This is a genomic window from Pseudomonas sp. B21-059 (assembly GCF_026016285.1).
Classification (GTDB): Bacteria; Pseudomonadota; Gammaproteobacteria; order Pseudomonadales; family Pseudomonadaceae; genus Aquipseudomonas; species Aquipseudomonas danubii.
The window spans coordinates 693934-750052 of record NZ_CP087201.1; the positions used below are offsets into that span (position 1 = coordinate 693934).

Annotated in this window: 53 protein-coding genes (1 of these 53 cut by a window edge); 9 read left to right on the forward strand and 44 right to left on the reverse strand. The window is 64.4% G+C overall.

The window, feature by feature from the left end:
• The 3 genes from LOY69_RS03065 to LOY69_RS03075 all read left to right on the forward strand — a co-directional run.
• Positions 1–1532 carry the 3' portion of a hemagglutinin repeat-containing protein gene (locus LOY69_RS03065; RefSeq protein WP_265074116.1) on the forward strand. Its footprint begins 8104 nt before the window's first position, so the window shows 1532 of its 9636 coding nt (coding positions 8105–9636); the start codon falls outside the window, past its left edge; its stop codon occupies positions 1530–1532.
• Entirely contained in the window at positions 1529–2386 is an 858-nt protein-coding gene (locus LOY69_RS03070; RefSeq protein ID WP_110650912.1) for a hypothetical protein, read from the forward strand. The genes LOY69_RS03065 and LOY69_RS03070 overlap by 4 nt, the downstream gene beginning before the upstream one ends.
• 125 nt (positions 2387–2511) lie before the next feature.
• Positions 2512–3522: an AI-2E family transporter gene (locus tag LOY69_RS03075; RefSeq protein ID WP_102881980.1), complete on the forward strand. Its 1011-nt coding sequence runs from the start codon at positions 2512–2514 to the stop codon at positions 3520–3522.
• A gap of 66 nt (positions 3523–3588) precedes the next feature.
• Here LOY69_RS03075 and LOY69_RS03080 read toward each other — a convergent pair whose 3' ends face one another.
• Positions 3589–4854 (reverse strand): Hsp70 family protein, encoded by a 1266-nt coding sequence (locus tag LOY69_RS03080; protein ID WP_102862955.1) that lies wholly within the window; start codon positions 4852–4854, stop codon positions 3589–3591.
• 297 nt (positions 4855–5151) lie between these two features.
• Here LOY69_RS03080 and LOY69_RS03085 point away from each other — a divergent pair, with 297 nt between their 5' ends.
• Positions 5152–6090: a DnaJ C-terminal domain-containing protein gene (locus LOY69_RS03085; protein WP_102882200.1), complete on the forward strand. Its 939-nt coding sequence runs from the start codon at positions 5152–5154 to the stop codon at positions 6088–6090.
• A 23-nt stretch (positions 6091–6113) separates the two neighbouring features.
• Positions 6114–6416: a chaperone modulator CbpM gene (locus LOY69_RS03090; RefSeq protein WP_265074117.1), complete on the forward strand. Its 303-nt coding sequence runs from the start codon at positions 6114–6116 to the stop codon at positions 6414–6416.
• 174 nt (positions 6417–6590) lie between these two features.
• On the opposite strand, the gene LOY69_RS03095 is transcribed toward LOY69_RS03090, so the two are convergent.
• The 27 genes from LOY69_RS03095 to cbiE all read right to left on the reverse strand — a co-directional run bounded on the left by LOY69_RS03095 (position 6591) and on the right by cbiE (position 32859).
• On the reverse strand, positions 6591–7718 hold the full coding sequence (locus LOY69_RS03095) for a sensor histidine kinase (protein WP_102862957.1): 1128 nt from the start codon (positions 7716–7718) through the stop codon (positions 6591–6593).
• A 99-nt stretch (positions 7719–7817) separates the two neighbouring features.
• On the reverse strand, positions 7818–9518 hold the full coding sequence (ureC, locus tag LOY69_RS03100; RefSeq protein ID WP_213664651.1) for an urease subunit alpha: 1701 nt from the start codon (positions 9516–9518) through the stop codon (positions 7818–7820).
• Between the two features lie 108 nt (positions 9519–9626).
• Positions 9627–9932 (reverse strand): urease subunit beta, encoded by a 306-nt coding sequence (locus LOY69_RS03105; protein ID WP_102862959.1) that lies wholly within the window; start codon positions 9930–9932, stop codon positions 9627–9629.
• Positions 9929–10462 carry a GNAT family N-acetyltransferase gene (locus tag LOY69_RS03110; RefSeq protein ID WP_102862960.1) on the reverse strand — a complete coding sequence of 178 codons (534 nt, stop codon included), beginning with the start codon at positions 10460–10462 and terminating at the stop codon, positions 9929–9931. The genes LOY69_RS03105 and LOY69_RS03110 overlap by 4 nt, the downstream gene beginning before the upstream one ends.
• A 7-nt stretch (positions 10463–10469) precedes the next feature.
• Positions 10470–11003, reverse strand: a complete 534-nt coding sequence (locus LOY69_RS03115) for a GNAT family N-acetyltransferase (RefSeq protein ID WP_110650908.1) — start codon at positions 11001–11003, stop codon at positions 10470–10472.
• A gap of 9 nt (positions 11004–11012) precedes the next feature.
• A complete protein-coding gene (locus tag LOY69_RS03120; RefSeq protein WP_102881974.1) occupies positions 11013–11315 on the reverse strand; it encodes an urease subunit gamma in 303 nt (100 codons plus the stop codon).
• 42 nt (positions 11316–11357) lie between these two features.
• Positions 11358–12197, reverse strand: a complete 840-nt coding sequence (locus LOY69_RS03125; protein WP_102881973.1) for an urease accessory protein UreD — start codon at positions 12195–12197, stop codon at positions 11358–11360.
• A gap of 30 nt (positions 12198–12227) precedes the next feature.
• Positions 12228–12926, reverse strand: coding sequence for an urea ABC transporter ATP-binding subunit UrtE (gene urtE, locus LOY69_RS03130; protein ID WP_102862963.1), 699 nt, complete (start codon positions 12924–12926; stop codon positions 12228–12230).
• A 139-nt stretch (positions 12927–13065) separates the two neighbouring features.
• Complete coding sequence (urtD, locus tag LOY69_RS03135) at positions 13066–13926, reverse strand: urea ABC transporter ATP-binding protein UrtD (protein WP_102881972.1); 861 nt, start codon at positions 13924–13926, stop codon at positions 13066–13068.
• Positions 13923–15002 carry an urea ABC transporter permease subunit UrtC gene (gene urtC, locus LOY69_RS03140; RefSeq protein WP_102862965.1) on the reverse strand — a complete coding sequence of 360 codons (1080 nt, stop codon included), beginning with the start codon at positions 15000–15002 and terminating at the stop codon, positions 13923–13925. The genes urtD and urtC overlap by 4 nt, the downstream gene beginning before the upstream one ends.
• On the reverse strand, positions 15002–16504 hold the full coding sequence (gene urtB / locus LOY69_RS03145; protein WP_102881970.1) for an urea ABC transporter permease subunit UrtB: 1503 nt from the start codon (positions 16502–16504) through the stop codon (positions 15002–15004). Before urtB ends, urtC begins: the two co-directional genes overlap by 1 nt.
• A gap of 170 nt (positions 16505–16674) precedes the next feature.
• Positions 16675–17940 carry an urea ABC transporter substrate-binding protein gene (gene urtA, locus LOY69_RS03150; protein ID WP_102862967.1) on the reverse strand — a complete coding sequence of 422 codons (1266 nt, stop codon included), beginning with the start codon at positions 17938–17940 and terminating at the stop codon, positions 16675–16677.
• Positions 17941–18208: 268 nt separating this feature from the next.
• Positions 18209–18508, reverse strand: coding sequence for a hypothetical protein (locus LOY69_RS03155; protein WP_102881969.1), 300 nt, complete (start codon positions 18506–18508; stop codon positions 18209–18211).
• 148 nt (positions 18509–18656) lie between these two features.
• Positions 18657–19667: a FecCD family ABC transporter permease gene (locus LOY69_RS03160; protein ID WP_102881968.1), complete on the reverse strand. Its 1011-nt coding sequence runs from the start codon at positions 19665–19667 to the stop codon at positions 18657–18659.
• Entirely contained in the window at positions 19664–20623 is a 960-nt protein-coding gene (locus LOY69_RS03165) for an ABC transporter substrate-binding protein (RefSeq protein ID WP_123391274.1), read from the reverse strand. Before LOY69_RS03165 ends, LOY69_RS03160 begins: the two co-directional genes overlap by 4 nt.
• The gene (locus LOY69_RS03170) at positions 20620–21408 is read right to left on the reverse strand and encodes an ABC transporter ATP-binding protein (RefSeq protein WP_102881966.1); all 789 of its coding nucleotides are present in this window, start codon (positions 21406–21408) and stop codon (positions 20620–20622) included. Before LOY69_RS03170 ends, LOY69_RS03165 begins: the two co-directional genes overlap by 4 nt.
• Positions 21409–21449: 41 nt before the next feature.
• Positions 21450–23585 (reverse strand): TonB-dependent receptor, encoded by a 2136-nt coding sequence (locus tag LOY69_RS03175; protein WP_265074118.1) that lies wholly within the window; start codon positions 23583–23585, stop codon positions 21450–21452.
• Positions 23586–23739: 154 nt separating this feature from the next.
• Positions 23740–25122: a PepSY-associated TM helix domain-containing protein gene (locus LOY69_RS03180; RefSeq protein ID WP_265074119.1), complete on the reverse strand. Its 1383-nt coding sequence runs from the start codon at positions 25120–25122 to the stop codon at positions 23740–23742.
• A 99-nt stretch (positions 25123–25221) separates the two neighbouring features.
• On the reverse strand, positions 25222–27354 hold the full coding sequence (locus LOY69_RS03185; protein ID WP_110650898.1) for a TonB-dependent copper receptor: 2133 nt from the start codon (positions 27352–27354) through the stop codon (positions 25222–25224).
• A gap of 88 nt (positions 27355–27442) precedes the next feature.
• Positions 27443–27889, reverse strand: coding sequence for a DUF2946 domain-containing protein (locus LOY69_RS03190; RefSeq protein ID WP_265074120.1), 447 nt, complete (start codon positions 27887–27889; stop codon positions 27443–27445).
• A gap of 18 nt (positions 27890–27907) precedes the next feature.
• Positions 27908–28402: a copper chaperone PCu(A)C gene (locus tag LOY69_RS03195; RefSeq protein WP_102881961.1), complete on the reverse strand. Its 495-nt coding sequence runs from the start codon at positions 28400–28402 to the stop codon at positions 27908–27910.
• A gap of 49 nt (positions 28403–28451) precedes the next feature.
• Positions 28452–28850, reverse strand: a complete 399-nt coding sequence (locus LOY69_RS03200) for a DUF2946 domain-containing protein (protein ID WP_102881960.1) — start codon at positions 28848–28850, stop codon at positions 28452–28454.
• Between the two features lie 99 nt (positions 28851–28949).
• Entirely contained in the window at positions 28950–29240 is a 291-nt protein-coding gene (locus LOY69_RS03205; protein ID WP_102881959.1) for an addiction module antidote protein, read from the reverse strand.
• Positions 29241–29243: 3 nt separating this feature from the next.
• Positions 29244–29546, reverse strand: coding sequence for a type II toxin-antitoxin system RelE/ParE family toxin (locus tag LOY69_RS03210; protein ID WP_123391220.1), 303 nt, complete (start codon positions 29544–29546; stop codon positions 29244–29246).
• Between the two features lie 182 nt (positions 29547–29728).
• Positions 29729–30457 carry a cobalt-precorrin-6A reductase gene (locus LOY69_RS03215; protein WP_110650887.1) on the reverse strand — a complete coding sequence of 243 codons (729 nt, stop codon included), beginning with the start codon at positions 30455–30457 and terminating at the stop codon, positions 29729–29731.
• Positions 30454–31551: a cobalt-precorrin-5B (C(1))-methyltransferase gene (locus LOY69_RS03220; RefSeq protein WP_102862980.1), complete on the reverse strand. Its 1098-nt coding sequence runs from the start codon at positions 31549–31551 to the stop codon at positions 30454–30456. The genes LOY69_RS03215 and LOY69_RS03220 overlap by 4 nt, the downstream gene beginning before the upstream one ends.
• 93 nt (positions 31552–31644) lie before the next feature.
• Positions 31645–32859: a precorrin-6y C5,15-methyltransferase (decarboxylating) subunit CbiE gene (gene cbiE, locus LOY69_RS03225; RefSeq protein ID WP_265074121.1), complete on the reverse strand. Its 1215-nt coding sequence runs from the start codon at positions 32857–32859 to the stop codon at positions 31645–31647.
• A 131-nt stretch (positions 32860–32990) separates the two neighbouring features.
• On the opposite strand from cbiE, the gene cobG reads away from it, so the two are divergent.
• The 4 genes from cobG to cobJ are packed head-to-tail and all read left to right on the forward strand — an operon-like array spanning position 32991 to position 37375.
• A complete protein-coding gene (cobG, locus tag LOY69_RS03230; protein WP_320110044.1) occupies positions 32991–34304 on the forward strand; it encodes a precorrin-3B synthase in 1314 nt (437 codons plus the stop codon).
• Positions 34297–34923 (forward strand): precorrin-8X methylmutase, encoded by a 627-nt coding sequence (locus LOY69_RS03235; RefSeq protein ID WP_102862983.1) that lies wholly within the window; start codon positions 34297–34299, stop codon positions 34921–34923. Before cobG ends, LOY69_RS03235 begins: the two co-directional genes overlap by 8 nt.
• On the forward strand, positions 34923–35654 hold the full coding sequence (locus LOY69_RS03240; protein ID WP_102862984.1) for a precorrin-2 C(20)-methyltransferase: 732 nt from the start codon (positions 34923–34925) through the stop codon (positions 35652–35654). The genes LOY69_RS03235 and LOY69_RS03240 overlap by 1 nt, the downstream gene beginning before the upstream one ends.
• Positions 35654–37375: a precorrin-3B C(17)-methyltransferase gene (gene cobJ / locus LOY69_RS03245; protein WP_265074122.1), complete on the forward strand. Its 1722-nt coding sequence runs from the start codon at positions 35654–35656 to the stop codon at positions 37373–37375. Before LOY69_RS03240 ends, cobJ begins: the two co-directional genes overlap by 1 nt.
• Before the next feature lie 54 nt (positions 37376–37429).
• Here cobJ and LOY69_RS03250 read toward each other — a convergent pair whose 3' ends face one another.
• From LOY69_RS03250 to LOY69_RS03325, 16 genes are all read right to left on the reverse strand, one after another.
• Positions 37430–37891, reverse strand: coding sequence for an SMI1/KNR4 family protein (locus LOY69_RS03250; protein WP_265074123.1), 462 nt, complete (start codon positions 37889–37891; stop codon positions 37430–37432).
• Positions 37888–38433 (reverse strand): CPCC family cysteine-rich protein, encoded by a 546-nt coding sequence (locus LOY69_RS03255; RefSeq protein ID WP_265074124.1) that lies wholly within the window; start codon positions 38431–38433, stop codon positions 37888–37890. The genes LOY69_RS03250 and LOY69_RS03255 overlap by 4 nt, the downstream gene beginning before the upstream one ends.
• A gap of 23 nt (positions 38434–38456) precedes the next feature.
• Complete coding sequence (locus LOY69_RS03260) at positions 38457–38909, reverse strand: hypothetical protein (RefSeq protein WP_265074125.1); 453 nt, start codon at positions 38907–38909, stop codon at positions 38457–38459.
• Positions 38910–38965: 56 nt separating this feature from the next.
• Positions 38966–39562 carry a MarC family protein gene (locus LOY69_RS03265; protein WP_003171467.1) on the reverse strand — a complete coding sequence of 199 codons (597 nt, stop codon included), beginning with the start codon at positions 39560–39562 and terminating at the stop codon, positions 38966–38968.
• Positions 39563–39625: 63 nt separating this feature from the next.
• On the reverse strand, positions 39626–42412 hold the full coding sequence (locus LOY69_RS03270) for a hybrid sensor histidine kinase/response regulator (RefSeq protein ID WP_110650877.1): 2787 nt from the start codon (positions 42410–42412) through the stop codon (positions 39626–39628).
• Positions 42413–42512: 100 nt separating this feature from the next.
• Positions 42513–43802: a phosphoribosylamine--glycine ligase gene (purD, locus tag LOY69_RS03275; protein WP_265074126.1), complete on the reverse strand. Its 1290-nt coding sequence runs from the start codon at positions 43800–43802 to the stop codon at positions 42513–42515.
• A gap of 189 nt (positions 43803–43991) precedes the next feature.
• A complete protein-coding gene (gene purH / locus LOY69_RS03280) occupies positions 43992–45599 on the reverse strand; it encodes a bifunctional phosphoribosylaminoimidazolecarboxamide formyltransferase/IMP cyclohydrolase (protein WP_102862991.1) in 1608 nt (535 codons plus the stop codon).
• Positions 45600–45681: 82 nt separating this feature from the next.
• Positions 45682–46002 (reverse strand): DNA-binding transcriptional regulator Fis, encoded by a 321-nt coding sequence (gene fis / locus LOY69_RS03285; RefSeq protein WP_007921650.1) that lies wholly within the window; start codon positions 46000–46002, stop codon positions 45682–45684.
• On the reverse strand, positions 45999–47012 hold the full coding sequence (dusB, locus tag LOY69_RS03290; RefSeq protein WP_016968220.1) for a tRNA dihydrouridine synthase DusB: 1014 nt from the start codon (positions 47010–47012) through the stop codon (positions 45999–46001). The genes fis and dusB overlap by 4 nt, the downstream gene beginning before the upstream one ends.
• A gap of 196 nt (positions 47013–47208) precedes the next feature.
• On the reverse strand, positions 47209–48522 hold the full coding sequence (locus LOY69_RS03295; protein WP_102881948.1) for a DUF3426 domain-containing protein: 1314 nt from the start codon (positions 48520–48522) through the stop codon (positions 47209–47211).
• Positions 48523–48552: 30 nt separating this feature from the next.
• Complete coding sequence (gene prmA / locus LOY69_RS03300) at positions 48553–49431, reverse strand: 50S ribosomal protein L11 methyltransferase (protein ID WP_102862993.1); 879 nt, start codon at positions 49429–49431, stop codon at positions 48553–48555.
• A 250-nt stretch (positions 49432–49681) separates the two neighbouring features.
• Entirely contained in the window at positions 49682–51043 is a 1362-nt protein-coding gene (gene accC, locus LOY69_RS03305; RefSeq protein ID WP_015633996.1) for an acetyl-CoA carboxylase biotin carboxylase subunit, read from the reverse strand.
• A 17-nt stretch (positions 51044–51060) separates the two neighbouring features.
• Complete coding sequence (gene accB / locus LOY69_RS03310) at positions 51061–51522, reverse strand: acetyl-CoA carboxylase biotin carboxyl carrier protein (protein WP_015633997.1); 462 nt, start codon at positions 51520–51522, stop codon at positions 51061–51063.
• Positions 51523–51546: 24 nt separating this feature from the next.
• Positions 51547–52002, reverse strand: coding sequence for a type II 3-dehydroquinate dehydratase (gene aroQ, locus LOY69_RS03315; RefSeq protein WP_025130565.1), 456 nt, complete (start codon positions 52000–52002; stop codon positions 51547–51549).
• 235 nt (positions 52003–52237) lie between these two features.
• Positions 52238–54199, reverse strand: a complete 1962-nt coding sequence (locus LOY69_RS03320; protein WP_265074127.1) for a methyl-accepting chemotaxis protein — start codon at positions 54197–54199, stop codon at positions 52238–52240.
• 53 nt (positions 54200–54252) lie between these two features.
• On the reverse strand, positions 54253–55923 hold the full coding sequence (locus tag LOY69_RS03325; protein ID WP_102862995.1) for a response regulator: 1671 nt from the start codon (positions 55921–55923) through the stop codon (positions 54253–54255).
• Positions 55924–56119 lie beyond the last annotated feature (196 nt).

The following is a 56119-nucleotide window of genomic DNA, read 5'->3' on the forward strand; positions in this document are numbered from 1 at the left end:
ACCTCAAGCTGGACACCGGCACCCTGGGCTTCCGCGATATTTCCGGTCAGGACAAGGAGCACAGCTACTACGTCAACGCGGGCGGCACCTTTGGCTGGGGCGGCGGCGACGGCGCCAAGTCCACCGGCGGCAAGGAGGTGGCCTTCACCAATGACAAGAGCCAGGAAGGCAAGGGCAAGACCGGGGCTTCGGGCTGGAGTGTCAGCGGCTATGACTACCGCAAGGAGCGTGAGCAAGAGGTCCGGGCCACAGTGGGCGCGGGCACCATCACCGTGCGCAACGACGCCAAGACCGGCGCCGACTCCACGGCGGGCCTGAACCGTGATCCGTCACGGGCCTACGAGATCACCAAGGACAAGGAAAAGCGTACCGATCTGTATGTGTCCCAGTCGTCCCTGGACGCGGTGAGCCATCCGTTGCAGACCCTCAATCAATGGGCCCAGGGGATCAAGGACTATGGCAAGAATGCGTCCGCAGCGTTCACCCAGTACGGCGATCTGACCCAGGCCGCGGACAAGGCCCTGGCCGACAACCCGGCGCTGGCGCCTTTGGCCTGGATACCGGGCTTCCTGCAGAAAGCCATGGACGAGTCGGCCTTCTACACCGGCGGCGTAATACCGGGCGTCGTCAGTCATGGTGGCGTGGTTACCCAAGTCCCGGCGCTGCTCACGGGGGACATGAGCTTCTATCGTGTGCAGATGGAGTACAAAAAGGATGCCAATGGAAAAGTCTTTATCGACCCGGAATCGGGCAAGCCGGTCCTGGATGTGGACGCCACACGCAACAGTTTGCAGAACTTGCTGACACCCGACGGTAACGCAGCGGTGTTCACCAACGGGATCCAGAACTCGCTGGATGCGGCGCTGGTCAACGGCGGCATGCAGACCGGCAAGGACAGCTTCATCCAGGCCTATAACCCTGAGCATGGCTTCCTGGGTGACCTGGTGGAGTCCTTGTGGGATGTGATGCTCGGCGGTGCCGTGCGTTCAGGGAACGCCCGGCAGCTCAATGATTTCCTCGGCGCCGGGCTCGACCAGGGCAACAAGCTGGATGTATTCGGCCACAGCCAGGGCGGCTTGCTGACGTACCGGGCCATTGCCGGACTCAACTTCAATGCCAATGGCAATGCGGGTAGCATCCAGCTGTCGGGCGCGCCCGTCGCTTCGACGGACTTCTTCCAGGCGGCCAAGAATGCCGGGTTCGACATCAGTGAAGGGGCGTTCTTCCAGGTCAACCGGCCGACCTCGAGCATGTTCTTCAATACGTTGCCGGTGACCGATACGGTGTCCGACTTGCTGGGGCGCAATGCGTGGCGCTCGTCCGATACGGTTGCCCGATTCTTCGGGGCCGCGGCTACGTCAGGCAAGCTGTTGGCCGCGGACAGTCCTCACTCTAACTACTTGTGTGTGGCCAAGGACATTTGTGGCGGAGCCAGCAGTGGGTTGCAAGAGACCTTCAAGAACAGCAACAAGTACATCGTCCCGACCTTGATCGATCAGCACGGCAACGACAAATTACTGGGCTCGCAATGAAGGCTGCACAGATAGCGCTGATCGTTCTGACCTGTGGGGTGCTGCCGGCGTGCGGCGGCCCACCCCTGGTCTATGAAAATGCTCGTCTGGATTCCCGCATGCTGTGCCAGGAGGGGGCGAAGCGGGTCACCCTGATGCAGCGTTACTCCTTCGACCTGCCCGAGCCTTATCGGCATGCGCCGTGTGGCACTGTCACCGGCGGCTTTGACTATGAAAAGGGCCGTGACGCGCTGTCGGTCGGCACCTCCGGAACCTTCTCCTACGGCACTACCGAGGTGACGGCTGCGGCACTGTACATGCGGGTCAACAGCTTTCTCGATGGTCGCGCGGATGGGCTGCTGTATCCCCGCCAGGCCTTTCTGGATGATCTGCTGGCCAGGCAGGCGCTGCCTTCCCATAGCGGAGTCAAGCCCAGCAGCCTGCAGTGGGTGACTGTGCAGGGCTATCAATGCCTGCGCGCCTACGAGCGCTGGGAAGGGACCGCAGTGGGCATTCTCGAAGACAAGGTCAAGTACTGGTGCTGGGAGCAGGAGAGCGGCCTGCAGCAGCCGTTCTACGTGCATGCCGGCCAGCGCCTGCCCTTGGGAAGCAAGGGCTACGACCTGGATCAGGTGTTCATCCTGCCGTTCTTCCAGAGCCTGAAGATCAACCCATTGCCGGCACCGCTGCTGGCCAAGGCCCGGGCCGATCTTCAAGGGTTCTGTGCCCATGTCAAATCGCGCTACGACCAGAACCTGAGATGGGGCGATGACTACCCCGACAAGCGCCTGACCCTGACTCACCTGCACTACTGCGGTTACAACGTGCCGCTGCCCGACCTTTCAGCCCCGGTGCCTCAGGCCAAAAGCGACTGAACCTTCGCCTGTCACAAGACTCAAGTACCCATGTAAGCCCATGCCCTTGGGGCGCCTGCCACTATTCCTCCGGGGTGAAGGCTGGCAGACTGCCGGTCTTTTCCCGCTGTTTGTCTTGAGGCTTTATGCCAGCGTTTTCACAGCGTCATCTGTTGTTCATCAGTTGGATCATCATCTTCGGAGGCCTGTTGCTGGCCTTGCCCATGCGTCTGTTGCCCAGCCTGCTGGCCGGTCTCTTGGTGTTCGAGCTGGTCAACATGCTCACCCCGCAACTGCAGCGGCTGATCGAGGGCCGGCGCGCGCGCTGGCTGGCGGTGGCCCTGCTGGGCACCCTGGTGGTCAGTCTGCTGACCCTGCTGTTCGCCGGGGCCATCAGTTTCCTGTTGCATGAAGCGGAAAACCCCGGGGCTTCGCTGGGCAAGTTCATGGTGGTGGTGGACAAGGCCCGCGGCCAGTTGCCGCCGTTCCTCGATTCCTACCTGCCGGCCAGTGCGGCCGAGTTCCAGACCGCCATCGGCGCCTGGGCCAGCAAGCACCTGAGCGAGTTGCAACTGGTGGGCAAGGACGCGGCGCACATGTTCGTGACCTTGCTGATCGGCATGGTCCTGGGGGCGATCATCGCCTTGCAGCGCATCCCCGACCTGACCAAGCGCAAGCCCCTGGCAGCGGCGCTGTTCGACCGCCTGCACCTGCTGGTCCAGGCGTTTCGCAACATCGTCTTCGCCCAGATCAAGATCTCCCTGCTCAACACTTTCTTCACCGGGATCTTCCTGGCGCTGATCCTGCCGCTGTTCGGGGTCAAGCTGCCGCTGACCAAGACCCTGATCGTGCTGACCTTCCTGCTGGGCCTGCTGCCGGTGATCGGCAACCTGATCTCCAACACCCTGATCACCATCGTCGGCCTGTCGCTGTCTATCTGGGTGGCGGTGGCGGCGCTGGGCTACCTGATCTTTATCCACAAGCTGGAATACTTCCTCAACGCGCGGATCGTTGGCGGGCAGATCAGTGCCAAGTCCTGGGAGCTGCTGCTGGCGATGCTGGTGTTCGAGGCCGCCTTCGGCCTGCCCGGGGTGGTGGCGGGGCCGATCTATTACGCGTACTTGAAGAGCGAGTTGAAGCTGGCGGGATTGGTGTGAATCTTGTTCGCCGGCCAGCCGGCTCCCACAACGGTCTGTAGGAGCCGGCTGGCCGGCGAGGCGGTTTCAGCCGTAACGCTTCTTGGCCTCGATGGCCAGACCGCTGCCGATGCTGCCGAAGATATTGCCTTCCACATGCCGGGCGTTGGGCAGCATCGCCGCCACGCTCTGGCGCAGCGCCGGAATACCGCTGGAACCGCCGGTGAAGAACACCGTGTCGACCTGGGCCACACCCACATTGGCATCGCTCAGCAGTTGGGTGACGCTGGTGCGGATGCGCTCCAGCAAACCGTCGATGGAGGATTCGAACAGGGCCCGGCTCAGGTCGACGCTGAGGTCGCGCTCGATGCGGTCCAGGGCCACCAGGCGGTTCTCGGCGTGGGTCAGCTGGATCTTGGTTTCTTCCACTTCCATGGCCAGCCAGTGCCCGGCGCGCTGTTCGATCAGCTTGAACAGACGGTCGATGCCGCCGGTGTCCTCGATGTCGTAGCGCATGCTGCCCAGGGCCAGCTGGGACTTTTGCGAGTACACCGAGTTGATGGTGTGCCAGGTCGCCAGGTTCATGTGGTGGCTGGTGGGCATGTAGGCGCCGCTCTTCATCCGGCTGCCGTAGCCGAACAGCGGCATCACGCCCTGCAAGCTCAGTTGCTTGTCGAAGTCGGTACCGCCGACGTGCACGCCGCCAGTGGCGAGGATGTCGTCGTGACGGTTGTCGACGCCACGGCGCTCGGGGGACAGGCGCACCAGGGAAAAGTCCGAAGTACCACCGCCGATGTCGACGATCAGTACCAGCTCTTCGCGTTCGATGGTGGATTCGTAGTCGAAGGCCGCGGCGATGGGTTCGTACTGGAAGGACACTTCCTTGAAGCCGATCTTGCGCGCCACTTCCACCAGGGTGTCTTCGGCTTCCTGGTCGGCGGCGGCATCGTCATCGACGAAGAACACCGGGCGGCCCAGTACCACTTGCTCGAATTCCCGACCGGCGGTGGCTTCGGCGCGGCTTTTCAGCTGGCCGATGAACAGCCCCAAGAGGTCCTTGAACGGCATCGCGGTGCCCAGCACGCTGGTGTCGTGCTTGATCAGCTTGGAGCCCAGCAGGCTCTTCAGCGAGCGCATCAGCCGGCCTTCGTAGCCTTCCAGGTATTCGTGCAACGCCAGGCGGCCGTACACCGGACGGCGCTCCTCGATATTGAAGAACACCACCGAAGGCAGGGTGATCTTGTCGTCCTCCAGGGCGATCAGCGTCTCCTCGCCGGGGCGCAGCCAGCCGACGGTGGAGTTGGAGGTACCGAAGTCAATGCCGCAGGCACGGGCCGGGGTGGCGTTGTTCATGTCTTTGGATCCGGTGAAAAAAACGGCCGCGAAGCGTACGCCAGTCCTCGCGCGTTGCAAAGGCCGACTATCTGCTAAATCACCCCCTGTCGTGCCTTGAAAGACTATCCTTGACCCCCAAACTTGCAGGCATGGGCCGAGCAGCCACCAGGGATCACAAGATCCGCCCGCGGCTGCCGATAAACTTCTGATGCGCCGTTCAGTCAGAGGATTGAGATTGATCAATTCTCATGCTGCCAGACCGAGCATGCTGTGCTGCACGCCGCGCGACTTTGATAACGGATGGTGATTCCCTCGATGGACTTCAAAGACTATTACAAGATTCTCGGCGTGGAGCCGACAGCGGACGACAAGGCGATCAAGGCCGCCTATCGCAAGCTGGCGCGCAAATACCACCCCGACGTCAGTAAGGAAAAGGATGCCGAGGCCAAGTTCAAGGATGCCTCGGAAGCCTATGAAGCGCTGAAAAGCGCCGACAAGCGCGCCGAGTACGACGACCTGCGCAAGTACGGCCAGCACGGCCAGCCGTTCCAGGGGCCACCGGGCTGGCAGAGCCGTGGCGGCTTTGGTGGCGGTGACGGTGGGGACTTCTCGGACTTCTTCAGTTCGATCTTTGGTAACCGGGGGCCAGGATTCGGCGGCCCGGAGCAGCGCCGCAGCAGCGGTCGTCGTGGACAGGATGTGGAAATGGAACTGCCGATCTTTCTTGAAGAAACCCTGTCGAACGAGTCGAAGAAGATCAGCTTCCAGGTGCCGCAATACAACGCCAACGGGCAGCACGTCAGCAACACCAGCAAAAGCCTGAACGTGAAGATTCCGGCCGGGGTTACCGACGGCGAGCGCATCCGCCTCAAGGGCCAGGGCGCGCCGGGTGTGGGCGGCGGGGCCAATGGCGACCTGTACCTGACCATTCGTTTTGCGCCCCATCCGAAATTCGATGTCGAAGGCGAAAACCTGATCATCACCCTGCCGCTGGCCCCTTGGGAGCTGGCGTTGGGCACCGAGGTGGCGGTGCCGACCCTGACCGGCAAGATCAATCTCAAGGTCCCGGCCGGCAGCCAGAACGGCCAGCGCATGCGCGCCAAGGGGCATGGCCTGCTGAACAAGGCCGGCCAGCGTGGCTACCTGTTCGTCCAGCTCAAGGCGGTGATGCCCAAGCAGACCGGCGACGACGTCAAGGCGTTGTGGCAGGAACTGGCGAAGAAGGCCGCGTTCGACCCTCGGGAAAATTTCTGATTCGACACTAGGAGGCGCTGATCATGAGCACCCTGATCGTTCAGCTGGACATGGAAGAGTTCTGTGAAATGGCCGACCTGTCGGCGGCCTACGTGATCGAAATCGTCGAACACGGCATCCTCGAACCTCAGGGGACGGCGCCCAAGGACTGGCGCTTCAATGATGTCGAACTGGCCCTGGCCAAGCGCGCGGCGAAGTTGCGCCGCGACCTGGACCTGGAGTGGGAAGGCGTCGCCCTGGCGTTGGACCTGCTGGACGAGGTGCGGCAACTGCGGGCGGAGAACCAGATGCTCAAGCAGCGCCTGGGCCGCCTGCTGCTGGACTGATGACCTGTAGCCGCTGCCGAGCGCCAGCGAGGCTGCGACCGGGCGTGCAGCGGCCGTAAAAACAGGCAACTGCGGGGTGTCAGGAAAAAGCAGGTTGCGAGGACTGCGTCCTCGTTCGCAGCTTCGCTGGCGCTCAGCAGCGGCTACAGAGGGCAGCAGCAGTTGTAGTGAGCCTCAGGCGCGGGAGACCCGCGGCAGGGTGACGGTGAAGGTGGTGCCGTCGCTTTCGTTGGAGCTGACCTCGATGCTGCCTTGGTGCGCGGTCACCACTTCCTTGACGATGAACAACCCCAGGCCAAGGCTGGTGCTGGTGCTGCCCAGTTCCTCATCGGCACTGCGTACCAAAGGATCGAACAGGGTGCCCAGGGCTTCCTTGGGAATCGGCGTGCCGTAATTGTGCACGGTCAACAGCACCTGCTCCGCACCGCCGGTAATGGTCACGGTCACGGTACGGCGGTTGCTGCCGTGTTGCAGGGCGTTGCCGATCAGGTTCTGCAGCATCTGTTCGATACGTCCCCGGTCCCAGATTCCATGGCTGTCACCTTCGAAGCTCAGTAACGGCGTGCAATCGGGCTGTCCGGCGCAGGCTTCGTCCATGGCCGCCTTGGCGGCGCTGGCCAGGTCCATGGGCGCGGGGTCGATGGGCAGGCCGTTGCCCAGGCGACTGCGGACGAACTCCAGCAAATCGCTGACCATGGCGCCCATGTGTCGGGTGCCGGTCTTGATGCGTGAGACAAAGGCCTGGGCGTCGCCATCCAGCGGCACTTTGCGCGCCAGCATCTCGGTGGACATGCTCACCGCCTGCAACGGTGCCCGCAGGTCGTGGCCGAGAATCGCCAGGAAGATGTCCCGTGAGCGGCTGACCTGCTCGGCATAGGCGCAGGTGGACTCGGCCAGGGCTTCGTCGATGGCTTCGTTGAAACGGATCATGTCCTGCAGGTGTTCCAGGTCCGGGGTTACCAGGCTGGCGACCCACAGACGGATCACACAGGCCCGCAGGTGGCGGAACTCGGACGTCATCTGCACCAGATCGAAACCCACGTGATGGCGCAGTTCGCCATGGCTGGCGGCGGCCGCATCCAGGCTCGGGGATTTCTCCGGGCCTTCGCCCCTGGCCTTGGCCAGCTGTTCACCCGGGCTCTGGGTGATGCGCATATCCCGGGCGGCCGCCAGCAGGATCGAGGTGGCGTGATCCCGCAGGTCGCTGCGGGTCAGAGTGTCCGCGGCCAGGGTCCTGGCAAATTGTTCCCATTCATCAACGATTCGATCAACGTGCTGCACGATGAAATCGGACAGGCGCATAGCCGGGCACCTTATTGGGCAGAGAGTGGAAAACCGACACGCATCTTAGCGCCTTATCCACGGCTTCAACATCGCGCCTGCCCAGTGGCCGGGCACGCCTCAGAACAGGAAGTAACGCTGGGCCATGGGCAGCACATCCGCCGGTTCGCACCACAGCAGCACACCATCGGCCTTGACCTGATAGGTCTGCGGGTCGACCTCGATGTTCGGCAGGTAGTCGTTGTGGATCAGGTCGCTCTTTTGCACGGTGCGACAGCCCTTGACCACGGCGATGCGCTTCTTCAGCCCCAATTGCTCCGGTACGCCGGCATCCAGTGCGGCCTGGCTGATAAAGGTCAGGCTGGTGGCGTGGCGGCTGCCGCCAAAGCTTGCGAACATCGGCCGGTAGTGCACCGGTTGCGGGGTCGGGATCGAGGCATTGGCGTCGCCCATCAGGCTCGCGGCAATGGCCCCGCCCTTGAGGATCAGGGTCGGCTTGACCCCGAAAAAGGCCGGGCGCCAGAGCACCAGGTCGGCCCACTTGCCCACTTCGATGGAGCCCACCTCATGGCTGATGCCGTGGGTGATGGCCGGGTTGATGGTGTACTTGGCGATGTAGCGCTTGACCCGGAAGTTGCTGTTGCCCGAGCCGTCGCCCGGCAGCGGACCGCGCTGGCGGTGCATCTTGTCGGCGGTTTGCCAGGTGCGGGTCACCACCTCGCCGACCCGGCCCATGGCCTGGCTGTCGGAGCTGATCATCGAGAACGCCCCCAGGTCGTGGAGGATGTCTTCGGCGGCGATGGTCTCGCGGCGGATGCGGCTCTCGGCAAAAGCCACGTCCTCGGCGATGCTCGGGTCCAGGTGGTGGCAGACCATGAGCATGTCCAGGTGCTCGTCGATGGTGTTGCGGGTGAAGGGCCGGGTCGGGTTGGTCGAGCTGGGCAGCACATTGGCGAAGCCACAGGCCTTGATGATGTCCGGGGCATGGCCGCCGCCGGCACCTTCGGTGTGGTAGGTGTGAATGGTCCGGCCCTTGAAGGCGCCGAGGGTGGTTTCGACGAAGCCGGATTCGTTCAGCGTGTCGGTGTGGATTGCCACCTGCACGTCGTACTCATCGGCCACGCTCAGGCAGTTGTCGATGCTGGCCGGGGTGCTGCCCCAGTCCTCGTGCAGCTTGAGGCCGATGGCCCCCGCCTTGACCTGTTCGATCAAGGGCTCCGGCAGGCTGGCGTTGCCCTTGCCGGTAAAGCCGATGTTCATCGGGAAGGCGTCCGCGGCCTGGAGCATGCGCGCCATGTGCCAAGGCCCGGAGGTGCAGGTGGTGGCGTTGGTTCCGGTGGCCGGCCCGGTGCCGCCGCCGATCATGGTGGTGACGCCGCTCATCAGCGCCTCTTCGATCTGCTGCGGGCAGATGAAGTGGATATGGGTGTCGACGCCGCCGGCGGTGAGGATCATGCCTTCACCGGCGATGACCTCGGTGCTGGCGCCGATGGCGATGGTCACATCGGGCTGGATATCCGGATTGCCGGCCTTGCCGATGGCGGCGATGCGCCCGTCCTTCAAACCGACGTCAGCCTTGACGATGCCCCAGTGATCGATGATCAGCGCGTTGGTGATCAGGGTGTCCACCACATCGCAGGCCAGCAGCTGGCTCTGGCCCATGCCGTCGCGGATCACCTTGCCGCCGCCGAACTTCACTTCTTCGCCGTAGGTGGTGAAGTCCTGCTCCACTTCGATCCACAGCTCGGTATCGGCCAGCCGCACCTTGTCGCCCACGGTAGGGCCGAACATATCGGCGTAGGCCTCACGGGAAATCTTCATCGCAGCTCCTTACAGAAACAGGTCTTGTAGGAGCCGGCTTGCCGGCGAAGGGGCCCGAAAGACCGCATTCGCCAGCAAGCTGGCTCCTATGTGCGTAGGGTCGAGGGATCAGAGGTCGCCCATGATGCGTCCGGCAAAACCGAACACCCGGCGCTTGCCGGCCAGATCCACCAGTTCCACTTCCCGGGTCTGTCCCGGTTCGAAGCGCACCGCGGTGCCGGCGGCGATGTTCAGGCGCATGCCGCGGCTGGCGGCGCGGTCGAAGGTCAGGGCGTCGTTGGTTTCGAAAAAGTGATAGTGGGAGCCGACCTGGATCGGTCGGTCGCCACTGTTGGCCACGCTGAGGGTCAAGGTGCGGCGCCCGGCATTGAGTTCGATCTCGCCGGGCTGGATCTGGTATTGGCCAGGAATCATAGGGGTTGTCCCAGGGTCTTGAAGTAGATGGCGGTGGCGGTGTAGGTGCCGTCCGGGCTCTGGCAGTAGTTGGGCAGTTCGCCAACCCGGGTGTAGCCCAGGGAACGGTAGAAGTCCTCGGCCGCCGACCCTGCCTCGGTGTCCAGGTACAGCAGCCCGCGCTTGTGCTGGCGGGCGGCCTGCTCCAGGGCGTTCATCAATTGCTGGCCCAGGCCACGGCGCCGGGCGCTGTGCAGCACCTGGAGCTTTTGCACCTCGGCGCGGTTGCGCCCATTGGCCTTCATGCACAGCGCCAGCTGCACGCTGGCCAGGACCTTCTCATCGTGAACCACCACCCACAGCATCAGGCTGCCGTCCTCGACGCCTGCCTGCACGCTGCCGAGGTAATCCCGGGCCTGGCTGTCGTCCAGATCGGCCATGAAGCCGATGGACGCGCCGTGGTGCACCGAGTCCAGCAGCAGGTCGATCAATCCTTGACGGTAATGGGCAAAGCTTTCTCCATGGACTCGGCGCAGTTGGGCGGCGTTCATCGAGAGGTCACTCCTTGTGAGGGGCGGGCGGTTGTGCCCCAGGGTTGAGAATCAGCTGCATGAAGGTCAGGTCCAGCCAGCGGCCGAACTTGGTGCCCACCTGCTGCATCTGCCCGGTGCTGATGAAGCCCAGGCGCTGGTGCAGGCGGATCGAGGCGGCGTTGGCGCTTTCGATGGCGGCCACCATCACGTGCTTGTCACAGCCACGGGCACGTTCCAGCAGCACCGCCATCAGCTGTGGACCCAGGCCGTTGCCGCGCTGGTCGCGGCGGACATAGACCGAATGTTCCACGGTGTGGCGAAAGCCGTCGAAGGGTCGCCAGTCGCCGAAGGAAGCGTAGCCGAGCACCTGCTCCTCGGCGTTGACGATCACCAGGATCGGGTAGCCCTGGGCCTGGCGTGCGCTGAACCAGGCCTGGCGGTTGCCCAGGTCCACCGGCGAGTCGTTCCAGATCGCCGTGGTATTGAGCACGGCGTCGTTGTAGATGTCGCGGATCGCCGGCAGGTCGGCGTGCAATGCGTCGCGGATGCGATAGGTCATGGCGCGGCCTCAGGCGATGGGTTGGTGGACGGTGACCAGCTTGGTGCCGTCGGGGAAGGTGGCCTCGACCTGGATCTCCGGGATCATTTCCGGGATGCCTTCCATCACCTGTTCACGGCTCAGCAGCGTGGTGCCGTAGTGCATCAGTTCAGCCACGGTCTGGCCATCCCGGGCGCCTTCGAGCAGCGCCGCGGAAATAAAGGCCATGGCTTCCGGGTAGTTGAGCTTGAGGCCGCGAGCCAGTCGCCGCTCGGCCACCAGGCCGGCGGTGAAGATCAGCAGCTTGTCTTTTTCGCGTGGTGTCAGGTCCATCGTGATCAATCCGTTGTTGGGCAGTTGAAAAAAGAGTCGGCGTCAGGTGTTCCAGATCCTCGGCGGCACGGCCTCGCGGCCCAGCAACGCCGGGCGCAGCAGGCGCCACAGGTCGATCAGCCAGGCCCGGGCCTGCAGGGCTTCACTGGCCAGGCAGCGGGCCACCAGCAGGCCCGGCAGTTGGCTCAGGTCGCCACGTACCGGGTGTTCCAGGGCACGGCAGCGCTCCAGCAGTTGGCTGTCGATTTCACCGGTTACCAGCAAGGTGGCGAACACTGGCTGGCCGTCCAGGCCGATGGGGGAATCCAGCAGGCCGTCGCCGCCTTTGATGCGCTGGCGCTCATGCCAGAGCGGTCGGCCGTCGCGCTGGATATCCAGGTGAGCCTGGAAGTGCCCTTGCTCGAAGCGCTCGCCACTGGCCGGGCGTCCCAGGGCCACGACATCCCAGTAGAACAGCCGGGCATCGCCTTGTAGTTCGATCAGGGTGGTCAGTTCGGCCTGGGCGGCGCTGAAGACAATGGTTTCCTGGGGCAGCCATTCCAGGGTCGCCCCCGGCGCCACTTGCAGCCTCAGGGTCTGGCTGGCAGGACCGGTGGCGCGGTACCACTTGGCGGCACCGGGGCTGGTCAGCTGTGCCCAGGCGCCGCGCTCGACCCGGGCACTGATGGCCAGCCGGTCGCCGCCGGCGATGCCGCCGGGTGGGTGGACGATGATGTGCTGGCAGACCTCGGGGCCTTCGGCATACAGGTGCTTCTGCACCCGCAGCGGGCCCAGGTGGCGACGCAGCACCGGGCGCGTGGTGGCGCCGAAACGGGCATAGGCCAGTTCCAGCTCGGCGTGCCAGCTGGGGGTGAACAGGGCGGTGGCGGCAGGTGAGTTCATGCTGGGTCGTTATCGTTAGGAAGCTACAGATTAGATCGTAACCAGGCCGCGTACACCTTCTGCCTGCATATTTTCCCCGCGGCCCTGCTGGACGATTTCGCCCCGGGACATCACCAGGTACTGGTCCGCCAGTTCGGCGGCAAAGTCGTAGAACTGTTCCACCAGCACAATGGCCATATCGCCCCGGGCGGCGAGTTGCTTGATCACCGCGCCGATCTCCTTGATCACCGAGGGCTGGATGCCTTCGGTGGGCTCATCGAGGATCAGCAGCCGGGGGCGGCTGGCCAGGGCGCGACCGATGGCCAGCTGTTGCTGCTGGCCGCCGGAGAGGTCGCCGCCACGGCGCTGCTTCATCTGCAACAGCACCGGGAACAGTTCGTAGATGAAGGCCGGCACTTCCCTGGCCTGGGAGCCGGGGAAGCGGGACAGGCCCATCAGCAGGTTTTCCTCCACGCTCAGGCGGCCGAAGATTTCCCGGCCCTGGGGCACGTAGGCGATCCCGGCGTTGACCCTCTGGTGGGGCTTGTAGCCGGTGATGGTCCGGCCCTCCCAGTTGACCGCGCCTTCCTTGACCGGCAGCAGGCCCATCAGGCATTTGAGCAGGGTGGTCTTGCCCACGCCGTTGCGTCCCAGCAGGCAGGTGACTTCGCCGATCCGGGCTTCGAAACTCAGGCCGCGCAGGATGTGGCTACCGCCGTAGTATTGGTGCAGCTGGTCGACTTGCAGCATGTTCGGATTCCTTCAAAAACCTGTAGCCGCTGCCGCAGGCTGCGACAAGGTCCACAGGACCTTCATGGGCCTTGCAGAGCACGTCCTCTTCAAGGCCGATCGCAGCCTGCGGCAGCGGCTACAAAGGTGGTTGGTTGGGTCAGCGGCCGAGGTACACCTCGATCACCCGCTCGTTTTCCTGCACCTGCTCCAGCGACCCTTCGGCCAGCACGCTGCCCTGGTGCAGCACGGTGACGTGGTCGGCAATCGAGCCGACAAAGCCCATGTCGTGCTCCACCACCATCAGCGAATGCTTGCCCGCCAGGGTCTTGAACAGCTCGGCGGTGAACTCGGTCTCGGCGTCGGTCATGCCTGCCACCGGCTCGTCCAGCAACAGCAGTTGCGGGTCTTGCATCAGCAGCATGCCGATCTCCAGGAACTGCTTCTGACCGTGGGACAGCAAGCCGGCCTGACGCTGGGCCGAAGGGCTCAGGCGAATGGTCTCCAGCACCTGGGCGATGCGGTCTTTCTGTTCGCCGCTCAGGCGCGCCCCGAGGCTGGCCCACACCGACTTGTCGGTCTTCTGCGCCAGCTCCAGGTTCTCGAACACGCTCAGGGCCTCGAACACCGTGGGCTTCTGGAACTTGCGGCCGATCCCGGCCTGGGCGATCTGCACTTCGCTCATCCGGGTCAGGTCCAGGGTTTCGCCGAACCAGGCCTTGCCCTGGGTGGGGCGGGTCTTGCCGGTGATCACGTCCATCAGGGTGGTCTTGCCGGCGCCGTTGGGGCCGATGATGCAGCGCAGCTCGCCGACGCCGATGTACAGGTTGAGGTCGTTGAGGGCCTTGAAACCGTCGAAGCTGACGCTGATGTCTTCCAGGGTCAGGAGGGTGCCGTGGCGGGTGTTGAGGCCCTTGCCGGCGGCGTGTCCGAGGCCGATGGCGTCGCGGCTGGCGCCGGCGTCCTTGTTGGCGTCGAGAATGGGTTCGAGCATGAAGTCCGCGGTGGCTGTGACTCTCATTGTTCACCTCGTTTCTTCAGCAGGCCGATCACGCCCTTGGGCAGGTACAGGGTCACCACGATGAACAGGGCGCCGAGGCAGAACAGCCAGTATTCGGGGAAGGCCACGGTGAACCAGCTCTTCATGCCGTTCACCAGCCCGGCGCCCAGCAGCGGTCCGATCAGCGTGCCGCGTCCGCCCAGGGCCACCCACACGGCAGCCTCGATGGAGTTGGTGGGGGACATCTCGCTGGGGTTGATGATGCCCACCTGGGGCACATACAGGGCCCCGGCCAAGCCACAGAGCACCGCGCTCAAGACCCAGACGAACAGCTTGAAGCCACGCGGGTCGTAGCCGCAGAACATCAGGCGGTTCTCGGCATCGCGCAGGGCGGTCAGCACCCGGCCGAACTTGCTCCGGGCCAGGCGCCAGCCCAGGTACAGGCTGGCCACCAGCAGCAGCACCGTGGCCAGGAACAGCACCGCGCGAGTGCCGGGTTCGGTGATGCCAAAACCCAGGATGCTGCGGAAATTGGTGAAGCCGTTGTTGCCGCCAAAACCGGTCTCGTTACGGAAGAACAGCAGCATCCCGGCAAACGTCAGGGCCTGGGTCATGATCGAGAAGTACACGCCCTTGATCCGCGAGCGGAAGGCGAAGAAACCGAACACCAGGGCCAAGAGACCCGGCGCCAGCACCACCAGGCACAGGGCCCAGAGGAAGTGGCTGGTGCCGGTCCAGTACCAGGGCAGTTCGCTCCACGAAAGGAAGGTCATGAACGCTGGCAAGCCGTCGCCTGCTGCCTGGCGCATCAGGTACATGCCCATGGCGTAGCCGCCCAGGGCGAAGAACAGGCCGTGGCCCAGGGACAGCAGCCCGGCGTAGCCCCAGACCAGGTCCAGGGCCAGGGCGACAATGGCGTAGCAGAGGATCTTGCCCACCAGGGTCAGGGTGTAGGCCGAGACCTGCAGCGGGTTGTCCGCCGGCAGCAGTGACAACAGCGGCAAGGCCAGCAGCACCAGGAGCAGCAGCGCGCCGACGGCGATCGTGACCTTGGGCCCGGCTTTCTGGCTGGCGGTAATGAGCAGTGGTTGATTCATCAGTCGATCACCCGTCCTTTGAGTGCGAAGAGTCCTTGCGGGCGTTTCTGGATGAACAGAATGATCAGCGCCAGGATGAGGATCTTGCCCAGTACGGCGCCGATCTGCGGTTCGAGGATCTTGTTCGCCACCCCCAGGCCAAAGGCCGCCAGCACGCTGCCGGCCAGTTGCCCGACGCCGCCGAGCACCACCACCAGGAACGAGTCGATGATGTAGCTCTGGCCCAGGTCCGGGCCAACGTTGCCGACCTGGCTCAGGGCCACGCCACCAAGGCCGGCGATGCCCGAGCCGAGACCGAAGGCGAGCATGTCCACGCGGCCGGTGGGCACGCCGCAGCACGCGGCCATGTTGCGGTTCTGGGTCACTGCTCGCACGTTCAGGCCCAGGCGGGTCCTGTTCAGCAGCAGCCAGGTGAGCACGACAACGAACAGCGCGAAGGCGATGATCACGATGCGGTTGTAGGGCAGTACCAGATTGGGCAATACCTGGATGCCGCCGGAGAGCCAGGCCGGGTTCGCCACCTCGACGTTCTGCGCGCCGAACAGCAGGCGCACCAGTTGGATCAGCATCAGGCTGATGCCCCAGGTGGCCAGCAGGGTTTCCAGGGGCCGGCCATACAGATGACGGATCACCGTGCGTTCCAGGGCCATGCCGATCCCGGCGGTGACGAAGAACGCCACCGGCAGTGCCAGCAGCGGGTAGTACTCGATGGCTTGTGGGGCGTAGCGCTGGAACAGCAGCTGCACCACGTAGGTGGCGTAGGCGCCGAGCATCAGCATCTCGCCGTGGGCCATGTTGATCACCCCCAGCAGGCCGAAGGTGATGGCCAGGCCCAGGGCCGCCAGCAGCAGGATCGAACCCAGGGACAAGCCGCTGAAGGCCTGGCCGAGGACCTCACCCACCAGCAGCTTGCGCTTGACCTGGGCCAGGCTGGTTTCGGCGGCGGTGCGCACATTGGCATCGGCCTCGACCCCGGGTTGCAGCAGGCCTTCGAGGCGGGTGCGGGCCAGTGGGTCGCCGGTTTCCCCCAAAAGGCGCACGGCGGCCAGACGCACCGCCGGGTCGCTGTCCACCAGTTGCAGGTTGGCCAGGGCCAGGCTCAGGGCGGCGTGCACGCCGGGGTCTTGCTCGGCGGCGAGCTGGGCATCGAGGAATTTCAATTGCGCCGGCTTGGCGCTTTTCTGCAATTGGCGGGCGGCGGCCAGCCGGCTCTGGGCGTCGGCGGCGAGCAGTTGGTGGCTGGCCAGGGCGCTGTCGATCAGGCCCCGCAAGCGGTTGTTCAGGCGCAGGGGCTTGGTTTCGCCGGCCATGCTCAGTTGGCCTTGTTGCAGGGCCATGAGCAGTTCCAGGCGCGCCGGGTCGGGCTGCGCGGCCCAGCTTTCCAGAAGCCGGGCCTGTTCGCTAGAGTTGCCGGCGACGAAGTCTTCGGCGTCGCCGGCCTGGGCGGCCATGGGCAGCAGCAACAGGCAGGCGAGGATCAAACGGTAGAGGGCAGTGGGCATATCAGTGGCCTTGCGCGTAGCGTGGTTCTGTAGCCGCTGCCGCAGGCTGCGATAAGGTCCGCAGGACCTTCAACGGCCTCAAGAGCACGTGCTCTTCGAGGCCGATCGCAGCCAGCGGCAGCGGGTACAGGGGGTGTGCCGGGCCTGAAGGCTTGGCGTCCATCCGGCGATCAGTTGCTCTTGACCGCGTAGTCCGGCTTTTTGTCGTTGCCCGGGATGTACGGGCTCCAGGGCTGGGCGCGGATCGGGCCTTCGGTCTGCCACACCACGTTGAACTGACCGTCCGGCTGGATCTCGCCGATCATCACCGGCTTGTGCAGGTGGTGGTTGGTCTTGTCCATGGTCAGGGTGTAGCCCGAGGGCGCGGCGAAGGTCTGCCCGGCCAGGGCTTCGCGGACCTTGTCGACATCGGTGGACTTGGCTTTCTCCACCGCCTGGGCCCACATGTGAATGCCGACGTAGGTGGCTTCCATCGGGTCGTTGGTCACCGCCTTGTCTGCCCCCGGCAGGTTCTTGGCCTTGGCGTAGGCCTTCCAGGCGGCGACGAACTTCTGGTTCACCGGGTTATCCACCGATTCGAAGTAGTTCCACGCCGCGAGGTTGCCCACCAGCGGCTTGGTGTCGATGCCGCGCAGTTCTTCTTCGCCCACCGAGAACGCCACCACCGGCACGTCGGTGGCCTTCAGGCCCTGGTTGGCCAGTTCCTTGTAGAAGGGCACGTTGGAATCGCCGTTGACCGTGGAGATCACCGCGGTCTTGCCGCCGGCGGAGAACTTCTTGATGTTGGCGACGATGGTTTGATAGTCGCTGTGGCCGAAGGGGGTGTAGACCTCTTCGATGTCCTTGTCGGCCACGCCCTTGGCGTGCAGGAACGAACGCAGAATCTTGTTGGTGGTGCGCGGGTAGACGTAGTCGGTGCCCAGCAGGAAGAAGCGCTTGGCGCTGCCGCCGTCTTCGCTCATCAGGTACTCCACCGCCGGGATCGCCTGCTGGTTCGGCGCGGCGCCGGTGTAGAAGACGTTGGGCGACATTTCTTCGCCTTCGTACTGCACCGGGTAGAACAGCAGGCCGTTGAGTTCTTCGAACACCGGCAGCACCGATTTGCGCGACACCGAAGTCCAGCAGCCGAACACCACCGCCACCTTGTCCTGGGTCAGCAACTGCCGGCCCTTTTCGGCGAACAGCGGCCAGTTGGACGCCGGGTCCACCACCACCGGTTCCAGCAGCTTGCCGTTGACCCCGCCCTTGGCGTTGATCTCGTCAATGGTCATCAGCGCCATGTCTTTGAGCGAGGTTTCAGAGATCGCCATGGTCCCCGACAGGGAGTGCAGGATACCGACCTTGATGGTCTCGGCGGCCTGGACGGTCCAGGTCATGCCCATCGCGGCAATGCTTGCCGAGAGAGTGAAAGCCTTGAGCAAACTACGACGCTTCATTGTGCGATCTCCATGAACTCTTGAATTTTTCAGGTGGTAGATGCGACTTCTCAGGCGCAGTGAAAACGCAGTAGTTTTCACTCCGCCTGTGCTGAAGGGCTGTTTTGCAAGGGATGTGCCGAGTCGCCGCAGGGCATGAAAACGTCGGTCTTAGCGGCAGTGAGCGGCTAGGTGATGCCCCAAGAGGAGGCTTTGCGCAGAGGATGGTGCGCAGGGATGCGTCATTGTGGTGCTGCCGCAGAGCGGCAGCCTGGGTCAGCCAGGGGCTTCAGTTAACCCCAGGGAAGGAGTCGACGTATTTGATGGTGAAATCGGGAAAGGAGTCGACGATCTGGATCTTGTAATCGGGAAAGCTGTTGACGATCTTCCACTTGCCCGGCGCGTCGGCAAAGGAGTTGACCTGCTTGACCTTCAGATCGGGAAAGGAGTTCACCACCTTGACCTTGTAGTCGGGGAAGCTGTTGACGATCTGGATGTTGCCGTAGATTTTCGAGACATCGACCGAGGTGCCGGCCTGGGCGCCAAGGGAGGTGCCGAGCAGCAAGGCCAAGAATGCGGTTCTGAACATGAGACTCATCCTGAGAGATCCAAGCGCGCGATCTTAAAGCAAGGGCGACGATTGTAGGAGCTGGCTTGCCAGCGAAGAGGCCCTCGAACCTGGCACAAGGCTCACGGGCGCCTTGGCCGGCAAGCCGGCTCCTACAACGGCGGGTGGATCAGCGGCGGCGCATCAGGCCGATGAAGAACAGCCCGCCAATGGCCGCGGTGGCCACGCCGATGGGCAGGTCCTCAGGGGCGATCAGGGTACGCGCGGCGACGTCGACCCAGACCAGGAACAGGCTGCCCAGCAGCACGCACGCTGGCAGCAAGCGGCGATGTTCGGCGCCCACCAGGCGCCGGGCGATGTGCGGAACCATCAGCCCGACAAAGCCGATGGAGCCGCTGATGGACACCAGCACCCCGGTCATCAGCGAGGCGATCAGGAACACCTTCAGGCGGACGTTGCGTGCGTTCAGGCCCAGGGTCACGGCGGTCTGTTCCCCGGCCATCAAGGCATTCAGCGGCCGGGCCATGCCCAGCAGCAACCCCAGCCCCAGCAGCACGCTGGCGGCAGGAATCGCCAGCAGTTCCCAACGCGCCAGGCCCAGGCCGCCGAGCATCCAGAACATCACCGCCGAGCTGGCCCGGTGATCCCCCATGAACAGCAGCAGGTTGGCCACCGCCATCATCACGAAGGACACCGCCACCCCGCACAGCAGCAGGCGGTCGCTGTCCAGGCGGCCGTTGCGCGCGGCGATGCCCAGCACCAGGAGCATGCTCGCCAGGGCGCCGATAAAGGCCGCCAGGGGCAGGGTCAAGAGGCCGATGACCTGCCCCAGGTGCAGCACCACGATCACCGCGCCGAGGGTGGCGCCGGAGGTCACCCCCAGCAGGTGCGGGTCGGCCAGGGGATTGCGGGTCACGGCCTGCAGCACCGCGCCGATCAGCGCCAGCCCGGCGCCGACCAAAGCACCGAGGAGCATGCGCGGGACGCGGATCAGCCAGACGATATGCTCCTGGCCCGGGCTCCAGTCCACCGTACCCAGGCCCAGGGCCTTGTGCAGGAGAATCCGCCAGACCACCTCCGCCGGCACCCGCGCCGGGCCAAACCCCAGGGACAGCACGCAGGACACCAGCAGCAGGGCGCCGAGGGTCAGTAACAGACAGGCATAACGACCCTTGATCATTCGCCGTGGAAACCCTTGGCCAGGGTTTCCACCGCCAGCACGTTGTCGATGCCCGGGGTGGCTTGCACATAAGGAATGACGATGAAGCGCTGGTTCTTGATCGCGTCGACTCCTTGCAGGGCCTGGTTGTTCAGCAGGAACTGCTGCTTCTGCTCGGCCGTGACTTCGCTGTAGTCGACGATGACGATCACCTGCGGGTTGCGCTCGACCACCGTCTCCCAGTTGATCCGGGTCCAACTGGCCTCGACGTCATCGAGAATGTTGCGCCCGCCCGCCGCATCGATCAGGGCCTGGGGCATGCCCAGGCGGCCTGAGGTCATGGCCCGGTCTTCGCCGCTGTCGTAGAGGAACACCCGGGGCGGGTCCTTGGGCAGGTCCTTCTGTACCTCGGCGACCTGCTCCTGCATCTGCGCGATCAGCGCGTTGGCCCGGTCCTGCACGTCGAAGATCCGCCCCAGGTTGCGCAGGTCGTTGTAGGTGTCCTCGAGGCTGGCCGCCGGGCGCTTCATCACGAAGGCACAGGACTCGGTCAGCTCATAGACGTTGATCCCCAGCGGCGCCAGGGTCTGCGGCGTGAGGTCGCCGCCGACGCGCATGCCGTAGTCCCAGCCGGCGAACAGGAAGTCGACGTTGGCGTTGAGCAGGGTTTCCACCGACGGGTACTTGGCCGCCAGCTCCGGCAGGCCGTCGAGCAAGGTGCTCATTTGCGGGGTCACGGCCTTCCAGCCGCTGACGCCGCTGTAGCCCACCATCCGCGACTTGAGCCCCAGGGCGAGCATCATCTGAGTCATGTTGATGTCATGGCTGAGGGCGTGTTGCGGCGCTTGCTTGAAGGTCACTTCACGGTTGCAGCTGGTGATGGTCAGCGGGTAGTGGGTCGCTTCGGCGAAGGCTTGGGCGGTGCCCAGGAACAGGGTCAGGGCGAGGCCGGAGCGGAGCAGGGAGCGCAAGGTCATGGTTGAGTGATCCAGGTGATTCGTGGGTAGCCGGACAGGGGGTGGGCGTCGATCAGCGCCTCGACGCCGAAGACGTTGCGCAGCAGATCGACCGTGAGCACTTCGGTGGGAGTGCCGCTGGCGACGATGCGTCCGTGATCGAGGACATACAGCCGGTCGCAGAAGGCCGCGGCCAGGTTCAGGTCATGGATGCTCGCCAGGGTGCCGATGCCCAGGCGCTTGACCCGTTGCAACAGCTCCAGCTGGTAGCGCGGGTCGAGGTGGTTGGTCGGTTCATCGAGGATCAGCAGTTGCGGGCGCTGGGCCAGGGCCCGGGCCAGGATCACCCGTTGTTTCTCGCCCCCGGACAAGGTGGCGAAAGCATGGTCTTCGAAGCCCAGCAGGCCCACCGACTCCAGGGCCTCGCGGGCGATGCGCCGGTCTTGTTCGGTGTCGCCGTCGAACAGGCCTTTGTGCGGCGTGCGGCCCATGGCGACCACTTCCTCCACCGTCAGGCCGAAGGCGTCGGGGAACTCCTGGAGCACCACGGCGATGCGTTGCGCGCACCAGCGTGGCGATTGCTTCCACACATTCTGATGCTCAAGCTGCACCTCGCCCTGCTGCGGCTTGCTGAAGCGATAGGCGCAGCGCAGCAGGCTGGTCTTGCCGCTGCCGTTGGGCCCGATCAGGCCGACGAACTCGCCGGCCGCCACGTGCAGGCTGGCCTCACGCAGTTGGAACTGGTGATGGCAGTGGCCCTGGCCCAGGGGTGTCCAGGCCAGGTTGGTGAGGTTCAGCGAGGTCATGCGGTGTCCGTGTGATCCCCGTGCCGTAGCGCCAGGTGGGGTTAAAAGGTGTAGTCAGCGGTGACGAAGAACGAGCGTGGCTCGCCGAGTATCCATTGCTGGCCGTCATTGTATTGGCTTTGTGCGTACTGGCGGTCAAACAGGTTGTTCAATTGCAGGCCCAGGGTGGTATTGGGCAGCGCTTTCCACGACAGGTTGGCATCGACCACGGTGTAGCTGGGCAACTCATTGCGGTTGGCCATATCGGCGTAGCGCGCATCCACGTAGCGCACTCCGGCGCCGGCCCGCAGGTCATCGTTGAGGGCTTTGCTCAGCCACAGGTTGGCGGTGCGCCGGGGCACGTCCACCGGGCGCTTGCCGTCGCGGGAGACTTGCACGCCGTTGACGTCCTGCTTGAAGTCGTCGTACTGGGCGCGAACGAGGGCGGCGTTGGCTTGCAGTTGCCAGGCGTGGGGCAGTTGCAGGTCCAGGCTGGCCTCCAGGCCGTTGGAGGATTGCTGGCCCACCTGCTGTTTCTGGCCCGGGTCGCCGGGAACATCGGTCAGCAGCTTCTTCTTGACGATGTGGTAGGCGGCCAGGGTCCATTCGCCACGCTGGTCCCAGAACGCCTGCTTGAGGCCGATCTCGCTCTGCCTGGCGCTGGACAGGTCGAATTGCTGCTGGCTCTGGCTCAGGGAAATCAGGCCGCCGACGCCGTCGGTGCTGGTGGAGTACTGACCGTACACGGACGTATCCGGAGTGACGGCAAACACCAGCCCGGCCTTCCAGTTGTTGCCGGTCAGGGTCTTGTCGCTCTGGCTGCCGTCCTTCAAGTCATCCCGATCAATGTGCGCATAGTCGCGGCGCACACCGGTCACCAGGGACCAGCGCTCGCTGAGTTGCAGGCGGTTTTCGGCGAACACCGACATCTGTTTGGTGGTGGTCTTGAATTGATCGCGGTAGGGGCTGTTGCTGGTGAAGTCGCCCGGGGCCGGGTGATACAGGTCCAGCGGTTGACCGTTGGTAAAGCTGTCGGTGAAGGGCGAATTGCTTTTCAGGTGAAAGCGAATGCGGTTGTAGTCGACGCCGGTCAGGGTCTGGCTGTCGAGGCCCAGCAGCGAGTGCTTGAAGGTGAAGGTCTGGCGGTCGCCGACCTGTTCCTGCTGGTGGCCGATAGCGTAGTAACCGCTGCGGCTCAGTTGGCCGGTGGTCGGGTTGAAGTTGTAGTTCTCGGCGTTCTGCCAACGACGCTGGGCCTTGAGGTAATACAGCTCGTTGCTGGCACTGACCTGGTCGGAAATCTGCCATTCGCTGGTCAGGCGGGTCCACTGGTCGTTGTAGTGCTGCTGGTCATTGCGGACGTTGTAGTTCTTGTCCCGCAGGCTCTTGTGGAAGCGCCCGTTGATCAGCGGCGTGCCGAAGTTGTTCATCGGGTTCTGGTCGCCGTAGTCGTGGGCCAGGGTAAAGGCCAGGTCGTCGCGGGCCTGCCAGCGCAGGGCGGCACTGACGAAATCGCCGGAGGAGTCGCCACGGTCGATCCAGCCGTTGCTGCGCTCGCGGTTGAGGTTGAGCCGGTAGCTCAAGGTGTCACTCAGGGAGCCACCGCTGTCCAGGGCCTGCTGCTGGCGATCGAAGGAGCCGTAGCCCAGGCGCAGGTGGTTTTCGATTGCGCCGCTGAAGGGCTTTTTCGGGAGGGTGTTGATCACCGCGCCAGTGGCGCCTTCGCCATACAGCACCGAGGCCGGGCCGCGCAGCACGTCGACCCGTTCCACCGCCCAGCTGTCCACCGGGAAGGTCACGGTGCCCATGCCGGTGTACATGCGGTTGCCGTCATACAGCTGCATCACCGAACTCTGCCCGGTGAAACCCCGTGCCGACAACGAAGTGCCACCGTCGCCTGGGGTGCCGGTGCGGCTGATGCCGGCGCTGCGGGAGACCGCGTCCTGAATGCTGCGGTCACCCCGGGCGCGAATCCGTTCGCCGCTCAGGCTGTCAGTGCTGGCCGGGGTTTCCAGGGCGCTGAGGCCCAAGCGCGAGCCGGCGCTGGTGGGGGTCTTCAGGCTGACGCTGTCGTCGGCCGCGCTGGCCGGAGCCGAAATGGTGCCGGTGGGCAGGGTCAGGGAGGCGGCGGAATCATCCGCCTGAGCCAGGGAAGGCAAGGCCATCAGGCAAAGGCTGGGCAGCAAGTACTTGTTCATCGGGACGGTGAATCACTTCTTCGAGGGGGTTGCCCGCAGTGGGGGACTGCGGGCAGGGATCTTACACTTTAGTGTTATAAAGTAACATTATAACTGTGCATGGCTAAGGCGCCGAGATTCTACAGAGCCCTCTGGAACGCGCATCTCGGCTGATTCATGTTGAAGATGAAGCAGATTCAGGCCCGCGGTTGAAGCGTGAAAGCAGCAGGCGATCGAGCAACCACACCCCAATCAGCGAGGCTCCAACCAAAGGAAATGCCAAGGCCAGCAGCGCCATGATCAGCATCGCGGTTTTCCATTTCGGCAGGTCGTGGCGCAGTGGGGGCACGCCGAGTCGGCCCTGGGGACGACGCTGCCACCACATGACGATGCCGCTCACGGCGCTGAGCAGGATCATCAGGCACACCACCAGCACCAGGATCTGGTTGACGCGGCCGAACATCTTGCCTTCATGCAGCATCACCCCAACCTCCGTGGCCCGGGCCACGTTGCTGTACTGCTGCCAGCGCACGTCGGCCAGGACCTTGCCGCTGTATTGGTCGACATGCAGGGTGGCATCGTTGCGCGGATCGTCGGCGAACACGGCGATGGTGAACACGCCGGTGGCGGTCTTCGGCAAGGTGATGCTGTAGCCCGGTTCGACCTGGCGCTGGCGGGCGATGTCCTGCACCGCTTGCAGGCTGATGGACGGGGCTGCCGGCGCCGTGTCCGCGGCGTTGTGGGCCATGTGCTCGGCGTGGTCGCCGGACATCGGCATCGGGGTGTTTTCTACCGCCCAGGGCACAGTCTGGCGCGTGGCGCTGTTGAGCTCCCGGGCCTGCTGGTCGGAGGTCGGCACGTCGTTCCACATGGCCGCCGGGAAGCGGTTCCACAGGTCGGCGTATTGCTTGCCCCAGAAGCCGGTCCAGGTCATGCCGCTGAGCAGCATCAGCAGCAGGAATGCCGCGCCCCAGAAGCCCAGCACACTGTGCAGGTCGCGCCAGAACGGCCTGCCGCGGACGCTGAAACGCGGCCACAGCACCCCCGCCGACGACTTGCCCCGTGGCCACCACAGGTACAGGCCGGACACCACCAGGACAATGCCCCAGCCAGCGGCCAGTTCCACCAGTCGGTCACCGACGGTGCCGATCATCAGCTCACCGTGAATGGCCCGGGCCACGGCCTGCAGGTTGGCCTTGGCATCCTGCTCGCCGAGCACATCGCCGTGGTAGGGGTCGATGAAGACATTCAGCTCCTGACCCTTGTCCTGCACCACGAACTGCGCGCTGCGCTCGGCAGCAATCGGTGGCAGGTACTGCTTGATATGGCCCTGGGGGTAGGCCGATTGCACCCTTTGCAGCAAGTCGTCGGCACTCAGCAGGTGATGACCGGCGGGCACCTTGAGCAGGCTGGGGTACATCAACGGGTCCAGTTGTGGCTTGAACAGGTAGATGATGCCGGTCAGGGCCAGCATCACCATGAAAGGGGCCACGAACAGCCCGGCGTAGAAATGCCAGCGCCAGGCCAGGTTGTAGAAAGACACTTTGGGTCGGTTCATCGGGGCACGCTCCGCAGGGCAGTGAATCTTTTCTTATAGGGGCTGTTCGCTGGCACCCCAGCTCCTGCGGTGAGGAGCCGGCGTGCCGGCGAAGGCGGATCAGAAGCTCAGGTCGACCTTGGTCCAGAGGGTGCGCCCCGGCTCCTTGATCGCCTGGGGATCACTGGCCGGGTAGCCGAAGCCGGCGTTGCCCGCCAGGTTCAGGTGTTCGGCGTAGGCCTTGCCGAACAGGTTGTCGACCCCGGTGCTGAGCTTGAGGTTCTTGGTGACCCGGTAGGCGCCGTTGAGGGAGAACACGCCGAAGCCACCGCTCTTGCCGAAGTCCTTGCCGACCACGTTGCCCTTGTTCAGGTCGACGCGGTTTTGCGCCGCCACCACTCGCCACAAGGCCCCGGCGCTCCAGTCGTCCTCGCTGTAGGTCAGGCCGAAGCGCGCGTCCAGCGGCGGCATCTGCGGCAGGGCCTTGCCGTCGCTGCTGTTCTTGCCCCAGGCGTAGGCCAGGGTCGCATCGGCTTTCCAGTTGGAGGTCAGCTTGTAGGCCGCACCCAGTTCGCCGCCCATGATCCGTGCGTCGATGTTCTCGGCCCGAGAGGTGCTCATGCCGCCCATGGCAGGACTGTAGTCGAAGAGGATGTAGTCGCGCACCTGGCCGATATAGCCCGAGGCCCAGGCTTCCAGATCCTCGCTCTGGTATTGCAGGCCGAAGTCCAGTTGGGTGGTCTTTTCCGGCTTGATCGAATCGAAGGCGTTCACTGAGCCTGCCGGGCCCATTTTCGGCGAGAACAGCTCCCAGTAGTCGGGGAAGCGCTGAGTGTGGCCAAGGCCGACGTAGAGCGTGGTCGGGCTGTCGGCCAGGTCATGCTCGTAGCGCACGAAGCCGCTGGGCAGGGTATCGGCCCGGGTATCGCCGGCAGTGGGGTTGGGCCGGCTCATCATTCCCGAGCCGATGCTCTGCCGGTAGTCCTTGGCCGAAGCACGGTCGAGGCGGGCCCCGGTGATCAGGCGGTCGCGCTCGGCGGCGTACCAGGTCAGTTCGCCGAAGGCGCCGTAGTTGTGGAAGTCGGCGTCCTTGGTACGGGGCAGTTGCTTGTAGGTATCCACGCCGTTGCTGGCCCGAGTGCGGTGTTCGTTGGTCTGGGCATCCAGGCCGCCGATCAACTGCAGGTCGGCCCAGCGCCAGGTGGCCTTGATCCGCGCACCGAGGGTGCGACGGTCGACATTGGAGGCCATGGGGCCGGCCATCATGCCGGTGCCGGACGGGGTACGCAGGCTGTAGTTGTCCATCACGTGGTCGGCGTAGTTGTAGTAGACCTGGGCCTCGACCTTGTCCAGGACCTCGCCGATGTTGGACTTTTCGAAACGCAGGCCCAGGCTTTCGCGCTTGAACTGCGAGCCGTCCATACCGCGGCCGGCGTAGCGGGCTTCGCCGTCGCCCTTGCCGGCGGTGAGCTCCAGCAGGGTGTCGGCGTCCGGGGTCCAGCCCAGGGCCACGTCACCGTTCCACTTGTCGTAGCGCGAGGCCACGGTGTCGTTGTTGCCGTCCTTGTAGTCGTCGGCGTGGGCGGTGTTGCCGATCACCCGCACATACCCCAGGGGGCCGCCGGCAGCAGCATCCAGGGTCTTGTCGAAGCGGCCGTTGGAGCCCGCCAGCAGGCTGGCGTTGACCCGCGTGCCGAGTTCGCCGAAGTGTTCCGGCTCACGCTCGAACAGCACGGTGCCGGCCGAGGCGCCGGGGCCCCAGAGCACGGTTTGCGGGCCCTTGATCACGGTCAGGCGATCATAGGTTTCCGGGGAGATGTAGGAGGTCGGTGCATCCATGCGGCCGGGGCAGGCGCCGAGCATCATGCCGCCGTTGGTGAGGATGTTCAGGCGCGAGCCGAACATGCCCCGCAGTACCGGGTCGCCGTTGGTGCCGCCATTGCGTACCAGGGCGAAGCCGGGAATGGTCTTCAGGTAGTCGCCGCCGTCACTGGCCGGGACCGGTTGGCGCGGGTCCTTGGGATTGGTGACCACGGTCAGCGGCGAGCTGGGGGCGATGGCGGTGATCACCGTCGGGCTCAATTGCGTGCCGTGTCGGGAGTGGTCCGTCGGGGCCTCGTCGGCCAGGGCCAGGGGGGTCAGCAGCACGCCGCAAAGCACCGCCAGGGCATGGTTGAAACGCAGGCGCGACGGGTTCAGGGCAAAGGGCTTGGATGGTTGGGCAGCGCCCAGGCGAGTGTCAGCAGAAAACATAGATGTTCCATCGATCGGTCTTGAATGACACGGCCGCAACTACGCGGCTGTCGCAATGACAGTCGGCCGTGTGAGATGAGCAGGGGACTCAGACGAGGATCGGCGGGGCGCGGGTCAGGGCGCCGGGGAACACGGTCTGCCGGGCGTGGCCCAGGCGCGTGGCGGGGATCAGGAAATACTGTGTGGGCGGCGCGGACAGAGCGGCGAACGACAGCCCCGAAGGCAGTGCCGGGCAATTGAACAGCAGGCTGCAATAGCCGCATTTTTCCCAGAGTACGTGTTGTTCGCCCTGGGACTTGCCCGGTTGGGCGTGATGCGGGCTTTCACCGTGACAGCCGGGCGCGCCGTCGCCCATGTCCATGGAGACGGACATGTTCATCGGCATCGCGTGATCCATCGGCATCGACTGAGAAATCAGCGGGCCGATAAAGATCATCAGCATGGCGAACAGGCTGATCCAGCTGCCGCGGCGCACTCCCGGGGAGTTGCGACGCGGCGCGGACCGCCTGCGGCCAGGCGCGTGCGGGGTGTTCACGGTAACGAGCCGGTCAGCTTAGTGAGCGTGCTTGGACTCGTGCATGGCGGCCGGTGGCTGCTTCTGTACGGCCACTTCGACGGTGACGTCGCCGGCCTTTTCAAAGTGCAGGGTCAGCGGGAAGCGCTTGCCGTCGCTGAGCAGGCTGCGGTCTTTGAGCTCCATCAGCATCACGTGGTAGCCCATGGGGGCGAAGGTCACCTCACCGCCGGCGGGCACCGCAACCTTGGCCACTTGCTGCATCTTCATCATGTCGCCTTGCATGACGTGTTCATGCAGTTCGGCCCGGCCAGAGATCGGCGAGTCCACACTGAGCAGGGTGTCGGCGTTCTTGCCTGGGTTGTGCACCACGAAGTAAGCCGCGACGGTCGGCGCGTTCGGCGGCAGCTCCTGCGACCAGGGATGGGCGATCTGCAACTCACCGGCCTTGTAGTCGTGAGCGGTGGCGAAACAGGCGGGCAGCAGCAGTGCGGCAATAAGCAGGGATTGCTTGATCAGGGACGGTTTGGACATGACGGTTCTCCAGAACGATTCAAAAACGCAGATCACTTGCGAAAGGGAATCATGCCAGAGGCGGGGCACCGGGGTTCAGGCTGGGCCATTGCTGGCGCAGGGTGAGCATTGCGATCTTCGGTTGCGGCGCGCCCGGCTGGACGGCGAAACGAATGAAATTCAGCTGGGGTACATGACCGGGCAGGGCCACCAGCGGCGCCGAGCCTGAGCAGCACCAGCAGTGCTGCATGTTCGAGTGCTCGTCGTTCTGCGGGGCTTTCTGTTCAAGCTTGCCCAGGGAAATGGCCACCATCTTGGTGCCGCTGGAAGAGCAGAAGCTGCCCCACAGCAGTTGTTCGTCCAGCCCCGAATCGTTGCGTTGCATGGCCCCGGAAAGCGGCATGGCAAGCATGTTGAACAGCACTGCGAAGCAGGCGATCCAGGCAAATGCGAGCCGTTGTCGGGACATGGGGACGATCCGTCGGTTGAGCGATCAGGCGGGTATTTAGCCTGATCGCTGTGGATAAGTAAAAAAGCAGCGTATGCGGTGTGGTGTCGCAGTGCCAGTTCAGGCCGGGCTGACGTGGAGCTTGAGTCCCAGTGCCTTCATGACCTTGATGATAGTCGCGAACTCGGGATTGCCCTGGCTGCCCAGGGCCTTGTACAGGCTCTCGCGACCCAGGCCGGTGTCGCGGGCCACCTGGGTCATGCCCCGGGCGCGGGCGATGTCGTTGAGGGCGGCGCGGATCAGCTTGCCGTCGCCGGCATCTTCCTCGAAGCAGGCGTCGAGGTAGGCCACCATGTCTTCCGGGGTCTTGAGGTACTCTGCCGCGTCGAAGCGGGTCACTGGGGTACGCATGTTTCAGCCCTCGCTCTTGAGGTCATGGGCCAGTTGCCTGGCGCGTTGGATATCGCGTCTCTGGGTGCCCTTGTCACCGCCGATCAGCAACAGGTAGATCACGGTGTCCCGGCGCGAGAAGTACACCCGATAGCCGGGGCCGCGATGGATGCGCATTTCATAGACACCTTCGCCCACCGGTTCGCAGTCGCCGAAACGGCCCAGTTGCGCCGCCCTGATCCGGGCCAGCACGCGGGTTTTTCCCTGGGGATCTTTTAGGCGTAGCAGCCAGTGGGTGAACGCCTGAGTCTGCTCAAAGACGAACATGGCGACTGTATTCCTTGGGATACGGGCTGGCAAGTCATTTGCCAGACTGAAGTCGATTGGCGCGACGACTGGCCATTGATGAGCCGGTCGCCACTGAATCGTTCCAAGGAGGCTAAAGCACTGTCTTATCGATTGCTGCCAGGGGAATCCCAAGAGTCTGTGGGGCTTGGCGACTTTGTCTGTCAGGCGTGAGACAGCTGCCCCAGGGCACTCAACACCTCGGCCACGCTGGCAAAGTGGCGGTCGACCTCGGGCAGCTCGGGACGCTTGAGCACCAGCACCGGTATGCCCCGCTCGCGGGCCACTTCCAGCTTGGGTTCGGTGGCGCTGCTGCCACTGTTCTTGCTGATCAGCACATCGATCTGCCGACGCTCGAACAGCGCTCGTTCGTCCTCGATCAGGAACGGCCCGCGGGCCCCGATCACTTCACAGCGCGGATTGCCCGGGTAGGTATCCAGGGCGCGCAGGGTCCAGAACTGGCCGGCAGGAATCTCATCCAGATGCTGCAAGGGTTCGCGACCCAGGGTGAACAAGGGCCGCTTGAAGGGTTTCAAGGCCTGCACCAAGTGCGGCCAGTCCGTGATCTCGCGCCAGTCATCCCCGGGCTGCGGCTGCCAGGCCGGACGTCGCAAGGCCCAGCAGGCAACCCCGGCCAGTTGCGCGGCGGCCTGTGCATTGGCGCTGATCTGTGCCGCGTAAGGGTGGGTGGCATCGAGCAGCAGGCCGATGCGCTCTTGGCGGATAAAGCGGGCCAGGCCCTCGGCACCGCCATAGCCGCCGACCCGTACCTGGCAGTTCAGGTCGGTGGGCACCCGTCCGACTCCGGCCAGGCTGTAGATATGTGTTGGGCCCAGGGTGCGGGCGATGGCCAGGGCTTCGGTGACCCCGCCCAGCAGCAGAATACGGGTCATGACAAGACTCCGGCATGGCCAACGATGCCGCCCTGGCGATCGATGGCGAAGACTTCCACCTGAACCTGGGCCGGCACCACGCTGCGGGCGAAGTCCAGGGCGTGCTGGCACACCGCGTCGCCCAGGGCGATCCCGGCGGCGCTGGCCATGGCCAGGGCCTGCTGGCTGGTATTGGCCTCGCGGATGGCCTGTTGCAGCGCCGGGTCGGCACCCACCGCGGCGGCCCAGCGCGCCAGTTGTGGCAGGTCGATGCTGGAATGGCGGCTGTGCAGGTCCATGTGCCCGGCGGCCAGTTTGCTGATCTTGCCGAAGCCGCCGCACAGGCTGAGTTTATCCACAGGCACTTTGCGCAGGTGCTTGAGCACTGCGCCGACGAAGTCGCCCATTTCGATCAGGGCGATTTCCGGCAGTTCGTAGACCCGGCGCATGGTGTCTTCGCTGGCGTTGCCGGTGCAGGCGGCGATGTGCAGGTAGCCATTGGTCTTGGCCACGTCGATGCCCTGGTGGATCGAGGCGATATAGGCCGCGCAGGAGAAGGGCCGGACAATGCCGCTGGTGCCCAGGATCGACAGCCCGCCGAGAATCCCCAGGCGCGGGTTCATGGTTTTCAGGGCCAGTTCCGCTCCGCCCTCGACGTTCACCGTGACTTCGAACCCGCCGGGGTAGGCCTGTTCCTCGGCGAGCCGTTGCAGGTGTTCGCTGATCATCCGGCGCGGCACGGGATTGATCGCCGGCTCACCCACGGCCAGCACCAGACCGGGGCGGGTCACGGTGCCCACGCCTTGGCCGGCGATAAAGCGGATTCCCGGCTCGGGAGTCAGGCGCACCTGGGAGTAGAGCAGGGCGCCGTGGGTCACGTCCGGGTCGTCGCCGGCATCCTTGAGGGTTCCGGCCTCGGCGCCGTCGTGGGTGCGGCGACAGAACTCCAGGCGCATCTGTACCTGTTTACCCTTGGGCAGGACGATATCCACCGCATCCGCATTGACACCCCCCAAAAGCAGGCGAGCGGCGGCCAGGCTGGTGGCCGTGGCGCAGCTGCCGGTGGTCAGGCCGCTGCGCAGGGGCGCGGGCTGTTCCGCTGTTTCCTCACGCATGCCCTTGCTCCCGTAGGAGCGAGCTTGCTCGCGAAGGGCGCGCTGCGGTCTCTTTGCTGGACGCTTTTGCGGGCAAGCCCGCTCCTGCAAGGTTCATGGCAGGTCCCGGGGTTTGTGCAGCTCCAGCAGGGTGATCGGCAGGGCCTGGCGCCAGGTGTCGAACTCCCCCAGGGGCTGGGCCTGGGCGATATGGATGCGGGTCAGTTCACCGCCGTACTGGTCGCGCCAGTGCATCAGGGTCATTTCACTTTGCAGGGTCACCGCGTTGGCCACCAGGCGCCCACCGGGCTTGAGCTGCTCCCAGCAGGTCTGCAACACGCCTTCGCGGGTCACCCCACCACCGATGAACACCGCATCTGGACGCTCCAGTCCGGCCAGGGCCTGGGGCGCGCTGCCGCGAATCAGTTGCAGCCCGGGCACCCCGAGCACGTCGCGGTTGTGTTCGATCAACTGCTGGCGGCCGTCATCGGCTTCGATGGCCAGGGCCCGGCAACTGGGGTGGGCCCGCATCCATTCAATACCGATGGAGCCGCTGCCGGCCCCCACATCCCAGAGCAGTTCACCGGGCACCGGGGCCAAGCGGGCCAGGGTGATGGCGCGCACGTCCCGCTTGGTCAACTGGCCGTCATGGCGGAAGGCCGAGTCCGGCAGGCCAGCCAGACGGGACAGTTGCGGCGTATCGGCCGCCGCCCGGCATTCGATGGCCAGCAGGTTGAGGTCGGCGATCGATGGATCGCTCCATTGATTGGCAGTGCTGTCCAGGCGTCGCTCCAAGGGCCCGCCCAAGTGCTCCAGTACCGTGATCCGGCTCGGGCCGAAGCCGCGTTCGCGCAGCAGTCCGGCGATGGCCGCCGGGCTGTGGCGGTCATTGCTCAGCACCAGCAGGCGCACGCCGCTGAACAGTTGGGCGTTGAGCGCGGCAATCGGGCGTGCCACCACCGACAGCGTGACCACCTCTTGCAGGGCCCAGCCCAGGCGGGCGGCGGCCAGGGAATAGGAGGAAGGAAAGGGCAGTACCTGCAGCTCCTCGGCCGGCAGTTGCCGGGCCAGGCTGGCCCCTACGCCGAACAGCATCGGATCGCCGCTGGCCAGCACGCAGACGGGCGTGCCGCGTTGGCTCAGCACCGGCTCCAGCGAGAACGGACTGGACCACAACTGGCGTTCGCCACGGATGCACGCCGGCAGCAGATCCAGCTGGCGCTGGCCGCCGACGATCCGCGAAGCGCCCAGCAGGGCATGGCGGGCGTTCCTGCCCAGGCCCTTGAAGCCGTCTTCACCGATTCCCACTACTGTCAGCCAGGGCGACATCTATATTCCTCAAACCTAAGGTTCCGACCGGCAGGCTTTTCATGCCTTCGGACAAAGCAGGCATAATACCGCGCCTTCGCTGACGAAGCGCTTTTCCCACACTGCCGGTCGCCCCTTTGAACGAACGTCCTATGTCCACCGCCATCCGCCCCTCGGCCTGCCCGGGGTTGCTGCGCATTGTCCCGGCGCTGGACGGCGGCATCTGCCGGATCAAGCTGGCGGGCGGCGTCATCAGTTCAGCTCAGGCAGCGGCGGTGGCCGAGGCGGCGCAGGCTTATGCCGGCGGTGTGATCGAGGCCACCAACCGCGCCAACCTGCAGATTCGCGGGATCGGCGCCGAGCACCAGGCACTGATCGACAAACTGCTGGCGGCCGGCCTGGGACCGACCACCGCCGCCGGCGACGATGTGCGCAACCTGATGCTCAGCCCCAGCGCCGGCATCGACCGGCAATTGCTGATGGACACCCGGCCCCTGGCCGGGCAGATCCTCGAGACCTTGCAGAGCCACTCGCGCTTCCATGAACTGTCGGCCAAGTTCGCCGTGCAGCTCGATGGCGGCGAAGCCCTGGCCATGCTCGAACATCATCACGATCTGTGGCTGGCCGCCTTGGTGCGGGAGGGGCAGTTGCTGTTGGCCTTTGGCCTGGCGGGCAGCCCTGTGGATAAACCCTTGGCGGCAGTGCCCCAGGAACTGGGCCATGAACTGCTGGTGGCGGTGCTGGAGCTGTTTCTCGAGCTGGCCACGCCCGAGCAGACGCGGATGCGCCACCTGTTGGCGCAGGTGCCGGTGGCGGATTTTCTTGCCCAACTGAACCTGCGCCTGAGCCGGCCCTTGTTGAGTATCGACGGCTGGCAGCGTCCGGCCTCGGTCGCTGGGCTGCACCTGGGAACTTATCCACAGCGTGAACGCGGACAGGTCTATGTCGGCGCGGTTGCGCCCCTGGGGCGCCTTGATCCCGTCATGCTCAAGGGCGCTGCGCAACTGGCCGAACAGTACGGCGACGCCAGCCTGCGCTTCACACCCTGGCAGAGCCTGCTGCTGCCCGGCATTGCCCCGGCGGATGCTCCCGGGGTCACGGCACGTCTGGGCCAACTGGGCCTGTTGTGCCGCCCTGAACAATCCCTGGCCCACCTGATTGCCTGTACTGGCTCCAGTGGCTGCGGCAAAGCCCTGGCCGACACCAAGGGCGATGCGCTGAAGTTGGCAGCCCTGCTCCAGGGTCATGGCCGTCAGCAGGCGGTGCATTTGTCGGCCTGCTCCCGTTCCTGCGCCGCCGCCCATGTGGCGCCGGCCACCCTGCTGGCGACGGCCCCAGGGCGTTACGACTTGTATCTACGCGATGCAGCGCAGCCGGGTTTCGGCGCACTGCACGCACGCAACCTTTCTATTGAAGCGGCAGAGGCACTGCTTGATGCCCGCCCACGGAGCCACCTAGATGATTGATTACATCCGCGACGGTCAGGAGATCTATCGCAACTCCTTTGCGATCATCCGCGAAGAAGCCAAGCTGGATCGCATTCCCGCCGACCTGGAAAAACTCGCGGTACGGGTGATCCACGCCTGCGGCATGGTCGAGGCCATCGATGGCCTGCAATTCTCCGCGGGCGCCGGCAAGGCCGGGCGTGATGCCCTGGCCGCCGGGGCACCGATCCTCTGCGATGCACGGATGGTCTCTGAAGGCATTACCCGGGCACGCTTGCCGGCCAACAACAAAGTGATCTGCACCCTGCGCGATGACAGCGTCCCGGAGTTGGCCCGAGAGCTGGGCAACACCCGCTCGGCGGCGGCTCTGGAGCTCTGGCGTCCGCACCTGGAAGGCAGCGTGGTGGTGATCGGCAATGCGCCCACCGCCCTGTTCTACCTCCTGGAAATGCTCGACGCCGGCGCGCCGAAACCGGCGCTGATCCTCGGCTTCCCGGTGGGCTTCGTCGGCGCCGCCGAATCCAAGGCGATGCTCGCCGCCGACAGCCGCGGCGTGCCCTTTGTGATCATGCAGGGTCGCCTGGGCGGTAGCGCCATGGCCGCCGCCGCCGTTAACGCCCTGGCCACGGAGATCGAATGATGCAGCAACCTGGACGTTTGATCGGCCTTGGCGTGGGTCCTGGTGATCCGGAGCTGATTACCCTGAAGGCCCTGCGCCTGCTGCGCGAGTCGCCGGTGGTGGCCTACTTCGTGGCCAAGGGCAAGAAAGGCAACGCCTTCGGCATCATCGAAGGGCACCTGCAACAGGCCCAGACCCTGCTGCCGCTGGTGTACCCGGTGACCACCGAAGTGCTGCCGGCGCCGCTGTCCTACGAGCAAGTGATCAGCGATTTCTACGACAGCGCCAGCCAGGAGCTGGCGCTGCATCTGGATGCCGGTCGGGATGTGGCGGTGATCTGCGAAGGCGACCCGTTCTTCTACGGTTCCTACATGTACCTGCACGATCGTCTGGCCGAGCGTTACCAGGCCGAAGTGGTGCCCGGGGTGTGCTCGATGCTGGGCGGCGCGTCGGTACTGGGCGCGCCGCTGGTGTATCGCAACCAGAGCCTGTCGGTGCTCTCGGGCGTGCTGCCCCATGACGAGCTCAAGCGGCGTCTGGCGGACGCCGACGCGGCGGTGGTGATGAAGCTGGGGCGCAATTTCCCCAAGGTGCGCCAGGTCCTGGAAGAGCTGGGGCTGGCGCAGCGTGCGCTGTACGTCGAGCGCGCCACCATGGCCAACCAGAAGATCGTGCCGCTGGATGACGTGGAGCCGATGTCCTCGCCGTACTTCTCGCTGATCATCGTGCCCGGCGAAAGGTGGCAAGGCTGATGGCCCGTTCAATTCCGGCCATCGTCATCCTTGGCCAAGGCAGTCTCGACACCGCACGGCAGATCCAGCGGCTGTATCCCGATTCGTTGATCCACGGTCTGGCGGAACGGGTCGAAGGCGCTGATCGGATCTACCACGAATTCGGCGCCACCCTGCGCCAGCTGTATCAACAGGACACGCCCATCATCGCCCTGTGCGCGGCCGGGATCGTGATCCGCACCCTGGCCCCGCTGCTGCTGGAAAAAGGCGCCGAACCGCCGGTGCTGGCCGTTGCCGAAGACGGCAGCGCCGTGGTGCCGCTGCTGGGTGGCCTGGGCGGCGTCAACGTCATGGCCCGGGAAATCGCCGCGGGCCTTGGCGTGGCTGCGGCCATTACCACCAGTGGCGAACTGCGCTTCGGCACCTGCCTGCTCAACCCGCCCAGCGGTTATGCCCTGGGCGACCTGGAGCTGGGCAAGCGTTTCGTTTCCGACCTGCTGGGTGGCGAAAGCGTGCGCATCGAAGGCGCCGCGCCCTGGCTGGCCGCGGCCAAGCTGCCCGAGAACGATCAGGCCCGCCTGACCATCCGGGTCGGCTCTGCCGAGCGCGAGCCGGCCGATAATGAGCTGCTGATCTACCCCTGCAGCGTCCTGGTCGCTTGCCGTAGCGGCCAGCTTGCTGGCGAAAGCGATACCGGCCTCGCCACCCACATCCGTCAGGCCCTGCATCAGGCGCGAATTGCCGTGCAGTCCGTCGCCTGCCTGCTGGCGGCCGACAGTGACATGGCCGATCGCGCCCTGCATCAGGCGGCTGCGCAACTGGGTGTGCCGCTGCGTTTCCTGCCGGCCGCCGGCAGTGTCGTCGAACTGGCACAGCAAGCCGTGCCGCAATTGCTGCCGCCGCTGAAGGTGGGGGACGACATCGCCATCGCCGTGGCCAGCCAGCCCCTGGACCCTGAGCGGATTGGTCGTCCCCGCGGACGCCTGGCAGTCATCGGCCTCGGTCCTGGTGCTGCCGAACTCATGGTGCCGGCGGTGAAAGCCGAACTGGCCCGGGCCAACGACATCCTCGGTTATGAAACCTACGTGCGCATGGCCGGCCCGTTCCGCGCCGATCAGGTGATGCACTGCACTGACAACCGCGAAGAAATGCAGCGTGCCCGGCACGCCTTCGAACTGGCGGCCCAGGGCCGTTCGGTGGTGGTGGTGTCGTCCGGTGATCCGGGGGTGTTTGCCATGGCCGCGGCGGTCCTGGAAGCCCTGCACGAATCCAGCGATCCGGCCTGGCATCGTGTCGACCTGGAGATCCTCCCGGGCGTCTCCGCCTCACTGGCCACCGCCGCCCAGGCCGGCGCGCCGCTGGGTCATGACTTCTGCGTACTGTCGCTGTCCGACAACCTCAAGCCCTGGGACATCATCGAGAAGCGCCTCGATCTCGCCTCCCAGGCCGATCTGGCCCTGGCCTTCTACAACCCGATCTCCCGTTCCCGACCCTGGCAACTGGGCCGGGCCCTGGAGATCGTGCGCCAGCACCGCACGCCGCAAACCCCGGTGGTGCTGGGGCGCGACATTGGCCGTCCGGGCCAGACCTTGCGGGTCATCACCCTGGGCGAGCTGACCCCGGAGCAGGTGGACATGCGCACCATGGTGCTGGTGGGCTCTTCCACCACCTGCGTCTTCCCCCGGGCCGAGGGTGGCGAGTGGGTCTACACCCCGCGCTGGTACGGCAATAAACCCTTGTAGGAGCCGGCTTGCCGGCGAAGGCGCTCGCAAGATCGCCATCGCCGGCAGCGGCTTCTAGCGCGCAGGGTCCTCATCCTCATCCTTGTCCGTGGCGGTCAGCAGCCAGGTGATGAATTCGAAGAAGCTGGCCCATCTGGCCGGGATGCGGCCGGCGACGAAAGCTTCCCGGTCGCCCAGGTCGAAATCCCAGACGCCACCGCTGTCCTTGTCCAGCAAGTAGCCGCCTTGACCTTGCAGTGAGGTGAGGGCGATGAAGTTCTTGGGCAACTCCCAGACTTCATGAATGAACTCGGTGCTCATCAGGATTTCATCACTGGGCCCGTCGATGTTCATCAGCGCTCCGTAGCTCACTCGGTCTAAGAAGTCGGCGGGGTGACAGGTCAGGTAGATCTGCGCGAACTCGCTGTCCAGGGCAATCCCCAATGTTGCCAGCGCTCGGGTGACCTCGGCGGTGTCGGGGCGCGGGCGGAAGCGGGGCTGGGCTTCGATCAGGGCGATCAACTGCGGGGGAATCATGGGTGGTCCTTGCTGATGTGTGGCCACTTATCCAAGGGCAGGCGGCCCTGCTGCTGGGCAAAGTGTTCCCGGGCCTGGCCCAGGGTTTTGTGGTTGGGTCCGCTCAGCACATCCAGCGCCTGGCTGCCGTCGTCCTCCCAATGGCAGAGGTCGCAGATCTGGTAGTCGCCCCGCGCCGTGAGGGTTCGATAACCGCAGCAGGGACAGGCCTCAAGGTACTCGATGTCCGCGCTGACGGCGTAGTCGCCCAGCCCTGCTTCACGTAGGCAGCGCCTCAGGTACAGCTGGGTCACGCCGCGATACTCGGCGCGCAGGGCGACCAGCAGCAGGGCGTCGTAGCGCGGGTCTTGCGCATCGTCCGGGGGCTCCGGTTGCGAGATGAGCTGTTGCTGCAGGTCGGGTGGCAGTGTCGCGAATTCAAGGTTGTCGCTGTCGATCCCCCACCAGTCCAGGAGCAGGGAAGCCCGAGCGGCGAGGTCGAGGCCGGGCAGCCTGTGTGTGCTCAGGAGGTCGATGGCGGCGGTGGCGCTCAGTTTTTTCATTGGGCTCGGTGTGGGCGGGCGGTTCATGGCCAGACCAGGGTCAACTGATCGGGGCGCTCGACAGGGACCCGCACGGTGACGCCGGAGGTCGACTCGGCATGGATCTGCTGGTCGTGGATCTCGACTCGGCAGAAGGGATTGGTTTCGCTGAGGACAAGCAGCCAGATCAGTGCATCCGTGTCCTTTTCCAGCAAGGCCAGGAAGCCGTCGCCGCCGTGCCCGGCGGTCTCACCGCACTGGGCATGAAAGGGCTGCGGGCCTTCGGCGGCAAACCCCAGGGTGGTGACGAAATCAGGTTCATCCCTGCCTGGGAAGTCCAGGGCCGGCATCCAGACTTTGTTGCTCAGCCGGGGATGTTCGTAGGGCAGGTCGAACAGGCAGTAGAACCCGCTGTTGAGGACCAGGGTGTTTTCCCGGGGGAAGTACCCGGCCTGCCATTGTTGCTGGATAAAGGCCGTGTCGGCGCTGTAGGGCATGGTGCGGTTCCTGCTCCTGCTGGGAAGGTTTCCTACAGTTTCGAGACCTGGCGGACCTAAGGGACCAGATAACCCCTTACCCCGGTAAAGATGATCTGTGCTGCCAGGGCACAGACGAACAGTCCCATCAGCCGGCTGACGATCTGCAAGCCTTGGTCGCCAAGGATGCGCTCGATGCGGTTGGACAGGTACAGCACCACGCCCACGGTGAGGCTGGCCAGGGCGATGCTGAGAATGGCGGTGAGCTTGTCGTCCCAGTGGGGCTGGCTGACCCCCATCACCAGCAGGGCGCCGATGGTGCCCGGGCCTACGGTCAGGGGAATGGTCAGCGGCACGATGGTCACGTCCTGTTGCACGTTGTCGGTCTGTACAGCCGACTTGCCCTGGGCCATGCCCAGGGCCGAGATGAACAGCACGCTGCCGGCACCGATGCGGAAGGCGTCCACGGTGATGCCGAACACGCTGAAGATCACCCGCCCGAACAGGTACAGCAAGACGCTGGAAACCAGGGTGGCCAGGGCGACTTTCCAGGCCAGGCGTCGGCGCTCCTTGGAGGAGTAGCCGCGGGTCAGGCTGATGAAGCATGAGAGGACGAAGAACGGGCTATAGAGCACCAGCATCTTCAGGTAAACGCTGAACAGCACGTGGAGCATGGCGGGAGCTCACGACTAGGGAGGGCGAGCCAGAGTTTAACAGGCGCCGCGCAGGCTGTCGGCTCAACTGGTGTGCGCGGTGCTGCGCTCGCGCAGGTCGCGCTGGGTGACCCAGTGTTCCACCAGCTCGCGCAGTTGCGACAACTCCACCGGCTTGGCCATGTGCCCGTCCATGCCGGCCTGGCGCGCGCGCTCCTTGTGCTCGGCGAGGATGTGCGCGGTCAGCGCCACCACCGGGGTGCGCACCCGCTGGTTGCCGACTTCCCAGGCCCGCAACTGCTGGGTGGCGGAGAAACCGTCGAGCACCGGCATTTCGCAGTCCATGAGCACCAGGTCGTAGCGCTTGGCCTTCATTGCCTGCAAGGCCTCTTCGCCGTTGCTGGCGGTGTCGGGCTGCAGATTGAGCTTGCCCAGCATGCCGCGGATGACCTTGGTGGAGATGCTGTTGTCTTCGGCCACCAGGATGCTGAAGTCGCTGGGAACGGTGATCGGCGCCGGACCCGGTGCCGGGTTCAGGGGCATGTTGTAGGGCGCGGCGGGGGCCTTGTCGCGTTGGCTGAGCTCGTCGGCCAGAGTGGTCTTGAGGGTGTAGCCGGCCACCGGCTTGGCGAGGATGCGCTTGATCCCGGCATTGCGCGCAATCACCTTGCTTGGCGCGTTGCTGATGCCGGTGAGCATGATCAGCAGGATGTCGTGGTTCAGGCTCGGGTCTTCCTTGATCTTCGCCGCCAGCTGCATGCCGGTCATGCCGGGCATGTTCTGGTCCAGCAGCACCACGTCGAAGTAGTCCCGCAGGTGCGCCTTGGTCCGCAGCAGGGCCAGGGCTTCCTTGCCCGAAGGCACGGCGCTGACGTTCAGGCCCCAGGCGCTGCATTGCTGCACCAGCACCTTGCGGCAGGTGTCGTTATCGTCCACCACCAGCACCCGCGCGCCCTGCAAGGGGCCGTCGAGGTCGGCGGTGGGATGTTCCAGGCGCTCGGCGTCCAGGGGCAGGGTCAGCCACAGGGTGCTGCCCTGGTTGGTGCCGCTCTTGATGCCGAATTCGCCGTGCATCAGCAGGATCAACTGGCGGGCGATCACCAGCCCCAGGTTGCCCCCCAGGCGGGTGGTGGCGAGGAAGTTCTTGCTGTGCAGTTCGGTGTGCAGCAGCGCTTCGCGCTCCTCGGTATCCATGGGCTGGCCGCTGTCTTGTACGGCAATGCGCAGGCGCGGTTTGCTGCTGCGCTCGTCGAGGGCGACGACGATCAGCACTTCGCCTTCGTCGGTCTTCTTCAGGGCGTTTTCCAACAGGCTCAGCAGGGCCTGGCGCAGGCGCGTCGGGTCGCCGCTGATGACCCGCGGCACCTGGGGCTGGATGAAACTGATCAGCTCGACGTTCTGCTGTTCGGCCTTGGCCCGGAAGATACTCAGGCAATCCTCGATCAGGGCGTTGAGGTCGAACTGCACGTCGTCCAGTTCGATCTGCCCGGACTCCAGCTTGGAGATGTCGAGGATCTCGTTGATCAGGGTCAGCAGCTCGTTGCCGGCACTGTGAATGGTCTGCACATAATCACGCTGCTTGACCGACAGCGGGGTGCCCAGCAGTAACTCGGTCATGCCCAGCACACCGTTCATCGGCGTACGGATCTCGTGGCTGATCTTGGCCAGGAACTCGGCCTTGGCATTGATTTCGGCGGTGCTGGCGGCCAGGTCGCGGCTGACACTGAAGCGGTTCTCGGTGATGTTGCGCTGGCGTTCGCCCAAGGCAATGCTCATCAGCAACCCGGCGATGCACACCACGCTCAGCAGGGTGACGATCAACCCTTGCGGCGCTACCAGGGTCAGGCCCAGCAGCGCCGGGAGAATCACCAGGGTGCCGAGGTTGAAAATCACCATGGCGGTGACGAACAGCCGGGCCGGACGATAGCCCTGGTGCCAGTGGTAGGCGCCAACGAACAGCATGCTCAGGCCGGCCAGGGCCACCAGGCCGTAGGTGATGATGTTCAGCGGCAGGGTGTTGACGAACAGCAGCAACAGACCGAACAGGCCGATCAGCAGAATATTGCCCAGCAGCAAGCGGTTCAGCGGGTGCGGGCCCAGTGGAGCGAAGAAGCGGTAGGCGAACATCATCCCGCAGGGCGCGGTCAGCAGCAGGGCCACGTAGGCGCCCGGTGTCTGCAACGCTTGCCAGTCCGGTAGCCAGGGACCGAGCAGGTTCAGCAGCATCAACAGGCTGAGGGTCAGCAGGCCTTCACAGGCTGCCAGCCACAGGCTGCTGCGTGAACGGGTGTAGGCGAAGCGGGTGAGGTTGTGCAGGATCAGCATCGCCAGGCAGCCGAACAACAGGCCGTAGATCAGCGTCTGGCTCTGGTCGGCGGCGCCCATCACAGCCGATTGCAGGGTGATGTAGGGACGCAGTTCATGTTCGGACACCAGGCGCAGATAGACGTCCAGCGGCTTGGCACTTTGCGGTAGTGGCAGCATGAAGTCGCTGCTGGGCAAAGGCTTTTGGGCTTGCGACTGGCTGGCGCCGGTGTTCACTTGTTCGATCAGCTTGTCGCCGTCGAGCACGTAGAGATTCAGGTGGGACAGGTCGGGGGCGAAGATCCGCAGGATCTGCTCGTGGGTTCCCGGTTGGAGCTTGAAGCGCAACCACAGGGCGCCGTCGGGTTCGGCTGCGGTCAGCTTGTCCAGTTCGATGGGGCTGAATTGGTTGGTGTAGCGCGGGGAGCGGATATCACTGAGCTGCAGGTCGGCCTGTTCGTCGAGCAAAACCGCCCAGCCACTGCCTTGAGCGGCCAGGGCCGGATTCAAGCAGAGCAAGGTCAGCAATGTGACGGTGAAGCCTAGGGCGGTCCTGAGCCAGCGCACGGCGAAATCCCTTCATTGGTTGATGCCTGATTATAACTATGCGCGGCGTGATCACCGCACGGCAAGGGCGCGAGGCCCTTGCCGGGGGGCGCTGGCAGCTTTACTCCTGGCCGCGCTCACGAGCAATGGCACGGTAGCCGATGTCGTTGCGGTAGAAGCAGCCCTGCCAGTCGATCTTGGCCGCCAGGCGGTAGGCTTGTTGCTGGGCGGCATCGACGCTGTCACCCATGGCGGTGGCGCAGAGCACCCGGCCGCCGGAGGTCACGACCTGACCGTCCTTGAGTGCGGTGCCGGCGTGGAACACCTTGCCTTCCAGTGCAGCGGCGGCGTCCAGGCCAGTGATGGCCGCGCCCTTGGCATAGTCGCCAGGATAGCCGCCGGCGGCGAGGACGATGCCCAGGCTCGGGCGTGGGTCCCACTGGGCTTCGACCTTGTCCAGGGCCTGGGCCAGGGCGGCTTCCACCAGCAGCACCAGGCTCGATTGCAGGCGCAGCATCACCGGTTGGGTTTCCGGGTCGCCGAAGCGGCAGTTGAACTCGATGACTTTCGGGTTGCCGGCTTTGTCGATCATCAGACCGGCATAGAGGAAGCCGGTGTAGACGTTGCCTTCCTCGGCCATGCCGCGAACGGTGGGCCAGATCACCAGATCCATCACCCGCTGGTGCACTTCTGAAGTGACCACCGGTGCTGGCGAGTAAGCGCCCATGCCACCGGTATTGGGGCCAGTGTCGCCGTCGCCGACGCGTTTGTGGTCCTGGCTGGTGGCCATGGGCAGCACGTTCTTGCCGTCGACCATGACGATGAAGCTGGCTTCCTCGCCGTCGAGGAACTCCTCGATGACCACGCGGGAACCGGCATCACCGAAGGCATTGCCGGCCAGCATGTCACGCACGGCTTCTTCGGCTTCGGCCAGGGTCATGGCGACGATCACGCCTTTACCGGCGGCCAGGCCGTCGGCCTTGATCACGATCGGCGCGCCTTTTTCCCGCAGGTAGGTCAGGGCCGGCTCGATCTCGGTGAAGTTCTGGTAGTCGGCCGTCGGGATCTTGTGGCGTGCCAGGAAGTCCTTGGTGAAGGCTTTCGAACCTTCCAGCTGCGCGGCGCCGGCGGTCGGACCGAAGCAGTCCAGGCCACGGGAGCGGAACAGATCCACCACGCCGGCCACCAACGGTACTTCCGGACCGACGATGGTCAGGGAGACGTTCTTCTCAGCGAAATCCGCCAACTGCTCCAGGGCCAGGACGTCGATGGCGACGTTCTCGCACTTGGCTTCGATGGCGGTACCGGCGTTGCCGGGGGCGACGAATACTTTTTCGACCCGTGGGTCCTGAGCGACTTTCCAGGCCAGGGCGTGTTCGCGACCGCCGCTACCAATGATCAGTACATTCATTTCAAAAACCTCGGATGACGCTAATTCTGTTTTGGAACCTGAAGCGCTGCACGCCTCAGGAGGTTGCAATGACAGAGGTAGATGCAAGGCGGAGCCCACCTCGATGAGCGCAGTTGCCTGTTGGCAATGAGCGTCATCGGGGTGGGCTCCAACGCAGCAGATGCCGGTGCCAGTGCGACCGTTGTCGTATCAGTGACGGAAGTGGCGCATGCCGGTGAACACCATCGCAATGCCAGCCTCGTCAGCTGCGGCAATCACTTCGTTGTCACGCATCGAGCCGCCTGGCTGGATCACCGCCGTGATGCCGACCTTGGCCGCGTTGTCGATGCCGTCACGGAACGGGAAGAAGGCGTCGGAAGCCATCACTGCGCCCTGCACTTGCAGGCCGGCGTGTTCGGCTTTGATCGCAGCGATCCGCGCCGAGTTCACGCGGCTCATCTGGCCGGCGCCGACACCGATGGTCTGGCGGTTCTTGGCGTAGACGATGGCGTTGGATTTGACGTATTTGGCGACTTTCCAAGCGAAGATCAGGTCGTGGATCTCTTGCTCGGTCGGGGCGCGTTTGGTCACCACTTTCAGGTCATCGGCGCTGATCATGCCGATATCGCGGCTCTGCACCAGCAGGCCACCGTTGACGCGCTTGTAGTCCCAGGCCGGTACGCGGTCTGCCGACCACTGGCCACAGGCCAGCAGGCGCACGTTGGCTTTGGCGGCGACAATGGCGCGGGCTTCTTCGCTGACGCTCGGGGCGATGATCACTTCGACGAACTGACGCTCGACGATGGCCTTGGCGGTTTCGGCGTCCAGTTCGCGGTTGAAGGCGATGATGCCGCCGAAGGCCGATTCGGTGTCGGTGGCGTAGGCCAGTTCGTAGGCCTGGCGGATGCCGCCTTCAGCGTCCGGGCTTACCGCCACGCCGCACGGGTTGGCGTGCTTGACGATGACGCAGGCCGGCTTGACGAAGCTCTTCACGCATTCCAGGGCGGCGTCGGTGTCGGCTACGTTGTTGTAGGACAGCTCCTTGCCTTGCAGCTGGGTGGCGGTGGCGATGCCGACTTCGGCAGGCTTGGCTTCCACGTAGAACGCCGCGCTCTGGTGCGGGTTCTCGCCGTAGCGCATTTCCTGGGCCTTGATGAACTGGCTGTTGAAGGTCCGCGGGAATTCGCTGCGGCCGGATGTCGAGAGGGTCTCGGCGGCCTGGTTCACGGTGCCCATGTAGTTGGCGATCATGCCGTCGTAGGCGGCGGTGTGTTCGAAGGCCTTGAGCATCAGGTCGAAACGCTGGGCGTAGGTCAGGCCGCCGGCCTTGAGGCTTTCCAGGACGCCGGCGTAGTCGCTGGCATTGACCACGATGGCCACGTCCTTATGGTTCTTGGCCGCCGAGCGGACCATGGTCGGGCCGCCGATGTCGATGTTCTCGATGGCGGTCGGCAGGTCGCAGCCGGGCTTGGAAATGGTGGCTTCGAAGGGGTAGAGGTTGACCGCCACCAGATCGATGGGCTTGATCCCGTGCTCGTTCATGATGGCGTCGTCGATACCGCGACGACCGAGGATACCGCCGTGGATTTTCGGGTGCAGGGTCTTGACCCGGCCGTCCATCATTTCCGCGAAACCGGTGTAATCCGCGACTTCCACTGCGGCCACGCCGTTGTCCTGCAGCAGTTTGAAGGTCCCGCCGGTGGAGAGGATCTCCACACCGAGGGCTTCCAGCTCCTTGGCGAATTCGAGGATCCCGGTCTTGTCGGAAACACTGATCAAGGCGCGGCGGATCGGCAGGCGGGTAGTCTGGTCGGTCATCTCAATTTCCATCAAAAGCAAAGGAGTCAGCAAAAAAGGCGACCGTTTTTTACGCGGGCGCCTTTCTGGTTTGATTGAATGCTTACAACAAATCGTACTGCTTGAGTTTCTTGCGCAGGGTGCCGCGGTTCAGACCCAGGAGTTCGCTGGCCTTGGTCTGGTTGCCCTTGACGTAGTTCATCACGCTTTCGAGCAACGGAGCCTCGACTTCGGAGAGCACCAGGTTGTACACGTCCGTGACGGCAGCGCCCTCAAGGTGGGCGAAATAATTGTGCAGCGCCTTCTCGACACTCCCGCGAAGGGTCTGGCCTTCTTCGCTGGGGGTATTGAGGTGCTGTTTCAAATTCACGTTGTCGCTCACGGGTGCAGTTCCACTCACTAAAGTCTCGGTCATCATCGTCATGCGGCCACCCCCTCTCCGTCCCCTGTTTCCAGGCTCTTGTAACGTCCGGCAAAGAACTCACGAACGTTGGCGCATTGTGCTTCCGTATCTTCCAAACGATTGAAGTGGGCGCGAAACTCCCTGGCGCCCGGCAGGGTTGCGAGATACCAGCCCACATGCTTGCGCGCAATGCGGACGCCCATGACCTCCCCATAGAAGGCATGCAGCGCGGCCAGGTGCTCTAGCAGAATACGTTCCACCTCGAACAGCTCCGGTGCCGGGAGGGTTTCACCGGTACGCAGGAAGTGCTCGATTTCACGAAAAATCCATGGCCGCCCCTGGGCGGCCCGGCCGATCAACAACCCGTCGGCCCCGGTGGCGTGCAATACCTGCCGGGCCTTCTCGGGCGAGTCGATATCGCCGTTGGCAAAGACCGGAATCGACACCGCCTGCTTGATCGCGGCAATGGTGTCGTACTCGGCTTCACCGGTGTACAGGTCGGCCCGGGTCCGACCGTGGACCGCCAGTGCCGTGATGCCCGCCTGCTCGGCGATCTTCGCCACCGTCAGGCCGTTCTTGTTCTGCCGGTCCCAGCCGGTGCGGATCTTCAGGGTGACCGGTACATCCACTGCGGCCACCACCGCCTGGAGAATCTCGTTGACCAGGGCTTCGTCTTTCAGCAACGCGGAACCGGCAGCCTTGTTGCAGACCTTCTTCGCCGGACAACCCATGTTGATATCAATAATCTGTGCGCCCAACTCGACGTTGGCGCGGGCGGCGTCTGCCAGCATCTGTGCATCGCCACCGGCAATCTGTACCGAGCGAGGCTCGGGATCGCCTTCGTGGATCATGCGCAACCGCGATTTGCGGCTGTTCCACAAGCTCATGTCGCTGGTGACCATTTCCGAGACTACAAGGCCCGCGCCCAACTGCTTGCAAAGCTGACGAAAGGGCTGGTCGGTGACCCCCGCCATCGGGGCGAGAATCAAGCCGTTGTGCAATGTATATGGGCCGATGCGTACCGCCGACATAGGACTTCCCTGTTGTGGGGCCGGATCATGAGAGTTCGAAAAAGGGTTGGCATGATACCCGCTCTCGATGACCGGATAAAGGCTGAATTGGATAAAATCTGAACAGTTCTTCCGTTATCGCCCGGTGATCAATCTGAGCGATACAGTCATAAATCTGTCGTCAATCCAGAGTTGTCCGTTAGTCTGATCAGCCGATTCACTCGGGCGAGTGGAAACTCAGACTGTAGTTCACCGCTTTCGGTCCTGGGTCGAGAATATCCAGGGCGATGTGAATCGGCGTCTGCGGTGGCATTTCCGCCACATCCTGCATCTCGCCGCCCAGGTACTCCCCGGGTTTGAAACTGCGGCTGGCAATCAGGTGGCCGTTGAGGTCGGCGAAGCGCAGCTCCAGCAGAGGGAAGGGTTGGGAGAAGGGCGCGCGGTTATAGATGATGGCGTCCACCACCAGCGCCCCGCTGAATTCCGGGTGGCTGCGCACCACCAGGTTGCTGCTCTTGATTCGGGCGATATCCACCCGGGATGGCACCGTACAGCCGAGCTCCGGGCACAACTCCTGGAACCACGGCCGGTACTGGTCCTGGCGTGCGAGCTCGTCGAAGTGATACGCGACGTATTGTCCGACCAGGCCGCCGGCGGCCAGCAGGATCAGCAGCAGCCAGAGCAGGCGCCGGCCCCAGGGGGAGCGGCGTTTCTGCCAATCGAGGTGGATCGGATCGTCCACCAGGTCCAGCAGTACATCCTCCTTGACTCCGGGCTCGCTGCGTTCGCGGCGCTTCTTGCCGGGGGAGGCTGCTGGCGATGGTTCGTCGTGTTCGTCGGCGTCTGTGGACACCTGGGCCTCGAAGGGTTCCAGGTCGTCGTCATGGCGCAGTTTCGGCGTCTTTGGCTCGTCATCCAGATCCGCCAGGTTGAAGGACAGCGAAGGCTCGGTGCGACTGGGACGGACCGGCTCAGGGGCGATGTCGTCCTGATGCGCCTGGGCCTTGAGGGGGGCGGGCTCGGACTCATCGTGTTCACTGGCGCTGCCGAACAGGCCGTCGGGCCAGTGGGCTTCATCGGCGCCCTGAGGGTCGCGACGGGCACTGAGGCTGTCTTCCTGGTGTTCGCGTTCCTGGCCAAAGGCCTTGGCCGGCTGGATCTCCCGTTGCTCGAGCTTGGCCAATTCCTCGTCGAGGTCCAGGTGATCCAGGTCCATCTCGGCGGCCGACCATTGTTTCTGGCTGATGGCGCGCTGGGGAGGTGCCGCCGCCGGCGTTGGTGCGGGGGCGGGCGGCTGCTCGGGTTTAGGCGTCGCAGCTGGCGCGGGCGCGGGTGCGGTTGCCGGTTTCGCCGCCGGCCTGGACGTTGCGTTTTCCTTGGCGGCGCGCTGCTCAAGCAACTGCCGCGCGGCGTTGAACACCTGCAGGCAGGAGCCACAGCGAACCACCCCGCGGGCCACGCTCAACTGAGCATGGCTGACACGGAACCTGGTTTGGCAATGCGGGCACTGGGTGACGAAACTGTCGGTCATGCGGCCATCCGGATTATGCAGGCGGCCATTCTAGCGCCGACGGCCGGTGATGCGCACCCAGCCATCGAGGGTGGCGATCGGATCCAGATCGAAGTCCTGGGCATAGGCCGCAGCCACTTCTTCGCCTTGTTCGGCGAGGATGCCGGAGAGTGCCAGGCGTCCTCCGGACTTCACCAGGCCGGACAGTTGCGGGGCCAGGGAGACCAGCGGGCCGGCCAGGATATTGGCCACCAGCACATCGGCCTGTACTTGTGGAAGTTGCTCGGGCAGGTACAGCGGGAACAGTTCGTCGGCAATACCGTTGCGCCCGGCGTTGTCGCGGGAGGCTTCCAGTGCCTGGACATCGATATCGGTGCCGACCGCTTGCTTGGCGCCCAGCAGCAGGGCAGCGATGGCAAGGATTCCCGAGCCGCAACCAAAGTCCAGCACGTTGCAGTCCTTGAGGTCCTGGCCGTCCAGCCACTCCAGGCACAGCGCGGTGGTCGGGTGGGTGCCGGTGCCGAAGGCCAGGCCCGGGTCCAGCAGCAGGTTGACCGCGTCAGGCTCCGGTGCGGCGTGCCAGCTTGGAACGATCCACAGGCGCTGGCCGAAACGCATCGGCTGGAAGTTGTCCATCCAGCTGCGTTCCCAGTCCTGGTCCTCGATGACTTCGCTGTGGTGCTCGGGCAACGGGCTGCCGGTCAGCAGTTCCAGGTGAGCGAGCACGCTGGCGGCTTCAGTGCCGCCTTCGAACAGAGCCAGCAAGTGAGTGTGGGACCACAGTGGCGTGGTATTGAGTTCGGGTTCGAAGATCGGCTGATCCTCGGCGTCCATGAAGGTGACCGAGACGGCACCGACTTCAAGAAAAGCGTCTTCATAGGTTTCGGCTTGTTCTGGGCTGATGGCGAGACGGACTTGCAGCCAAGGCATGGCGGGCACCTTTGAAAATATGTGATGTGCAGCCTAGCGGGCCGCGAGAAGCGCGCAAGTTTACGCGAGACGACCCGCAGGAGCGAGGGGGACGCCTAGTTCTTGCTCGCGTTGGCCGTTGATCGGGGAGGGCACGCAATGGCCGTTGTGCGGTTGGCGGGCAAGCTCGCTTGTACAGGGGCGCGCAGGGGCAAATGACAGATACGACAAGGCCGCTCGAAAGCGGCCTTGTCGGTGTGGCGAGTGCCGATCAGTGTTGCTCGGCCAGCTTGTGCTCGAGGTAGTGAATGTTCACGCCCCCTTTGCAGAAGCCTTCGTCACGGGTCAGATCGCGGTGCAGCGGGATGTTGGTCTTGATTCCGTCGACGACGATTTCGTCCAGCGCATTGCGCATGCGCGCCATGGCTTCGTCACGGGTCGCCCCGTAGGTGATCAGCTTGCCGATCAACGAATCGTAGTTCGGTGGAACCGCGTAACCGCTGTACAGGTGCGAGTCGACGCGCACGCCGTTGCCGCCCGGAGCATGGAAATGCTTGACCGTGCCTGGGCTTGGCATGAAGGTTTTCGGGTCTTCGGCGTTGATCCGGCATTCCAGGGCGTGACCGCGAATGACCACGTCATCCTGGGTGAACGACAGCTTGTTGCCGGCGGCGATGCTGAGCATCTCCTTGACGATGTCGATGCCAGTGACCATTTCCGAAACCGGGTGCTCTACCTGCACGCGAGTGTTCATCTCGATGAAGTAGAAGCGGCCGTTCTCGTAAAGGAACTCGAACGTACCGGCACCGCGGTAGCCGATGTCGATGCACGCCTTGACGCAGCGGGCGAAGACTTCCTGGCGCGCAGTCTCGTCGATGCCCGGTGCCGGCGCTTCTTCGAGGACTTTCTGGTGACGACGCTGCAGCGAGCAGTCGCGGTCGCCCAGGTGGATGGCGTTGCCCTGGCCGTCGGACAGCACCTGAACTTCCACGTGACGTGGGTTGGTCAGGAACTTCTCCAGGTAGACCATCGGGTTGCCAAACGCCGCGCCGGCTTCGGAGCGGGTCAGCTTCGCCGAGGCGATCAGGTCTTCTTCCTTGTGCACCACGCGCATGCCGCGACCACCGCCGCCGCCAGCGGCCTTGATGATCACCGGGTAGCCGACTTCACGGCCAATGCGCAGGGCGGTTTCTTCGTCTTCCGGCAGTGGGCCGTCGGAACCTGGAACCGTAGGAACACCAGCGGCGATCATGGCGTGCTTGGCGGAAACCTTGTCGCCCATCAGGCGGATGGTTTCAGCTTTCGGGCCGATGAAGGCGAAGCCGGAGTTTTCCACCTGTTCGGCGAAGTCGGCGTTTTCCGCCAGGAAGCCGTAGCCAGGGTGGATTGCGGTAGCGCCAGTGACTTCAGCGGCCGCGATGATGGCCGGAATGTGCAGGTAGGACTGCGCGGCTTGCGCAGGCCCGATGCAGACGGATTCGTCCGCCAGGCCCAGGTGCATCAGCTCCTTGTCGGCCTTGGAGTAGACGGCGACGGTCTTGATCCCCATTTCCTTGCAGGCACGCAGGATCCGCAGGGCGATTTCGCCGCGGTTGGCGATCAGGACTTTTTCCAACTTCGCAGGCTTCAACATCAAAGACTCTCCGCGGTTCAAACGATGGTGAACAGCGGTTGGTCGTACTCAACCGGCTGGCCGTCTTCGACAAGAATGGATTCGATCACACCGCTGGTTTCAGCTTCGATGTGGTTCATCATCTTCATCGCTTCGACGATGCACAGGGTGTCGCCCTTCTTCACGCTCTGGCCGACTTCAACGAAGGCTGGCGAGGTAGGCGAAGACTTGCGGTAGAAAGTACCGACCATTGGCGAGCGGGCCACGGTGCCGTTCAGCGCAGGTGCGGCGGGGGCGGCAGGAGCAGCGGCGGCGGCCGGGGCGGCAGCGGCAGGTGCAGCTACGGGGGCGGCAACCGGAGCCGGTGCGTAGTACTGCTGGGCTGGAGTCTTGCTGTGGCGGCTGATGCGCACGGACTCTTCGCCTTCCTTGATCTCCAACTCGTCGATGCCGGACTCTTCCAGCAGTTCGATCAGTTTCTTAACTTTACGGATATCCATGAATCATCAACTCCCAAGGGTCGGTCAGGGGCGTTTAGCTTGTTGTTCAAGCTGCTCTAGTGCGGCCTCCAGGGCCAGTCGGTAACCGCTGGCGCCAAGGCCGCAGATCACTCCCACCGCAACGTCGGAGAAGTAGGAGTGATGGCGGAAAGGTTCGCGTTTGTGCACGTTGGACAAATGCACTTCGATGAATGGGATGCTCACTGCCAGCAGCGCGTCACGTAATGCGACGCTTGTATGTGTAAAAGCTGCTGGATTGATCAAAATGAAGTCCACGCCTTCATCGCGGGCGGCATGGATACGTTCGATCAATTCGTACTCGGCATTGCTCTGCAGATACTGCAGATGGTGCCCGGCATCACGGGCCCGCTGCTCCAGGTCCTGGTTGATCTGGGCCAGGGTGGTTGCACCGTAGACCCCCGGTTCACGGGTGCCGAGCAGGTTCAGGTTGGGGCCGTGAAGCACCAGTAGGGTGGCCATCGGTTGTTCCTTGTTATCGGGGTGCTGTTGTCAGAACCCGGCGACTATGCCGGAAAGACTTTATGACTGTCCAGTTCTCTGCAATAGCCAGCACGATGACCGATGTTTGCGCAAAATATGTGACCAAGCACTTAAATCCGGTCATTTGCCAGCAGGGTGAGAGCGCTGCACTCCCGGCCAGCCGTTTCGCCGATGATGGGGCGTTTGTCAGGGAAAACCGGGGCACAGGCAGAGCTTAGACGCGGAAGGCTTGCACCGCCGTATGCAATTGTCCCCCGAGGTCCAGCAAGTTCTCGCCCTGGGCCCGGCCTTCGCCAATGCGCAGCAGGTTGTCGCCGCCCAACTGATGGATGCGCTCGCTGTGGTCGCGGATCTCGCTGACCGCGCCGCTTTGCTGGGCGGTGACATCGGCGATGCGCACGGCGGTGTCGGCGATGGTCTGGATCGCCCCGACGATTTCGTCCAGGGCACCGTCGGCGGCCTGGGCCTGGCTGGCGGTGGCTTCGGCGTGTTCCACCTGGGCACGCATGCCTTGCACCGATTGTTGCGCGGCGGCCTGCAGGCCGGCGATCAAGGTCTGGATCTCTGCCGTAGCGCCGGCGGTACGCTGGGCCAGGGAGCGCACTTCTTCGGCGACCACGGCAAAGCCGCGGCCCATTTCCCCGGCGCGAGCGGCTTCGATGGCGGCGTTGAGGGCCAGCAGGTTGGTCTGTTCGGCAATGGAGCGGATCACGGTCAGCACGCCGCCAATGGTGGCGGACTCCTGGGCCAGGTGCTCGATCATCTGCGCGTTGCCCTGTACCTCGCCCACCAGGGCGTGCAGCCCGGTCAGGCTCAGGCCTATGACTTTCTGCCCCTGTTGCACCGCAAGGCCAGCGCTGCGGCTGGCGTCGGCGGCCTGGCTGGCGTCACCGGCAACCTGCTGGATGGTGGCTTCCAGCTCCCCCAGGGCATCGCGGATCTGCGCGGTATCGCCGGCCTGGCGCTCGGCCCCGCTGTGCAGGCCGCTGCTGAGGTCAGCCAGGGCGCGGCTGCTGCCGGCCACTTGCTCGGCGTTCTGGCGAATGGTGCCCACCAGATCCACCAGGTAGGCCCGCAGGCGATTGAGGGATTCTTCGATGGCGTGCAGTTCGCGGTTGGTCTTGCCCAGTTGGATCGGCCGGCTGAAGTCGCCTTCGGCCCAGGTCGACAGCGCCGGGGCCAGGTTGGTCAGGACCCGGGCCAGCTTGCGCTGCAAGGTGTCGATGACCAGGGCGATCAGCAGGATCAGGCCGATCATCAGCCCCTGGATCAGCCGTACCTCGTCCTGGATCTGGCCGTGCTGGGCCCGCACCGCCGGTTCCAGCTCGGCGATGGCCTGGCGCACGGCGGTGATCTTCAGCAGGGTCGCGGCACTCAGGTCGGCGCGTTTCTGGATCTGCTCGCGGGTGCGCTGCAGTTCCGCCGGGTAGCGGTTGAGCAGGCTGTGGAGTTCGCGCTTGAGGCCGATGCCGGCGTCTTCGGCAGTGGCTTTCTGGGTGTTTTCCAGGCCCATCAGGGCGGCAAAGTCATCGGTGCCCGATTCGTTGCTGGCGGCCACCCCTAATAAAGGCAGGGCTTCGAGCCGGTCGGCCTGGGCCTTGATGTTGTTGACTTCGCGTTCGACATCGGCGGCCAGTTCGCTGCGGCCGCTGCTCACCAACTTGTCCCGGGCCAGGGACAGTTTGCCCAGGTGCTGCGCCGCGGTGAGCAGCAAGGGCAGGTAAGTGGCGCCTTCTGCGGTCTTGGTCCCGCTGGCGTACTGGCTGAGCTGTTCCAGGCTGGCCCCCAGCTCCCGCTCGGCCTGCAACAGCAGGGCCTGGGGATCGCCGGCCAGCTTGCCCGCGGCCAGCAGGTCGGTCTTGCTGAAGTCATCGAGGCTGGCCAGGCTCGGGCGCAAGCTTTGCGCGAGCTGCGGCGGCAGCTCGGTCAGTTCGCCTTGCAGGGCCTCGATGGCCTGGGCTGCGCTGCTCAGGCGCAGGGCGTCGCCGCTGGCCAGGTAGTCTTCGATATTGCGCGCTACCTGGTTTTGAAACTGCTGGGACAGTCCCAGGTAGCGCTCCATCAGCAGATAGGGGCGCTCCAGGGCTCGTTGCGACCACCAGAGCGTGGCCCCCAGGGCCAGGCAGACGGCAACTAACAACAGGGTATTGAGATTGGTCAGCAGCTTCAGGCGCATCAGGGCTCTACCAACGGCAAAAATGGTAAGCGCCTGAATTTATTGCGTTTGTATTACAAGGTTATGACCGAATCTGTGGATTCGGATGAAAAGATGGCACTTTGACTTGATTGCCGTGCGGCCTGCACTCGGTTGCGTCCGCCGTGCTTGGCGCGGTACAGCGCCTCGTCCGCCTGGCTGGCCATCATCAGGCTGTCGGAGTCTTCCTGCATCTCCACCACGCCGGCGCTGAAGGTGCACCACAGGTCTTGAGGCTGGGCCGGGTAATGGATCTCGGCAAAGCGCTGGCGGATTTCGTCCAGGACCTTGCAGGCGGCGTCCTGATCGGTGTCGGGCATGACGATGGCAAACTCTTCGCCGCCGTAGCGGCCGATGAAGTCGGTCTTGCGCAGGCGCTGCTTGAGAAACAGCGCCAGGCTCTTGATCACCCGGTCGCCCATGGGGTGGCCGTGGCTGTCGTTGACCCGCTTGAAGTGGTCGATGTCGAGCATGGCGAAGCTCAGCGGCTTGCCCTCGCGGCGGGCGCGGAAGCTGCAGTCTTCCAGCAGTTGCAGAATGTGGGTGTGGTTGTACAGGCCGGTGAGGCTGTCGCGGACCATCCGTGCCTTGAGGTTGCGGGCCCGGGCGGCGCGGTTGCGCACGGTGGTGATCAGGTGCCGCGGCTTGATGGGCTTGGTGAGGAAGTCATCGCCGCCTTCGCTCATGGCGTCCAGTTGCTTGTCCAGGTCGTCCTCGGCGGACAGGTAGATGATCGGCACACTGACATAACGGTCGTTGTGGCGGATCACCTTGGCCAGCTCGGTGCCGGTGCAGGCCGGCATGTACATGTCGAGGATGATCAGGTCCGGCTGGAAGTCCGCCAGCTCGGCCATGGCCTGGATCGGCTCGATCAGGGTGCGGGTGACGATCCCTGCGCTGTTGAGCAGGCGCTCGGTATGCAGCGCCTGGGCCCGGGAGTCGTCGATGATCAGCACCTTGTAAGGCTCGTACTGGGCGACGCAGGTCAGCACTTCGATCTTTTCCAGCAAGCTGGAAGCTTCCAGAGTGCCAGTCAGGAACTCCTGGCCGCCGGCGCGTACTGCCGCCAGGCGAGTCGGGGTGTCGGTTTCATGCAGGCTGAAGAACAGCAGCGGCAGTTTCTGCTCCAGGCCGACCTGGGCTTCGGCTGCCAGGGTCAGGCCCATGCCGGGGCCGCAGAAGTCCACATCAATGACGATCGCCGCCGGCAAGCGCTCGACCATGGACGAACGAAAGGCGGCGATGCTGTCCAGGGACTGGGCCGTGAGACCAAAGAATTCCAGTTGCTTGGCCAGGCGCTCGGCCCGGTCGTGATCCTGCAACATCACATAGATAGGTTTGCGCAACGGCGGCAGGAAGGTCTGTTCCAACTGGTCGCCGTGGCGCAGGCCGGTGCGCGACAAACGCTGCATCAAGCGATTGAGGTCGGTGATCAGGTTGCTGCTCAGGCGACCGCGATTGGCATCTACAGCCTCCAGCGATTGGCTGATGCTGCGGGCCAGTTGGGTATGTTCGGGTTGCTCGAAGCGTTCAGCGAAACGCAGCAGGCGCAGGTTGGCTTCGCACAGTTCCGACATGTCGGTGGTGGACCATTCGCTGCGTTGCAGACGCTGCCATATCTCAAGAATCTGACGTGCCTGATGAATTACCCGCTGGGCAAAGTGGTGCTTGAGGCGCTCACGGCTGGGGTCTTCTGGCTCGGTCATATCCTGACTACTAGGTAGGGTGCATGCTGAGGTCGACTGGTGGCTCTATGCTAGCACCACTTTTGTGTCCCATGAGTGTCGTACGTCAATAATGTGCAAGGCGGGGTTATTCAGTTCTTGACCCACTGGTCGCATAGGCTCTGGAGTGTGCTTCATTTATAGTGACCGCCTGATTCGCAATCATTGCGCGGCGCGC

What these genes read in the sequence shown, in the direction of transcription:
- LOY69_RS03070 (WP_110650912.1), top strand. Translation starts at nt 1,529, where the DNA reads ATGAAGGCTGCACAGATAGCGCTGATCGTTCTGACCTGTGGGGTGCTG.
- LOY69_RS03075 (WP_102881980.1), top strand. Translation starts at nt 2,512, where the DNA reads ATGCCAGCGTTTTCACAGCGTCATCTGTTGTTCATCAGTTGGATCATC.
- LOY69_RS03080 (WP_102862955.1), bottom strand. Translation starts at nt 4,854, where the DNA reads ATGAACAACGCCACCCCGGCCCGTGCCTGCGGCATTGACTTCGGTACC.
- LOY69_RS03085 (WP_102882200.1), top strand. Translation starts at nt 5,152, where the DNA reads ATGGACTTCAAAGACTATTACAAGATTCTCGGCGTGGAGCCGACAGCG.
- LOY69_RS03090 (WP_265074117.1), top strand. Translation starts at nt 6,114, where the DNA reads ATGAGCACCCTGATCGTTCAGCTGGACATGGAAGAGTTCTGTGAAATG.
- LOY69_RS03095 (WP_102862957.1), bottom strand. Translation starts at nt 7,718, where the DNA reads ATGCGCCTGTCCGATTTCATCGTGCAGCACGTTGATCGAATCGTTGAT.
- ureC (WP_213664651.1), bottom strand. Translation starts at nt 9,518, where the DNA reads ATGAAGATTTCCCGTGAGGCCTACGCCGATATGTTCGGCCCTACCGTG.
- LOY69_RS03105 (WP_102862959.1), bottom strand. Translation starts at nt 9,932, where the DNA reads ATGATTCCTGGCCAATACCAGATCCAGCCCGGCGAGATCGAACTCAAT.
- LOY69_RS03110 (WP_102862960.1), bottom strand. Translation starts at nt 10,462, where the DNA reads ATGAACGCCGCCCAACTGCGCCGAGTCCATGGAGAAAGCTTTGCCCAT.
- LOY69_RS03115 (WP_110650908.1), bottom strand. Translation starts at nt 11,003, where the DNA reads ATGACCTATCGCATCCGCGACGCATTGCACGCCGACCTGCCGGCGATC.
- LOY69_RS03120 (WP_102881974.1), bottom strand. Translation starts at nt 11,315, where the DNA reads ATGGACCTGACACCACGCGAAAAAGACAAGCTGCTGATCTTCACCGCC.
- LOY69_RS03125 (WP_102881973.1), bottom strand. Translation starts at nt 12,197, where the DNA reads ATGAACTCACCTGCCGCCACCGCCCTGTTCACCCCCAGCTGGCACGCC.
- urtE (WP_102862963.1), bottom strand. Translation starts at nt 12,926, where the DNA reads ATGCTGCAAGTCGACCAGCTGCACCAATACTACGGCGGTAGCCACATC.
- urtD (WP_102881972.1), bottom strand. Translation starts at nt 13,926, where the DNA reads ATGAGAGTCACAGCCACCGCGGACTTCATGCTCGAACCCATTCTCGAC.
- urtC (WP_102862965.1), bottom strand. Translation starts at nt 15,002, where the DNA reads ATGAATCAACCACTGCTCATTACCGCCAGCCAGAAAGCCGGGCCCAAG.
- urtB (WP_102881970.1), bottom strand. Translation starts at nt 16,504, where the DNA reads ATGCCCACTGCCCTCTACCGTTTGATCCTCGCCTGCCTGTTGCTGCTG.
- urtA (WP_102862967.1), bottom strand. Translation starts at nt 17,940, where the DNA reads ATGAAGCGTCGTAGTTTGCTCAAGGCTTTCACTCTCTCGGCAAGCATT.
- LOY69_RS03155 (WP_102881969.1), bottom strand. Translation starts at nt 18,508, where the DNA reads ATGTTCAGAACCGCATTCTTGGCCTTGCTGCTCGGCACCTCCCTTGGC.
- LOY69_RS03160 (WP_102881968.1), bottom strand. Translation starts at nt 19,667, where the DNA reads ATGATCAAGGGTCGTTATGCCTGTCTGTTACTGACCCTCGGCGCCCTG.
- LOY69_RS03165 (WP_123391274.1), bottom strand. Translation starts at nt 20,623, where the DNA reads ATGACCTTGCGCTCCCTGCTCCGCTCCGGCCTCGCCCTGACCCTGTTC.
- LOY69_RS03170 (WP_102881966.1), bottom strand. Translation starts at nt 21,408, where the DNA reads ATGACCTCGCTGAACCTCACCAACCTGGCCTGGACACCCCTGGGCCAG.
- LOY69_RS03175 (WP_265074118.1), bottom strand. Translation starts at nt 23,585, where the DNA reads ATGAACAAGTACTTGCTGCCCAGCCTTTGCCTGATGGCCTTGCCTTCC.
- LOY69_RS03180 (WP_265074119.1), bottom strand. Translation starts at nt 25,122, where the DNA reads ATGAACCGACCCAAAGTGTCTTTCTACAACCTGGCCTGGCGCTGGCAT.
- LOY69_RS03185 (WP_110650898.1), bottom strand. Translation starts at nt 27,354, where the DNA reads ATGTTTTCTGCTGACACTCGCCTGGGCGCTGCCCAACCATCCAAGCCC.
- LOY69_RS03195 (WP_102881961.1), bottom strand. Translation starts at nt 28,402, where the DNA reads ATGTCCAAACCGTCCCTGATCAAGCAATCCCTGCTTATTGCCGCACTG.
- LOY69_RS03200 (WP_102881960.1), bottom strand. Translation starts at nt 28,850, where the DNA reads ATGTCCCGACAACGGCTCGCATTTGCCTGGATCGCCTGCTTCGCAGTG.
- LOY69_RS03205 (WP_102881959.1), bottom strand. Translation starts at nt 29,240, where the DNA reads ATGCGTACCCCAGTGACCCGCTTCGACGCGGCAGAGTACCTCAAGACC.
- LOY69_RS03210 (WP_123391220.1), bottom strand. Translation starts at nt 29,546, where the DNA reads ATGTTCGTCTTTGAGCAGACTCAGGCGTTCACCCACTGGCTGCTACGC.
- LOY69_RS03215 (WP_110650887.1), bottom strand. Translation starts at nt 30,457, where the DNA reads ATGACCCGTATTCTGCTGCTGGGCGGGGTCACCGAAGCCCTGGCCATC.
- LOY69_RS03220 (WP_102862980.1), bottom strand. Translation starts at nt 31,551, where the DNA reads ATGCGTGAGGAAACAGCGGAACAGCCCGCGCCCCTGCGCAGCGGCCTG.
- cbiE (WP_265074121.1), bottom strand. Translation starts at nt 32,859, where the DNA reads ATGTCGCCCTGGCTGACAGTAGTGGGAATCGGTGAAGACGGCTTCAAG.
- cobG (WP_320110044.1), top strand. Translation starts at nt 32,991, where the DNA reads ATGTCCACCGCCATCCGCCCCTCGGCCTGCCCGGGGTTGCTGCGCATT.
- LOY69_RS03235 (WP_102862983.1), top strand. Translation starts at nt 34,297, where the DNA reads ATGATTGATTACATCCGCGACGGTCAGGAGATCTATCGCAACTCCTTT.
- LOY69_RS03240 (WP_102862984.1), top strand. Translation starts at nt 34,923, where the DNA reads ATGCAGCAACCTGGACGTTTGATCGGCCTTGGCGTGGGTCCTGGTGAT.
- cobJ (WP_265074122.1), top strand. Translation starts at nt 35,654, where the DNA reads ATGGCCCGTTCAATTCCGGCCATCGTCATCCTTGGCCAAGGCAGTCTC.
- LOY69_RS03250 (WP_265074123.1), bottom strand. Translation starts at nt 37,891, where the DNA reads ATGATTCCCCCGCAGTTGATCGCCCTGATCGAAGCCCAGCCCCGCTTC.
- LOY69_RS03255 (WP_265074124.1), bottom strand. Translation starts at nt 38,433, where the DNA reads ATGAAAAAACTGAGCGCCACCGCCGCCATCGACCTCCTGAGCACACAC.
- LOY69_RS03260 (WP_265074125.1), bottom strand. Translation starts at nt 38,909, where the DNA reads ATGCCCTACAGCGCCGACACGGCCTTTATCCAGCAACAATGGCAGGCC.
- LOY69_RS03265 (WP_003171467.1), bottom strand. Translation starts at nt 39,562, where the DNA reads ATGCTCCACGTGCTGTTCAGCGTTTACCTGAAGATGCTGGTGCTCTAT.
- purD (WP_265074126.1), bottom strand. Translation starts at nt 43,802, where the DNA reads ATGAATGTACTGATCATTGGTAGCGGCGGTCGCGAACACGCCCTGGCC.
- purH (WP_102862991.1), bottom strand. Translation starts at nt 45,599, where the DNA reads ATGACCGACCAGACTACCCGCCTGCCGATCCGCCGCGCCTTGATCAGT.
- fis (WP_007921650.1), bottom strand. Translation starts at nt 46,002, where the DNA reads ATGACGATGATGACCGAGACTTTAGTGAGTGGAACTGCACCCGTGAGC.
- dusB (WP_016968220.1), bottom strand. Translation starts at nt 47,012, where the DNA reads ATGTCGGCGGTACGCATCGGCCCATATACATTGCACAACGGCTTGATT.
- LOY69_RS03295 (WP_102881948.1), bottom strand. Translation starts at nt 48,522, where the DNA reads ATGACCGACAGTTTCGTCACCCAGTGCCCGCATTGCCAAACCAGGTTC.
- prmA (WP_102862993.1), bottom strand. Translation starts at nt 49,431, where the DNA reads ATGCCTTGGCTGCAAGTCCGTCTCGCCATCAGCCCAGAACAAGCCGAA.
- accC (WP_015633996.1), bottom strand. Translation starts at nt 51,043, where the DNA reads ATGTTGAAGCCTGCGAAGTTGGAAAAAGTCCTGATCGCCAACCGCGGC.
- accB (WP_015633997.1), bottom strand. Translation starts at nt 51,522, where the DNA reads ATGGATATCCGTAAAGTTAAGAAACTGATCGAACTGCTGGAAGAGTCC.
- aroQ (WP_025130565.1), bottom strand. Translation starts at nt 52,002, where the DNA reads ATGGCCACCCTACTGGTGCTTCACGGCCCCAACCTGAACCTGCTCGGC.
- LOY69_RS03320 (WP_265074127.1), bottom strand. Translation starts at nt 54,199, where the DNA reads ATGCGCCTGAAGCTGCTGACCAATCTCAATACCCTGTTGTTAGTTGCC.
- LOY69_RS03325 (WP_102862995.1), bottom strand. Translation starts at nt 55,923, where the DNA reads ATGACCGAGCCAGAAGACCCCAGCCGTGAGCGCCTCAAGCACCACTTT.